Genomic DNA, 52,776 nt, shown 5'->3' with positions numbered 1-52,776 from the left:
CAGTGTGGCCGTTCACCCTCTCAGGTCGGCTACGCATCGTCGCCTTGGTGAGCCGTTACCCCACCAACTAGCTAATGCGCCGCAGGCCCATCCGTAAGTGACAGATTGCTCCGCCTTTCATTATCTCGCCATGCGACAAGATAAATTATCCGGTATTAGCTACCGTTTCCGGTAGTTATCCCGGTCTTACGGGCAGGTTGCCTACGTGTTACTCACCCGTCCGCCGCTAAGTTAATCAGGAGCAAGCTCCCGATTAACTCCGCTCGACTTGCATGTATTAGGCACGCCGCCAGCGTTCGTCCTGAGCCAGGATCAAACTCTCCAATAAGGATCGGAAGGAGGCTCATGCCTGAAGGTATGAGGTGTTCCATCCGATGTTTGACTTGCTCATTTCAAAACTGACGAGAAATTAATTCTCATTTTAATACTCACTCGTTGTTCAGTTTTCAAAGATCAACTTCATTTTCGTTACCGCCGTGTTTCAGCGGCGACTTAAATAATATATCATATTCAATCTAAGAAAGCAAGCATTTTTTTGATAGAATTTTCAGTCATCAACTTGAGCCGGCTTTCATCCAATGAACAGCTCGTTCATCGGGATATTTACTATATCATATATTCGCACCATGCTCAAGTAATTTAACGATGGTAAATGCCGGAATTTGTCTAATATGCCGAGATTTCCTCATAAAAAAGGCAAAGCTAAAGCGGAGAAACTCGCTCTCCACTTTAGCCTGATTACCGTTTTATTATCTGATCCATGGATTGCGTTGGTTGGATCTTTTTTGGCGCCCGGAGTTCTGCCGGCTTTTTTTCGCCGAATTCCCCGATACGGATACCGGTTTCTTCTTTTCTGTTTTTTCCGACGCCGTCTCTGAAATCTTTACCTCCTTCTTGGCTTTCTTTTCACTAGTCTTTATCTCTGCCTTTTCAATATTCTCTGCAGCTTGCTCCGGAATAGATCCGTTCGCTTCTACGTCCACCGTATCGCGATCGAACGGCACGGGTTCCGGAACGCCGAACCCTCCAAGCGGAGATCCGGGAACATAGGAATGAACCGGGGCGCCCCCCGCCCAGCCATATGGTTCTGCTTGAGGATAGCCATAATCGGACATCCCGTAGGGATGAAACATACCGTACTGTTGTTGATGAGGATAATAGTAAGAATGATGGTAGGAATGTTGATACAACGTATCGGGGTTGCAGCAATGGGACGGTCCATATGGGATTGGTCCGCCATATCCTTGCGGCGAAACTGCGGTCGGATACGCTTCATTAGGATGTGGAGCGTTTGCCGGATAATTTGCCCCCATCACGGCCTGCTGCATCGGAGCTTTAAACGGTTTATTTTCCTTCGGATATTCATAGTAGCCCGGACTTATATTTTCCGACATTTGAGCCATAGGAGCGTTGGAAATGCCCGGATATTCCCCGCCGCCGTAAGAGTGACCGGCAACCATTGCGTTTTCGTGCGGTATTTGCGGGAAGTCATAATAAGAAGCCACCTGTTCAGCAGGCATTTGGTATTGATAAAACAAATTTTCATTCTCCATTGGTTTTATATTTTCCATTGGCATTACATTCTCCATGCCCATAGGCGCTATATTCGACATTGGTGCCATATTCGACATTGGTGCCATATTCGACATTGGTGCCATATTGGATAGCGGCGCTACATTGGATATTGGCATTATATTCTCCATGTGATTTGCATATCCGCCGGAACAACCGCACGGAGAAGGGTAAGCTGGGGCCGGAGCGATGTACGCCGGCTCAACCTGATAATGTTGCGGCGAAGGAAGCACAGGGTACTCAGCAATCGGCGGACACTCCGATTTTTCCGCTTTAATGGCTTCCGGTTTGACATTCTCTGATTTAATCGTTTGGTAAGTAATTTGTTCAACGCCGATTTCAACCTGGATCGGGACAGGTGCGGCCTTTGGAGGCGCTACATTTACCGGTGCCGGGACTTGCGTTTGAGCCGGTGCCTGAAGATTGACATTAGGCTGCTTCGGTTTCGTTTCCTCGGCTTTCACATTTTCGGGCTTTACATTTTCGAATTTCGGAGCCGTGTTTTTCTTTCCGGCGGCACCGGACACGTTCGGGGCTTTATTCTCGTTTTCATAGCCTGCCGACGGATTGGCCGGGTCTTGGCCTTGAACCGGAATATTGACGATCTCCCCGACCTTCAGGACATTGGGATCACTAAGCCCTGGATTGGCCTCAATCAGGGTTTGTAACGGAAGCCCCCAGGCCTTGGCCAGTTTCCATAAGGAATCCCCTTGTTTGACTACATGCTTGTAGACATTGCTCCCGTCATTATCGACGGGTACCGCAGCCGCCGGGATTTTGACCTTATCGCCCAGGTTCAATTGATCAGGATTCGTGATTTGCGGATTGGCTTCAATCAGCTTCTGAAGAGGCACATTATACTTTTTTGCAAGATCGTACAGAGTGTCTCCCTTTTTTACAATGTGAATTTTCACGCGCTAAAGACCTCCTAGATATCTTCTCCGGAACGCGATTCTCCCGCCCGGGGCCCAATTAATACATCCTATGCAGGAGCCCAGCTTTTTGACATCCAAGACAAAATAAAAAATCCCGCCCCTCTCTTCCGAGAGCAAGCGGGATCCCTTGAACCCTAATTACATTTACCAAACCTTCAAGCCGTCTTTATCGACGATGCTGCGGAATTCTTCAAGCAGATTGAGCGTGATCGGGCCGGCGTGGCCTTCGCCGATGATTCGGCCGTCCACTTCCCGGACCGCGATAACTTCGGCCGCCGTTCCGGTCAGGAACACTTCGTCGGCGACATACACGTCATGAAGCGTGAATGGTTCTTCTTTGATGCTGTAGCCTTTTTTGTGGCAGATTTCTATGATCGCCTGGCGGGTAATCCCGTCGAGCGCACCCAGATAACAAGGCGGCGTGGTGATCACTCCGTTTTTGACGATAAAAATGTTATCCCCCGAACCCTCGGTGACATATCCTTGAGCGTTCAGCATGATTGCTTCGCCCGCTCCGGCCAGATTCGACTGGATCTTGACCAAAATATTGTTCAAATAGTTCAGAGATTTGATTTTCGGATTGAGCGCATCCGGAATGTTGCGTCTGGTGGAGACGCTCACCGTTTTCAAACCAGTCTTGTAAGCCTCTTCCGAATAAATGGCCAGCTGCTCCACGATGATGACGACCGATGCCTTCGGACAGCGGTTCGGATCGAGCCCCAAATTGCCGGCCCCGCGCGATACGACCAAACGGATATATCCGTCCCGAAGATCATTGCGGCGCAGCGTTTCCACAAGCGCTTCTTCCATTTCCTGATAGGTCAGCGGAATATCGAGCATGATCGATTTGGCCGAGTCGTACAGGCGATCCAGGTGGGCCTTGCATTTAAAGATATTGCCGTTATAGATGCGAATTCCTTCAAAAATCCCGTCGCCGTATAAAAAACCGTGGTCAAAAACCGATACCTTTGCATCTTCTTTTGTTACGAATTGTCCGTCTAAGTAGATCCATTGCTGTGCCACTACTTTTGCACCTCCGATTTTAGTCCTTCATAAGTGTAGCTGGGATAAGTGCCCAGAATTCGCACCTGGCAGCCCAATGCTTCGATTTCGCCGATGGCGGAAGGGAGAAGCACCGAATCCAGGGGAGCCAGCACATCCATGTAAAAATAGTAACTTCCAAGCCGTTTCTTCGTCGGCCGGGATTCGATCCGCGACAAATTCAGCTTGCGCCAGGCGAATGCCGACAGCACCTGATGAAGCGCGCCCGGAAAATCCTCGGGCAAGGTCACGAGGATGCTCGTTTTGTCTTCGGATTTCGGGGCCGGAATTTGCACCGGATCCGAGCCGATCAATACGAAGCGCGTATAGTTGTTGTCGTGATCGGTCACTTTCTCCGCGAGAATGTCCAAACCGTGCCGCTTGGCGCCCAAGGCCGTTCCGACAGCGGTCCAGCCTTTGCCCGGATTCTGCTTCACCAGTTCAACGGCTTCGGACGTACTGCCGACATGCTCTAGCTCGGCGTTCGGCATGTGTGCGCGGATAAACTGCAGGCACTGGGCCATGGCGACCGGGTGGGACAGCACCTTGGCTACTCGTGAGTAGTCGATATCGCCATCGGAGGACGGAGCGAATTCCTCCCGCCGGCCGACGAGGTTCTGAATTGAAGGATACACCCATTCGATTTGCATCGGAATATCCACCTCGTGAACAAGCCAATCCATATGCAAGCTTACCGAGCCTTCGATCGTGTTTTCTATCGGAACTACGCTGTAATAGGTTTTGCCGCTCGCGGTCGCCAGAAACACATCGGAGATTTGCTTGAAATGAATCAGTTCCACCGGTTCATCGGCAAACAAATGCAGTACCGCTTCGTGCGACACCGAACCTTCCGGCAGCAATGCAATTCGTTTCATGCTTTAACTTCCCCTTTGATCAAATCCAATAATGAAATCTCATTTACCATAGTAAGCTCGGTAACGCCATCTGTGCAAGGTTTAAGCCAAATCGTCTTGGCGGTGATTCCCTCTTGCCCGAGCGTCTTCAGCAAAAATTGCTTTAATTCCTCGCGCCGGTTGCTCCGGCGGTCCACGAGCGCCAGCAAGGTGGGACCCGCGCCGCTAAGCGCCGTGCCCAGCGCGCCGTTCGCCGTCGCTTCGTCCAGAATACGAGCCATTCCCGGGACGAGAGCGGCCCGGTAAGGCTGATGCAGCCGGTCGCGCATCGCATCCTTGATCAGATCCAGCCGGCCGGAGGCCAGAGCCGCCGTAAGCAAGGATGCTCTGCTGACATTGTAAACGGCGTCGCTCAGTTCAACCTGCCGGGGCAGGATCTCGCGCGCCTTGGATGTCGATAGCTGAAAATCTGGAATCGCGACCAGCACTTCAAGATCGGCAGGCGGTTCGATCCGCAGCGCCGCAGCATGGGAACCGTCCCAGACGGCGGTGATAATTCCGCCGAACAGCGAGGCTCCCACATTGTCGGGATGGTTCTCCAGCGTCGTGGCCATGTCGAACAGTTTATGTTCATCTAACGGCGAACCGATAAGCAAATTGGCGGCGTACAGCGCGCCGACAATCGCCGAAGCACTGCTGCCCAGTCCCCTGGTTAATGGGATGTCGGAATACATGCTGATTTCCAGTTCGGGAACAGAAACCCCCGCTTCCTTAAACACAGATTGGGCGACTTTATAAATCAGGTTGCTCTTGTCTTTCGGCAAACCGTCCAGATTGTCTCCATACAGATGAAATACCGTGGATTCGGCCGGTTTCATCTCGATCCAAGCATAGAGGGTGAGCGCCATGCCGAGCGTATCGAAACCCGGGCCCAAATTCGCCGTACTGGCCGGGATTCTCACCCGAACTCCTCTAGTTGCGATCATGGCGGATCCCCCCTCCATATGGTTTTAAGTTTATAAGCATATCAGTGCCATTCATGGGATGAAACTCCTTTATGCAGGTGGAATTCTAAATGTTATGGACGTAAAGACTAATATTAAATTAATTCTAGCCTTCCACCCGGTATACGCTCTTAATCCGGCGGATGGCATCCATGTCGCCGAAATGGTTCAGCACTTGTTCCATACTGGCTTTGCTCGCGTTATGGGTCACAATGATGATCTCCACGTCCGGCGTATCCGCATTAGGCGACTGAACCACCGATTCCAGGCTCACTTCATACTCCGCAAAAACCTGGGTAATCTGCGCCAGTACCCCGGCTTTGTCGGCCACCTGAAGCAACAAGAAATTTTTATAGGCTATTTGCTCGTCGCTCTTCAGCTTTTTCTGCTTGTAAGGTACGATTGCCTTCAATCCGTTGACGCCGAGCTTCATATTTTTGACGACTTCCACCAAATCGGCCACGACGGAGGTCGCCGTCGGCATCTCTCCGGCTCCGGCCCCATAGAACATCGTTTCGCCTACGGCTTCGCCGTAAACGTAAACCGCATTGTAAACGCCGTTCACCGCCGCGATCGGATGGGTTTTCTTCACCAAGGTGGGCTGTACGCTGATGCTGAATTCATCGTCCTGGCGGTCCGCGATGCCGAGCAGCTTCATTTCATATCCGAGCCGCTTCGCAAATTGGATATCCTCCTTAGTAACCGAGGAAATGCCACGGACCTCCACATCCTGAAGCTCCACATTCGTCCGGAAACCGAGCGTCCCCAGTATCGCCATTTTGCGCGCGGCATCCAAGCCCTCTACATCGGAGGTCGGATCCGCTTCGGCATACCCAAGCTCCTGGGCCTCCTTGAGCACGTCCTCATAAGAAGCGCCCTCCTGGCTCATTTTGGACAAAATATAGTTCGTCGTCCCGTTCACAATGCCCATAATCTTCATGATCCGGTCCGAGGAGAACCCCTCGATTAAAGTGCGGACGATCGGTATGCCGCCGGCAACGCTGGCCTCATAGAAAACATCGCACTGCTTCTCCTGCGCCTTGGCCAAAACTTCGGACCCGTAAAGCGCCATCAAATCCTTATTGGCCGTTACGATATGCTTGCCGCGCTCAAGGGCTTCCAGTATATATTCTCTCGTACCGCTAATGCCGCCCATCACTTCAACGACGACGTCGATTTCCGGGTCGCGGATGACCTCCCACGGATCCTCCGTCAGCTTGCTGCGGTCGATCTCGATATTCCTTTTTTTGTCCAGACTTTTGACCGCCACTTTCTCAATCACGATCGGCGAGCCGACTTGACTGCTAAGGTCCTCCTGATGCCCTTCCACGATCCGCACGACCCCGGTTCCGACCGTTCCTAACCCAAGCAATCCTACCTTAACGGGTTTCACCTTCTAACCCCTCCCAATGATATACTCCAATTCCAATATCGCATTCTTACCGCTTACCGTTTCGCTCGATCCGCCACTTATCCTTGCCCGACAATTTGTATCTTTCTTACGCCGGGAATCCCCTGCAGTTGTTCGAGCATGGTATTCAATTCTTCCGTCAGCCGGGAGGTCTCCACCGAGATGACCACATTGGCTCTTCCCTGCAGCGGAATACTCTGATTGATCGTCAACACATTGCCGCCCGAACTCGCGATGAAACCCAACACTTTGGACAGGATGCCCGAGCGGTGTTCCAGATCGAAGGATATCGTCACAATGCTTTCCCGTTCAATCTGGTTTAACAGATGAATCCCATCCTTGTATTTATAAAAAGCGCTGCGGCTCAAGCCTACCTGAGCCACCGCCTCATGCACCGTCTTTGCGTCTCCTGCCGCCAAAAGCTGCTTGACCTGCAGCGTCTTGATGACCGCTTCCGGCAAAATATCCTCACGGACCAAATAATAGCGTTCTTTCACGAACGTCCTCTCCTTAAAGACCCTTGTTTTTGTATAGTGGACATTATAACTGAAACCTTACATGCAGGCAATCCATATTTGTGAATTAGACGCGCGGATTTTCCCCAATATGCATAAAACGGGCCACAGCATCCTGTATGAGGACGGTACCCGTTTCATGATGTCTATCCGTTATTCCATTATTAATAGTAGCTGCTGCCTTCCACGAATTCGAATTCGAAATCACCGATTCGGACGATCGTGCCGTCTTTGGCCCCACGGTTGCGAAGCTCGTCGTCGACGCCCATGTGGCGCAGCGTACGTGCCAGCTTCAGGATCGCGTCATGCGTATTGAGCTGCATTCGCTTCATCATCCGCTCGATCCTCGGGCTTTCGACGATAAAGGTTTCATTTTCCCTGCGGATCGTAAAGCTGTTGTCTTCCGTCTTATCCAGCGTATAAATTTTACGTTCCGCAACCTCGGTCACTTCCTCGATCGCCGGCTCTTCCGGGATTTGATCCAGCATGTCGGCGGCGCGGTAGAGCAATTCCTGCACGCCTTCGCGGGTCAAGGAGGAAATCGGGAGCACCTCAAGATCCGGCCTTACCTCCTTCACCTGCTCGCGGAATATCTTCAAATTCTCCTGCGCTTCGGGCATGTCCATTTTGTTGGCGGCCACAATTTGCGGGCGATTCTCGAGATCGACGTTATACAGCTTCAGCTCGTCGTTGATTTTCAGCCAATCATCGAACGGATCCCGCCCTTCCGAGCCGGCCATGTCGACGACATGGATAATGAGCCGGGTCCGTTCCACATGGCGCAGAAATTCATGCCCCAACCCGACTCCTTCATGGGCCCCTTCGATCAGGCCGGGCAAGTCGGCCATCACAAAGCTGCGCCCTTCGCCAACATCGACTACGCCGAGATTCGGCGTAATCGTCGTAAAGTGGTATGCGCCGATCTTCGGCTTGGCCGCCGATACGACCGAGAGCAGCGTCGACTTGCCGACGCTGGGGAAGCCGACGAGGCCGACATCCGCCATTACCTTAAGCTCCAGCACAATATAGCGCTCCTCGCCTTCCTCGCCGTGCTCGGCGAGTTCGGGCGCCGGATTGTTCGGCGTGGCGAAGCGGATGTTGCCGCGGCCGCCGCGGCCGCCTCTGGCGACGACGATCTGCTGACCATGCCGCGTCATATCCGCCAGCACCTCCTGCGTATCGTCATCGATGATCACCGTTCCCGGCGGGATACGGACGATCATATCTTCCGCATTCGCGCCGTGCTGGCTTTTGTTGCGGCCCTTCTCGCCGCGCTGCGCCTTGAAATGGCGCTGGTAGCGGAAGTCCATCAGCGTCCTCAGGCCTTCGTCGACCCGGAACACGATGTCCCCGCCCTTGCCGCCGTCACCGCCGGCAGGACCTCCTTCCGGGACGTACTTCTCCCGGCGGAAAGCGACGATGCCGTCCCCGCCGTCGCCTCCTTTAACATAAATCTTCGCTTTATCTACAAACATGAATTCACCTCATTTTATATTGCGGATAGCCGCCCGGATTCTCATGGATGAGGGGCCCGAATCCGCCCGCTCCGCAAGCACGCTCCTGCCGGAATGCCATTCCTCCAGATGCCGCTTCAAGATATCCGCGTTGTCCGAAGCCCCGTCTTCCCGTTCAAATACGGCAAGCACCTCGCCGCCCTCCCGGCCGAGGGACAGTTTGAGCCGCAAGGTTTCTCCCCAGGAAGAGCGCCCGGAAAACTGATAAGCCCGGATCGCCGCGGTGATCGCTTCGGTGAATTCCTCCGCGTCCTCCGCCGCAAGCAGATCCCCCAGCTGCAAATCGTCCTCGACGCAAACTTCCAGTTGAACCGACTTGTTCAGCTCGCGGAAGGAATGCAGAAAGAAGACGAGCGACGGTATCCCTAGCCTGGAAATTTTGCTGTCTTCGGCCATTCGTTCTTTTATTCTTTCCACACAGCCTGCCAGTTTATCATATTTGCCCAACCGAATATAACCGTATAGAACTTGCAGATCGTTCATCCAGTCATGCCGGTGATGGCCTAGAGTCGCCGTAGCCGTTCTTTGCACCGACTCAAGCAGTTGCCTGCGCTCGTTCTCCGCTTGTCTTTGCACATATCTTGTATAACCGAAGAACAAAGACAGTAAGCACAGGCTAAGAATGATGTAGCCCGCCGGAGAATGAAAGAAATACATTAGGAATAGACAAGCTATGGATAGAGCCGCCACGATCGCCGGCGCCACGAACCGATGTTTCATGCGTTTCCCCGTTCCTCTAACAGATTGGGTGGACCTTCCACCCTGGCATCAATACCCAGTATATCACAAACCTTGTTCAAATAATGATTCAAAATATAGGCGTATCGATTAAAAAAAGCCCCCGGCATTCACATGCCGAGGGCTTTATAAGCCTCGCTTAAAGCAGCTTGGCTCTTAAGCTTCTACTGCAGCCGCCACTGGAGCGGTTTCTACCGGGTAGACGCTCACTTTTTTGCGGTCGCGGCCCCAACGTTCGAATTTCACAACGCCGTCCACTTTTGCAAACAGGGTGTCGTCGCTGCCGATGCCCACGTTGGTACCCGGATGAATTTTCGTGCCGCGTTGACGAACGAGAATGCTTCCGCCCGTAACGAGTTGGCCGTCAGCACGTTTCACGCCAAGGCGTTTCGCGATGCTGTCGCGTCCGTTCTTTGTGGAGCCTACGCCCTTTTTCGAAGCGAACAACTGAAGATCCAATTTCAACATTGTCCATCTACCTCCTTCTTCAAGTAGTTACGTCTTTTATTTGAATATACTTCCCGTATGTGCCTTCGATACTCTCAAGCATGACGACCATGGAAGAAAGCAGCAGTTGCACCTGCCCGGCCGCCTCGGGAGATACATCGCCGGGAAGGACCGCATTAAGAAAGCCGTTCTTCATCTTGGCAATCATCACGGTTCCCGTCAGCGCTTCGATGGCGTTCACCGTACCTACGGTAACGGCGGATACGCCGGCGCATACAATATCCTCGCCCCGATCGGCATAGCCCGCATGGCCTGACACTTTAAATCCGGTTATGTCGTTAGCCTTGTTGCGTAAAATGGAGACGATAATCATTATCGTACACCCGCTTACGCTTCGATTTTCTCGATGGTCACTTTTGTGTAAGGTTGACGATGACCTTGCTTTTTGTGGTAGTTCTTTTTAGGTTTGTATTTGTAAACGACCACTTTTTGGCCTTTGCCGTGTTTTTCGACTTTCGCCGTTACACTTGCGCCGGATACCAATGGAGTTCCCGTTACCAAACCTTCGCCTTTCAATACCGCGAGCACACGGTCGAACTTCACGCTTGCGCCGTCTTCAGCGTTCAATTTCTCGATGTAAAGAACATCGCCTTCTTGAACACGGTATTGTTTACCGCCAGTTTCGATAATTGCGTACATTTTGCTTGCACCTCCTCATGTCTCAGACTCGCCTAATCCAGGTGCCGCCGCCTAAAAGGATAGCGGTCTTCCCAACCCGATCGGAGCGGTTACAGCATGTGTACAAGACCAACTCATAACACATACTTCAATATATTATCACGGGGCGGCCCAGAAATCAATCATTACCTTGAAAAACAGGCTGCTCCCTAATTCTTTTCCGCGTCATTTCGAGCAGTCCCAGCTTGGTCCAGCCCAGAATATGATGCTGTGTCCTGTCGCCGGTCAGCCCCTCCTCCAAAACGTCCCATACGGCCGTGCGATGCTCCTCATTAATCATATCGATGAAATCGACGATAATGATGCCGCCGGTATCCCGCAGCCGCACGAGCCGGGCGATTTCCCGGGCCGCTTCCAAATTCGTGCGGTACACGGTATCCTCCAGATTTTCGCCGCCGGTGAACTTGCCCGTGTTGACATCGATCACCGTCAGGGCTTCGGTCGTGTCCCAGACAAGATATCCCCCTCCGGGCAGCCACAGCTTGCGCTGAAAATCCTTGTCCAACCGCTGGTTGATCCCATAATAATCGAACAGAGGCGTATCCCCTCCGTAAATCATGATATTCGGTTCTTTGCCGTGCAGCATGCTCGCCAGGAAAGCGGCAGCCTCTCCGGCTTGCTCCGGACAGTCCATAATCAATTCGTCCGTCTCCGGGCTGTATACATCCCGCATCAGGCGCTGCACCATGCTTAGGTCTTGATGCAGAACGGAAGGAGCCGAAGCGCTCTCCCGGCCTTTGGCCCGGATCGTCTCCCACTGTTCACGCAGCTGGGCCAGATCCTCCGCAATATCTTCTTTATGGGCATGCTCCGCAACCGTCCTCAGAATTAGTCCTTCTTCCTCGGTCCGCAGCTCTTCGCCGATTTCCTTGAGCCTTGCCCGCTCCTCCTCCCGGCCGATCTTCTTGGAGACGGCCACGTAACCGGCCGACGGCATATAGACAAGCCACCGCCCCGGGAGCGAGTAATGCGTCGTCACCCGCGCGCCCTTGTTGCCGAGCGCTTCTTTTACAACCTGGACGATCAGCTCTTGACCCGGTTTAAGCAATTCCGAAATCGCGGGCTTCCGCTTCGGCTGCTTCTCGAGATGGGGATGCAATAAATCATCAATATAGAGAAACGCATTCTTCTTCTGCCCGATGTCGACAAAAGCCGCCTGCATTCCGGGTATCACGTTCGTTACTTTGCCTTTGAAAAAACTGCCTGCCAATCCTCTTTTTTCAGAGCGCTCCGCCGCATACTCTACTAGCTTGTCCCTCTCCAGCAGCGCTATCTGGGTGGAATCAGGGCCGCAGTGAACAATCAACTGTTTCATTGATCTCACCCTCATTCATCGTTGTCTATCGAACATTCATCTACATTATATCACGGCTAAAGAGAATCAAGCTCCGGGATCGCCCCGCAAATAAGAGGATACGACCCGCTGCTCGGGAACCACGGCCACAATTTTCCCTCGAGAGTTCATAATATAGATGAAATGGTACTTTTCCCTCCTAAAGAGACGTAAAATTTGATCCAAAGGTTTCATTTTATCGGTTACGATCGGCTGAGCCAAGCTTCCGCGCAAAAGGTGGAGAGTAAATGCATTTTCCCGGTTCACCAAAAAGCGCACGAAACGGTATGGAATATTCCGATAGTCCATCAGATTGGAATACAGCAAAAACGCGCCCACCAGCAAAAGATTAAGCTGTACGTCTCCGAATCCGGACAAAAGCGGGACGACCGCATACACAACCACAAGCAAGCTGAAAATCAGACTGATCCTGAGCGACCAGACCAGGGTCGCATGGTACGGAAGAACCCAGCTACATAGTGCCTGAGCGACTTTCCCTCCGTCCAGCGGCAGGATCGGCAGCAGATTAAACATAGCTATGAGGAAATTGCTCTCCACAAAATAAGAAAAAAAAGGGCCCTCCCATATCCCGGCGGCATGCAGAACCCAGGAAATTGCGATCATGAGCAGATTTTGCGCCGGTCCGGCCAAAGCGATGGCCAGCTCCCGGCCGGCCGTCAATTGCCCGGTATCCTCCATTACCGCAACTCCGCCAAAGGGGAGCAACTGTATGGACAACACGGGGATGCCGAACAATCTCGCACATCCGACATGGCCAAGCTCGTGCACAAACACGATCGCGAACAAGGCGAGCAGCTCCAAAAAGTGACCGGTGAACACGGAGGCCAGCATAATCAAGACGAACAACGGATGAAAGGATATGCTCATGCCGCCCCATTTAATCAAACGGAATCACATCCGCGGGATCGATATACCGATCGTTCTTTTTCAGGGCGAAATACAAGGTCGGACGATCGGCATCTTGCCGCGACGAAAGGTATCCGAGGAGATCTCCCCCCTCGACCCAATCCCCTTTCTCCACCGCGGCTTGGTCTAAGTGACCGTAAACCGATTCGTACCCCTCCGCATGCTGGACAACGATCGTCATTCCGGTCAGCGCGTCGCGGGTTACGCTGAGAACCCGGCCCGTCTCTACGCTTTTAACCTGTTCGGCGACGCCCGAATCGCCGGAGGGGATAATTTCCACGCCGCCGAGTGTGAGAACAAACGACTTGGCCAAACTGCCGCTAAGCGGAACCGTGAACCCGCTGGCCGCACCGACTTTTAGCCCTTTGTCCTCGCTGTGCTTAAAGATCGGAATGAAGGACGGCGGGCCGCCGAAGTTCCGCTCGTACCACGCCTCAGCTGCGCTAAAGTCCATCTCCTCGGTAAGCGATTGGGCTACGAAAGCCCTGATGGGGAAGGACCATGCCGGCTCATAGCGGTTGATCCCCCAAATAAAAATAAATAGAAGCGCGCTGACGACCAGGCGAAAAAACAGCATCGTCCAAAACGAGGCCCGCTTCCCCTCCGGGCCGCCGCCCATGCCGGGCGAACCCGGATCCGGATCGTTCCAGCGCCCTTGCCCCCGCTTCCAAAGCAGCTCCGGGTCCGGCTCCGCTTCTCCGGGCAGGGGCCGCTTGGGTAAATAGATGCCGGCATGTCCTCCGCCGGCATTCCCCCCGGGTGAATCGCCGCTTCCGGCAGGAGGGTCACCCACCAAATCCCCCGCCGTCAATTGTCTGATGCGTTCCTCGCGCCGCTTTCGCACATTCGATTTCACGTCCATCGTTAGGCACCCTCCCGATCACATCTCGTGATTTATATGTATGAGGGGCTTGGCCGGAATATGAAAAAACCGGCACTCCCGGCGCCGGTTAATCTTCCACTTTATACTTTTCCTGATGCAGCATAATGCTGAACACGAGTCCGATGCACAGCATGTTGATAAGCAGCGAGGTTCCGCCATAACTTATGAACGGCAGCGTAATGCCGGTAATCGGCATCAAGCCGATCATCATCCCGACGTTCTCGAAGATCTGGAACAAGAACATCGCGGCGATGCCGACGATCATGTAGGCGCCCCTTTTATCGATGCAATGCATGGCAATGAGGATCATTCTATAAATAAACAAAAAATAAACCAGCAGCAGGAAAGCCGATCCCAAAAATCCGAACTCCTCGCCAATTACGACGAAAATCGAGTCCGAATACGGATAAGGTACGAATTTCTTGTTTTTCAGTTCCCCCTGCATATACCCGTCACCGAGCAGTCCGCCTGAACCGATCGCGACTTTGGCATAGCTCGACTGGTGCTTCTCATCGCTTGAGGCCTGATCCGGATTGATAAATGTGTTGATCCGCTGATACCAGTGCAGCTTGTTATGCTGGTCCAAATAATCGCGGATATCGGCATTATACGTATTAAACAAAGTGACAAACGCGATCAAGGCCGCAACGACGGCGGTAAGGCCGATCAACACATGGCTGTATTTCACATTGCCGATCCACAGCATCGCGATCAGCACGACCAGATAAATAATCGCGTTCCCTAAATCCGGCTGGATCAGGACGAGCAGGAAAGGAACCAGTGTCACCGCGCAAATCGGAATGACATCGCGCCGGAAACGCAAAAGTTGTCTTTCGCGCTGCCCCAGCAGGTATGCGGTCGTCAGAATCAAAATCACCTTTACCAGCTCGGCCGGTTGAAATTGCAGCCCGCCGGGGAGCTTAAACCAGCTGCGGGCACCGTTGATTTCGGGGGCAAACAGAAATACCAGGACGAGCAGGAAGCAGCCTGCTCCGTATATATACCAGCTATATTTCAATAATGTCCGGTAATCGACCAAGGCCATACCGAACACAACGACAAAGCCGGCGAGATAAAATCCGAGCGTCTTCAGATCGTAGGCCCTGAATTGATTCTCATACGGAGCGATGGCGCTTCGGACCATCAGCGTGCTGAACACCATAAATAGGACCAGGATGCACACCATCAGCCAGTCCAGTTTTTTTAATTTAAAAAACAACGAAAATCAGCCCATTCCAAAAAACTTCTTAAAGCGCGTAAATACTCCTTGCTTCTGATCCAGCTGCATGAGCGGGACCGTATCGCCCAGAATCCGCCGGGCGATGTTGCGGTATGCGATCGCCGCCCGCGAATCCGGGTTCATTACCGTCGGCTCGCCGTTGTTAGCAGCCTTGATCACTAGCTCGTCATCGGGAACGATGCCGATCAAATCAATATTTAATACCTGGAGAATGTCCTCGATTTCCAGCATGTCGCCGGATTTTACCATATTCGCCCGGATCCGGTTGACAATCAGCTTCGGCGATGAGATATGCGAGCTCTCAAGCAGCCCGATGATCCGGTCCGCATCGCGGACGGCGGCATGCTCGGGCGTAGTGACGACGATCGCCTGGTCCGCCCCGGCGATCGCATTTTTGAACCCCTGCTCGATGCCCGCCGGACAGTCGATGATCACGTATTCGTGTTCTTTTTTAAGCTCCAGAACGATATCCTTCACCTGTTCCGGCGTTACGGAGTTTTTGTCCTTCGTCTGCGCGGCCGGCAGCATGTACAGTTCATCAAAGCGTTTGTCCTTAACGAGCGCCTGATTCAAACGGCAGCGGCCTTCGGCCACATCGATTAAATCGTAAATAATCCGGTTCTCCAATCCCATGACGACATCCAGATTGCGCAAACCGATATCCGTGTCTACGAGACATACCTTTTTGCCGAGCAACGCAAGCGCCGTGCCGATATTGGCCGAGGTCGTCGTTTTGCCCACGCCGCCTTTACCGGATGTGATAACGATAGCTTCTCCCATTTGTTTACACCCCTTTGAACGCGTTAAAATTCGGCCTGATCCGGAACAAATTTCCGATTTTATCAATCTGCATCTTGCCGTTATGCAAAAAAGCGAATTCCATGCTGGTCTCCCGGTTTTCCCATTCATCGGGAGGGCGGCTGATCACCTCGGCGATCCTCAGCTGGGTAGGCGCCAAATAAGAGGCCGCGATCACCGCCTCTTCATTGCCTTCAAATCCGGCATGCGCCATTCCCCGAAGGGAGCCGAGAATGAAGATATCCCCCGTGCAGGCGATCGTGCCGCCGGGATTCACGTCTCCGAGAAACAGAAGATTACCTTCATGATGAAGCACTTGGCCCGAGCGGACAATCCCGCTTAGCGTCGTGATGGACTGAAGCGGATCGAAGCCTCCCGGCGGTTCGGGAGATTCCACCGAACGGATCAGCAGGTTTCCCTTTTGCCGCAATATATCAAGAATCATTTCTTTTTGATCATCCGTTACGATCCGCGTCCCCAGCTTCACATCGACATGGACAATCGGACCGGTCAAAATTGTTTGGTGACTATGCTCCAACTTGTAACGCAATTCTTCCAACAAAGTCGTAAGTTCGCACTTGTCGTCAAGCAGGAAAACCAGGCCATCTTTGATGCCCTTGATCGTAACGTAATTGGGTTTTACCGTCATATGCCTGTCCCTCCTCCCTATTCAATTCGTGCAGAAGGCGGAAAGTTCCTGCTTGTCCCGGAAGGAAAAGACGACAAATCAGTTCTTTTCCTCGGGGGAACGACGCTTAGTGATAATCTCTAGCTGCCGTCTTAGCGGCACATAGATGATCAAAGCGAACAGAAATTGAACGAATACATTGGGAATAATATGATTCATCAAGGCCCAGGTATAAGGTTCATGGACCAATCCGAACAGCGAATAGGTACCGAAAATGGTCGAATCGAGCAACAGGCTGCCGATCAGCACGAGGATCATCATTAGCGGAAGCGGAGTCTGACGGCTGCGCGGCAGTAAACCCAGCAAGTAACAGCAAAGCCCCATCGCGAACGAATAAGCCCCGATCAAGGCCCCGTAATAAACGACATCATGCAGCAATCCGAAGCAAAGTCCGAGCACGAGGCCCGTATGACGGTTTTCGTAAACGGAGAAAAATATAATGGCGATATAAACCAAATGAGGGACGATTCGGGTTTGCCAGGCCGTCGGGATCAGCCAGGGAAGGATCGTCCCTTCCACAATGAACAGAAGAAACAGCAGCAAAATCAGAATAGATTTGCGTCTTCTCACTCTTTCTCAGCCTCCGGTGTAAACACGATGAACAGCTCTTTCCAATCGGTAAAGCTGGCCGCCGGTTTGATCGTCGCCGTATAGGTCAAGCCGTACTCGCCTACCTGAATGTCGGTAACCTCCCCGATAATCATCCCGCGGGGGAAGACGCCCCCGATGCCTGAGGACACGATCGTATCATGTACGGCAAGCGCCTTCGGGTCTTCAATCCGGCTCATGAGAAAAGTGCCGCTCGCTTTGTCATAGGATTCGATGACTCCGAACACCTCGTTCGCCTTACCCTCCGCCGTTACGGCGATACCGTTGGAGTTCGGGTCAAGCGCATCCATCGCCGTTAAAAGCTTCACCGTGGAAGTGAAATTGCTGACATGACTGACGACTCCGACCAGCCCTTCCGCAGAATGAACAGCCTGGCCTTCCTTGACACCTTCCCGGGCTCCGATATTGACAACCACGGTCCGGTTGAGCGGATCGTCGTTTACGCTGATGACCTGAGCGATCTTCCAGGTATAGTTATACATTTCTTTCTGCTCTAAAGTAAAATTCAATTCATCCTTCAGCCATACGTTCTCCTGCTCAATCCAGTTGTAATGCGCTTTATCCCGTGTATAGTGAGCCAGCGCTATTTTCAATTGTTCATTTTCCTCCTGCAGCGCATGCAGATTGGAGATATCTTCAAAGAAGCCCGCTATATAGCCAGCGGGCTTGTAAAACACATTTTGCACAAAGCCGACCGTATCCTTGACGAATTTCTCCGGCCAGGACAGATTGGTTCTCGATCCGAGGGTGAAGCCCATTACCGCGATAAAAAGAATGAGTCCGATCAACAAAACAAACAATCTTTTGTTGCCAAGCAGTTTAAACAGTTTTAGCACCCTCCAACCTTACAGTTTTCTCCCAAGTAAAGAAAAACGGCCAGGCCGCCCGGACAGGGCGGCGCCGCTTAATAGTGAAGATCCGAATCCTTCAATATTACCGTTTGGAACGAAGCGCTGAACTGCTCTTGGATTTAAACAGATGGATGTTATCCAGGGCTTTGCCTGTACCGATCGCAACGCAATCCAGCGGATTCTCGGCAACGATAACCGGCATGCCCGTCTCTCCGGCGAGCAGCTTGTCAAGGTTACGCAGCAGCGCGCCGCCGCCGGTCAGTACAATGCCGCGATCCATAATGTCGGCGGCAAGCTCCGGCGGGCACTTCTCCAGCGTCACCTTAACGGCGTCGACAATGGCATTCACCGTATCGGCCAGCGCTTCGGAAATTTCGTCCGACGTGATGGTGATCGTTTTCGGCAGGCCGGTCACGAGATCGCGGCCGCGGATTTCCATCGTTTCAACCTTTTCCAAAGCGAGGGCGGAGCCGATATCCATTTTCAGTTGTTCGGCGGTTCTTTCGCCGATCATTAAATTGTATTGGCGTTTGATGTATTGAATGATCGATTCATCCATCTCATCCCCGGCAACGCGCACCGATTTGCTGGTGACGATGCCTCCGAGCGAAATGACCGCGACTTCCGTCGTTCCGCCGCCGATGTCCACAACCATGCTTCCCGTCGGCTCCCAGACCGGAAGATCGGCCCCGATCGCCGCGGCGAAAGGCTCCTCGATCGTATAAGCCTCGCGAGCACCGGCCTGCTTCGTCGCGTCTTCAACGGCGCGCTGTTCCACGGCGGTGATCCCGGAAGGAACGCAGACCATCACATTGGGATGACGCTGGAACAGCGAACGCTGTTTCTGTGCCTGGCGGATGAAATATTTGATCATCGTTGCCGTCGTATCGAAATCGGCGATAACGCCGTCTTTCATCGGACGGATCGCCCGAATATTCCCCGGCGTTCTGCCGATCATTTTTTTGGCCGATTCGCCGACCGCAACAATGTTTTTATTATCAGTATGAATAGCGACTACGGAAGGCTCTCTTACAATGATTCCTTTGCCCCGGATATAAACCAAGGTATTTGCCGTTCCCAAGTCGATTCCCAAATCTTTCGTAAAGCCACCAAACATGCTGTATCTCCCTTTCCTTCTGTATCTAATCTATTATATTACATCAAGCCTTGCTCCTTCAAACTGACGAATTTGCCGTCCCCGATCACGATATGATCCAGCACGTCGATTCCCACGATTTCCCCGGCCTGGCACAACCGGGCTGTCATACGGATATCCTCCGGGCTTGGCGCGGGATCCCCGCTGGGATGATTGTGGGCGAAGACGACGGAGGCGCTGCCGTGCTTGATCGCGGCGCGGAATACTTCACGCGGGTGAACGATCGAGGCGTTCAGGCTGCCCATCGACAGTGTTTCTTGAGCAATGATATGATTTTTCGTATTCAAAAACAGACAAACAAAATGCTCCTTTTGCAAATATCGAAGCTCTTCCATCAGCAGGTCGGCGGCATCCTGCGGCCTGCGGACGACCTGCGCTTCCGGCAGACGGGTTTTGGCCAGTCTTTGTCCCAGCTCGATGCCCGCTTTAATCTGCGCCGCTTTCGCCGGACCGATCCCCTTCATCCTCGTCAATTCGGCAAGGTTGAGATCCATGATCCCTCGAATCCCGCCGATCTCGCCCAGCACGCGCTGGGCCATATGAACCGCCGATTCCTGGCGAGTCCCCGTCCGCAGCAAAATAGCGAGCAACTCAGCTTGGCTAAGCGCGCTTGCTCCGTATTGCAGCATCCGTTCCCTCGGCCGTTCTTCATTTGGAATATCACGCAGCATATAGGTCGTCTTATTCAACTTATTCCCTCGCTTCCGAATGGTTTTGGCAAAACCTTAAGCAGGTATTGCGGGCAAAATTCATTGCGGAAGGATATGCTTTATCTCTTCCTTATTCTCTTAAAAAACGGCGATTCCAAAGGAATCCAGCATTTCGGCCAGCAATGACAGCGGTAAGCCGACCACATTAAAATAGCAGCCTTCGATTCCGGTTACGATCGTTGAACCAAGGCCTTGTATGGCGTAAGCCCCGGCCTTGTCCAGCCCTTCCCCGCTTGAAGCGTAGGCCGCGATTTCCCGTTCGCCGAGCGGTCTCATCGTAACCAAGGTCATGCGGTAATCTACGCGCCGCGTTCCGGTAAGACTGTCCACGCAGGCAACTCCGGTATATACCCGGTGGCTTCTGCCTTGCAGAGAACGGAGCATGGAAGCGGCCTCCTCGACATCTTTCGGCTTGCCCAGCACCGCGTCGTCTCTGACAACGATCGTATCGCTGCCGACGATGATGCCGTGACGATCACAATTTTCCAGACTTCGGTACACCGCATCAGCCTTGCGCATCGCAAGTTCTGTCACGATTTGCTCCGGAGTCCATCCTGCCGGCGTTGTCTCATCGGCATGGCTTGGCACGACATCGAACGGAATATGTAAGGATGCGACAAGTTCGCGGCGGCGCGGGGAAGTCGATGCAAGAATGATATGGCGTGAGGCTGAAGATTCCAAGGGTGTATACTCTCCTTTACAGGGCCCGGCTTACCGAAAAAGGAAGCCTCTCTTCCTTGAAGTTAATGCCGGACGCAAGACATAAAAGAACAGAATAAGATTCGACAGCTTTTCGCTGTCAACCTCGCCATTTTTTGACACCTCATTATTATAAGGTTTATTCAGCGGCAATACAAATACAAAAACGGCATGGGGAAGTATTACCAATCCCATGCCGTATTATTCCAAACGAAGGCGTTTTCGCCTTACCCGTTCAAATTCGCTCCGAGCATTTTTTGCTCCGCCATAATGAAGCTCATGACCTCGTCCTGAACTTCCCAGAGCAGTGTTTTGGCGCCCTTTTTGTTGTATTCGGTCATGGCCTCTATCGCGCTATTCATCGCTTTTTCCATCTCGACCGCTTCCGCTGCGAACGGTTCGGGCTGCTTTCCGCGGACCGCCGCCGCGCTTTCCGTCCACAATTGATGCTTTTGCTCCAACTCGGCGATCGCGTCGGCATCCAAAGCCTGCGGAGTGACCTCCGCCAGCCTCGAAGCCGAGAGGGAGCTAAGCAGCCCGATCAATTCGGAGCTTTGGGCAAAATACGCCTCCAGTTGTGCCGCATCCCCGTTGAAAGCTACCTCTGCCGATGCGGGCAGCGTAATTTCATGCAGAATCAGGTGGACTCCTGCGGTCTTGAGCTGGCTGCTGAGCAACTTGGCCTGCTCTCGGTCGGTGGATACGCCGGCATATACCCTTTTCTCGTCAACGGTATCTCTGGCCGCGGCAATGCCGGAATCCTGGAGCTCCTGTTGCGCAAGCTGGACTCCTTGCGCGGTGCTGAATACCCCGTATTGCAGAAAATGATAGGTTTCTTCCGGAATGGCGATGCTGACCGTTTTTCCGCCGGATGCCGGATCCGCCCATTCCTCTTCATAGACCGGGGCCAATACGGGGATATCGGCGGCGGGCTCCACGGGGGAGGTTTGGCTGGGCATTGAAATTCCGGGAATGGGGACGCTCACTTGTCCATTAAACATCGACAGGACCACAAAACCGAACAAAGCGCCCGTGACGATGGCTCCCGTCAGCGATCCCGCAACCTTCCACCACGAAGTGCGGGGACTTCGGACCTGCGTATAATGAGGCAGGATCGTTCCGCCGGTTCCGGTGTAGTCGGTAAACGGATCCCCCCAGTCTTCCGCCGCCAGTTCAACGGCGCGGTAGGTTTGAGCCGAATACGGATCGGTTTCATTTGCTTCCGTATGGGAATTTTCATAATGACCCGTATCGGTCTCCGCCAGGTCAGCCTGCTCCGTTTGCTCCATAACTGTCCGGGGATCTTTATAGCGGTCATTATATATAAACCCGGTTGTTTCATGCAGCGGTGTTTCCTCCACCTCGCTCCGGTCGGCGGCAGATGCCGGGAAAGGCTGTGTTTCCCGCGGAAGTTGGCGGCCCTGTCCATCAAAGCGGAATGTCATTTTGGCGTTGTTCACTGTCCGCACGCTCCTTGTCCATTCTTCTAGAAATACCATATGAACCGGACAGGGGTTATATGCCAGAACATGCGAAAAACCCCGCGGCTACGCGCGAGGTTTTTTACATCAAATCAATCGGGCAATTTGGTGGCAAGCTCTTTGCCGACCTTCCAAATGTCTCCGGCGCCCATGGTCAGTACTAAATCCCCCGGCTCAAGGCGGTCTTGAAGGTCGATGAGGACGTCCTGCTTCGTCGGCAAATATCTTGCTCCCGCATTGCTGTTCTCTTTAATCAGCTCAACCAGCCTGGACGAGTGAACCCCCTCAATCTGCTTTTCTCCGGCCGGCGAGTAAATATCCGTAATGATTACTTCGTCGGCTTCGCCGAACGCCCGGCTGAACGCATCCAGCAGGAAGAACGTCCGCGTATACCGCTGAGGCTGGAATACGGCGATAATCCGTTTGCCCGTCGCTTTGGCCGCCGCAATCGTCGCTTCGATTTCCGTCGGATGGTGGGCGTAATCGTCGATGACGAGGATTCCGCCCTTCTCTCCCAATACCTGAAAGCGGCGTTTGGCTCCGTGGAATCCGGTGATCGCGGCCGTGATTTCGGCAAAAGGAATCCCCGCCTCCAAACATACGATAATCGCGGCCATCGCATTGCATACGTTATGTTTCCCGGGTACGGACAGTTCTACCGTCCCCAGCTCCTCTTCCCCGCGCTTCATCGTAAATGTCACGTGACGGTCGCCGAGATTGATTTGCTCCGCCGTATAATCGCTTCCCGGCAAGAGGCCGAAAGTGATCGTTTGGCAGCTCAGCTTCGGCAGCAATTCCTTAATATTGGCGTCGTCGCCGAAGACGACGGCTTTGCCGTCCGGTTTGATCTGATTCAGATATTGGACGTAAGCTTCTTTGAGGCGGCCGAAGTCCCCTCCGTAATTCTCCAAATGATCGGCTTCGATGTTCGTTACTACGCCCAAAGAAGGATGATACTGAAGGAAGGAGCCGTCGCTTTCATCCGCTTCGGCGACGACGAAATTCCCTTGTCCCGCCTTGGCGTTCGTGCCGATATCCATGATCTCTCCGCCGATAATGTAAGTCGGGTCGGTTCCGCACTGCTCCATAATCAGCGCGATCATGGAAGAGGTCGTCGTTTTGCCGTGCGCGCCCGCGACGGCGACTCCTTGCCGCTCATTGAGGAGTCTCGCCAGCATCTGCGAGCGGTGCAAAATCGGAATCCCTTGTTCCTGGGCTTCCAGCCGTTCCACGTTGTCCTGCGGCAGCGCCGTGGAGTAGACGACCAGATCGGCCCCGTGCACATGCTCCGCGGTGTGTCCAATATAAATTTTGGCTCCTTTGGCCGCCAATTTTTCGGTCAACTCCTGGGAGGCGACATCGGATCCGGTTACGGTATAGCCCATCTCCAGCATCACCCGGGCGATGGCACTCATCCCGTATCCGCCGATCCCGATAAAATGCACATGTTGTTCAGTCGTATTTAACAATTTATAGTCACCAGCCTTTTTCAGAATCGGTTTGATGCAAAAGGGTTGCCCGCACATCGGAAATCATATACAGCGTGCCGGTGACCACCCCAAGATCCTCCCGTTCCGTCCGTGACTCCAAAAGCGACAGCGCCTTCCTCCAGTCACGTTCCACAATGATTTCTATTTCGGGCTTAGCAAAGCTGCCCTTTAGCTCCAGCACCAGGTCGTGAAGTGCTTCGGCATCCAGTTTGCGGCGAAAATCGGGCTCGGTCAGTATAAGTGTATCCACTATAGGTAATATATGCTGCAAGTAGCCGCGATGATGCTTGTTAGCTAGCATCCCCATCATCAGATTGAGTTTACGGTAACTGAACGTTTCCCGGATGCTCTTGGCCAGCATTTCCGCACCCTCCGGATTATGTGCCCCGTCAAGAACGATGCGAGGCTCGGCCGATACCTGCTCCAGGCGTCCGGCCCACCGGGTTTCCCTGAAGCCGCGTACGACGTCTTCATCCTCCAGTACAAAAGCCATATACTGACGCAGCACTTCGAGCACCATCATCGCACCGGCCGCATTTTTGCTTTGATGTTCCCCCAGCATCGATATATTCATTTCAAATTCCCGGAAAGGGCCGCGAAAAATCAAGGTCTGACCCATATCGCCGACCTGCAGTCTCTCGAATGAAAATTGTTCGCCCAGCAAATAAAGACTGCTGTTTTGACGCTTCGCCGTCTCTTTCATGACCGCGATCGCCTCAGGCTGTTCGACACAGCTCACCACGGGAACGCCGGGCTTGATGATGCCGGCTTTTTCACGGGAAATCTGTTCGACCGTATCCCCCAGCACATCCGTATGATCCATTCCGATATTCGTTATCAGCGAGACGATCGGGGTCACAATGTTGGTCACATCCATCCTTCCCCCCAGGCCCGTCTCCCATACTACGACATCGGGATAGCATTCCTCGGCAAAGTAGAGGATGGCTATGGCCGTGCTCACCTCGAACATGGTCAAGGAACCGTGCTCCGTTTCGGCCATTTCCGCGACGTAAGGCCGAATCCGGTTGGCCAGATTCAGCAAGGTTTCTTCCGGAATATCCTGTCCGTTATACTGAAAACGGTTCGTAAATTTGGTGATATAAGGGGAGGTATACGTCCCCACACTATATCCGCATTCCAACAGGGTACGGGTTAAAAAAGCGCAGGATGACCCCTTGCCGTTCGTCCCGGCCACATGAATAAATTTCAGTCTGCGGTGCGGATTGCCAAGACGGTCCATCAGCAGAGAAATCCGTTCCAGGCCCGGGCGGATGCCGAAAGCTATCAGCCCGTTTATCCATTCTACCGCCTCATCATAGCTTTGCAGCGCGCTATCATTCTCTCCTTCGTTAAGAGCCCCCATGCTTTCACCTTCGTTATAAATGTTGGAATAGCGGCTGCGGTTTTCGTATCTCTTCGAAGAAAACAGAACCGCAGCCAACTTGAACCTGATCCGGCGTGTCTAGCTTTTCAGTTCGCTGATCCGTGCCAGAACCTTATCGCGTTTATCGGCATAATCCGCCATTTTGGCGCGTTCTTCTTCAATGACTTTGGCCGGGGCTTTGGATACAAAGCCTTCGTTGGCCAGCTTCTTCTCCACCCGTTCCACTTCTTTGTTCAAGTGGTCGAGTTCTTTCTCAAGCCGCACGATCTCCTGGCTAATATCGATCAGACCGGCCAGCGGCAAATACATTTCCGCGCCGGTAACCACCGCGGTCATCGCTTTGTCCGGCACGGTGATATCCAACGACGCCTCGTAACGGGACGTGTTGCCGAACCTGCGGATATAATGGCTGTTGCGCTCCACGATCTCCAGCAATTCGGACGATGCCGGTTTGACCAATAGCTCGACCTTTTTGCTCATCGGTACACCCACTTCGGCGCGGATATTCCGCACGGAGCGGATGATGTCGACCAGCAGGTTCATTTCCTGTACCGCGTCGGGCGCTTCGAAGGCGGGATCGTATTTCGGCCATTCGGCCAAAGTGATTGTTTCGCCACGATGCGGCAAATGCTGCCATATTTCCTCGGAAATAAACGGCATGAACGGATGGATCAGCCGCAGGGTGCGATCCAGCACGTAAGCGAGTACGGACTGGGTTTTGCGCTTGGCCGCGGCGTCCTCGCCGTACAGCGACAATTTGGCAAACTCGATGTACCAGTCGCACAGATCGTCCCAGATAAAGTTATACAACTGGCGTCCGGTTTCACCGAATTCATAAGCATCGATCAAGCGGGTAACTTCCCGCGCCGTTTCGTTGAACCGGTGGAGAATCCAGCGGTCGGCCGTGGTCAGTTCTCCGCTGATATCGATGTCATCGGCGGTGACGCCCTCCAGATTCATCAGGGCGAAGCGGGACGCGTTCCAGATTTTGTTGGCAAAGTTCCGGGCGCTTTCGACACGTTCCCAATGAAAGCGCAAATCCTGCCCCGGCGTGCTGCTCGTGGAGAGCATATAACGCATGGCGTCGGCGCCGTATTTGTCGATCACGTCGAGCGGATCGACCCCGTTGCCTAGCGATTTGGACATTTTGCGCCCTTCGCTGTCGCGGACCAGGCCATGCATCAAAACATCTTTAAACGGCAGTTCGCCGGTAAATTCCATCGAAGTGAAGATCATGCGCGCAACCCAGAAATAAATAATGTCATATCCGGTAACGAGCAGATCCGTAGGGAAATATCTCTTGAAATCGGCGCTGGCTTCGTCCGGCCAACCCAAGGTCGAGAACGGCCACAACGCCGAGCTGAACCAGGTATCGAGTACATCCTCGTCCTGTTTGATGTCATCCCGTCCCAGTTTGGCGCGGGCTTCCGCCTCGTCACGCGCAACGACCATTTCCCCGGTCTCTTCGCAGTACCAGGCCGGAATGCGGTGTCCCCACCACAATTGCCGGGAAATGCACCAATCGCGGACGTTCTCGATCCAGTGCAGATAGGTTTTCTCAAACCGGTCAGGAACAAACCGAACTCCCTCGCCGGATTTTTGCGCGGCGATGGCGGCTTCCGCGAGCGGCTTCATTTTGACGAACCATTGGGTCGACAAATAAGGCTCGACAACCACGCCCGTACGTTCACTGTGTCCTACTTGATGGACATGGTCTTCGATTTTGATCAGAACGCCCTGCTCTTTCAAATCCTTAACGATCTGCTTGCGGCATTCGCTGCGGTCGAGCCCCAGATATTTTCCCGCCTCTTTGTTCATCGTGCCGCTCTCGTCCATCACGGTGATTTGCGGCAGATCGTGGCGCAGGCCGACTTCGAAGTCGTTCGGATCGTGGGCCGGAGTGATCTTCACGGCGCCGCTCCCGAATTCCTTATCGACATATTCATCGGCGATAATCGGGATTTCGCGGCCGGTAATCGGCAGAATCAGCATTTTGCCGACCATATCCCGGTAACGCTCATCCTCCGGATGAACCGCTACGGCCGTATCGCCGAGCATGGTCTCGGGCCGGGTCGTGGCCACCGTTATATGCCCGCTTCCGTCTTTAAGCGGGTACTGCAGATGGTACAAATGACCATTTACTTCTTTGTATTCAACCTCAATATCGGAAAGCGCCGTACGGGCCGCCGGATCCCAGTTAATGATATATTTGCCGCGATAGATCAAGCCTTTCTCATAAAGCTTGACGAACACTTCGCGGACGGCCTGAGAAAGCCCTTCGTCCAACGTAAACCGTTCCCGGGAATAATCGAGCGAGAAGCCCATCTTTTGCCATTGTTCATGAATGGTCTCGGCATATTTGTCTTTCCATTCCCATACCTTCTCCAGGAATTTCTCGCGCCCGAGATCATACCGCGAAAGCCCTTCTTCCCGCAGCTTTTGCTCCACCTTGGTCTGAGTGGCGATCCCGGCGTGGTCCGAACCCGGAAGCCAGAGCGCATCGTATCCCTGCATCCTTTTTGAGCGAATCATAATATCCTGGAGCGTAAAATCGAGCGCATGCCCGATATGCAGCATCCCCGTTACGTTTGGCGGCGGAATCACGATGGTATACGGCTTTGCATCGGGCTTTTGTCCCGCTTTGAAGTACCCGCCTTCCATCCAGTAGCGGTACCATTTCTGCTCGGCCGCTTTCGGGTCGTATGTCGTCGGCATTTCTGCCGACAGGGATTGCTCATGATTTTCAGTCATTTGTACCAAACCTCCGTCACAAATAAAATCACTTTGGTGCAAAGAAAACACAAAAAGCCCCTCGTCTCAAAGGACGAAAGGCTTTACTTTCGCGGTACCACCTTTGTTTCGCAGATTTGGTTCATTCGCATCCGCAAGAAACCGGCGCTCCAAACCTGACGACACTCATGCAGATAACGGCTGCGGCCGGCCCGTTCTAACCTAACGAAGGTCTACGGATCAAACGGGCGACTCCCGGGCGACTTCGGCCAGCTTCACTCCTGCGGAATCTCCCAGCGCTGCAATCCCGCTCTCTGAAGGGTTCACTGCCTACTCTTCCCATTCCAAGTCTTTGCATCAAAATTTTCTTTAAGTTTATCTTTACCATAATAGCTTGAAAATTAACATAAAGTCAACACGGATGGTCAAAAATGGACACTTGTCCACGATATGCGAACAAAGATGGGAAGAAGAAGGCTTTACGGCTTGGAATTTGTCAAAAAAGCACAAAAAAACCGCACGACCTTCGTGCGGCTTTGAATAAGAACTTACGGGATGTAAAGCACCTGTCCTTCGGATAAATGATGTTCCGAAAGCCGGTTGTATAGCTGCAGTTCCCGGGTGCTGAGCTGATACCGTTCCGCGATTTCGTCCAATGTCTCTTCCCGCTGGACAATGACAAGCTTAACCTTGCGGAAAGGGTTTTGCTCCTCGGCATTGCGGATAAAGAGATTTTTCCAGCGGACTTCATCCCCGTCCTCCTGTTGGGCCTCGGCCTGGGCGGGCTCCTCCTCCTGCGGGTCCAAGCCCGGCTCAACCTGCCGTTGCTTGGACAGCAGCTTGCTGATTCCGTATTTCTTATCCTGTTCCTTGTCTCCGCTCTTCTTGCTGCCAAGCGCGATTTTCAGTTCCTTCTTTTCTTCGGCCTCCGCTTGGTTTTCGCCTTTTACCGCATTTTCTACATCTTCCGCTGCTTCCTGATTCTCCTTGACTGCCTCCTCAATTGCTTCGACTTTCTCGGAGAACACACTTTCCGCCGTCCCGAAGTCTGCGGATGACGGAACCTCCGTTTCAAAGGAATACGGAGCTTCGGCGCCGGACACGGATGCCTGCGATTCTCTTTCATTTACGGCGGCGTCGGAACCCAGGTTGCCCAAATTGATTTCCGATACAATGACCGACTGCTGGTTTCCGCCCTCTTCGTCGCCCGGCCATTCGGGATCCCGGGCTTCTTCAACATCCGGGAATCCGGCCTCCTTGTCCGCCACAACGGATTCCGCAAACAACGGCGACGTGCTGTTATTCCAAGTCAAAATCGCCGGCTGCTCGTGCTCGTCCGCATCCGCCGGCTCCGGTTCGGACTGCTGCTCCCAAGTGCGGAAGTGCTCGGTGTAGCTGCGTTCCAGATTTTCCGGATTCAGCCGGCCTTCCCAGGCCGCATCGTCTTCCTCGTCGTCTTCTCCGCGCAATTCCGATACGGGCTCATGGGCTACGACAAATTCCCGGTCCTTCCATTCCTCCGTATCGGCAGCCAGCGACGAGGTTTCAATCCCCTGCAGGGATAATACCCCTGTAATGTTCAGGCTGCGGGCGCTTAGCAGATCGACATCGAAATTTTCGATTTCAACCGCAATGTCCTCCAGTTTGCCGACCCGGCTCAGCGGAATCGTAATCTCCACCGGAATCCAGTGCTCCAGCTCCTGCGTTTCCCCGTCGCCGCGATAGAGGCCCGACAAGAGTAAATGGCCGCGCAGGGAAGCGTACTCCTCACCGGGAATCACCTGGATTTTCGGATAAAGCTCAATTTCCTCCAGCTCATCGATGCCGATCACATTCTCCGCCAAATGCACGCGTTCATAAATATCAAACCTCAGTCCGTAGGATTGATCCGCCAAAAATATAGCCTCCTTTCAGCATATCCAAACATGATTTTCCATCCGATAAAATGCATGGTCCAAATCATCGCTCGTTTTTATCTATATGCTTGAAAAAAGAGTGCATGCCTGCTTTTTCGCGGCTTTCCTTCCTGAAGTTGCGGCCAGCCGGACTATGAACTGCCAAACTTCGTCTATGGCTCAAGCAGTTTGGCGCGGAGCGGCTTCCAATGGTCCGGCCACGGATCCTCCACCAAAACGGTCTCGCCCGTAAGCGGGTGCGGAAAAGCCAGGCTCTCGCCGTGAAGCGCTTGATGCGAAAGCAGCCGGGTGCTACCTCCGTACAGGGCGTCACCGATCAGCGGATGTCCGGCATGGCTCATATGTACGCGGATCTGATGCGTTCTGCCGGTCTCCAGGGTGACGCGGACGAGGCTTGCCCGGGGGAATGTCTCCACGAGCTCCACCCGAGTTACCGCATTTTTGCCTCTGGGCGATACGCGCCGCCGCGAAGCGTGATGACGGTCGCGTCCGATCGGCTCGTCGATGACGCGAAGCGAAGGATCGACGACTCCTTCTACCAGCGCAACGTAGACTCTGCCGATCTCCTTCCGCGCCATAGCCGCATCCAGCTTCAGCCGGGCAAAGGCGTTTTTTCCGTACAGCACCGGACCGGAGGTGAATTCGTCCAGGCGGTGGATATGCTCGGGAGCAACCGGCTCACCCCGCTGCGAATAGATCGCGGATACCAGATTCGCCAGCGTCGGCTCCCGGCTTTCTCCGTCGGGATGAACCTTGACCCCGGCGGGTTTATGAACGACGAGGCAGAAATCGTCCTCGTAAAGTATCTCTACGGGCGGGCAAGATGAATCCGGCCTGCCCGAAGACACTGATTCCGAGAGCGTAAAGGCGGGCGGATACTGCGAATTTTCCGGCGGAAACAGACGGAGGCGTAGGCGGTCTCCGGCCAACTTGATCCCGCCCTCGGCATCGAGCGTACGCAGCAGTTTGGCGGGGAAGACAAGCTCGCGCTCAAGCCAAACGAGGGCCGCTTCATAGCGGCCCCCATGTTCCGGCGGATTCAGCTTGCCGGGCATCAGCTCCAGCCATTCTCCGCGCCTCTGTCCGGCAATTCCCTTGCTCATATTCTTTGCAGCGCACGGCGGTGCGCTTCGATCGTGGCGTCGATATCTTCTTCGGTATGCACGCCAGACACGAACATGCCTTCGAATTGGGAAGGCGCAATGTTGATGCCTTCCTCGATCATCGCCGTAAAATAGCGGCGGAACAGATCCAGATCACTGCTCTTAGCCGTGTCGAAATTGATAACGGCCTGATCCGTGAAGAACGGGCAAACCATCGAGCCCACGCGGTTAATCGTGCACGGGATGCCGCGTTCTTTGGCATTGGCTGCAAATCCGGCCGCAAGCCGCGCCGACAGCGCTTCGAGCCGGTCGTACACCTCCGGCGTCAGCAGCGACAGCGTCGAGAAGCCGGCCGTCATCGCCAGCGGGTTGCCGCTGAGCGTCCCGGCTTGGTAAATCGGCCCGCTCGGGGCGATCTGCTCCATAATCTCGCGCTTGCCGCCGTAGGCACCAACCGGCAAGCCGCCGCCGATGACTTTGCCGAGGCAGGTCAAATCCGGCGTCACGCCGAAACGGCCTTGGGCGCAGTTGAGATGAACGCGGAAACCGGTCATCACTTCATCAAAAATAAGCACGCTGCCGTACTCCGTCGTCAAGCGGCGAAGGCCTTCCAGAAAGCCGGGCAATGGCGGCACAACCCCCATATTGCCGGCTACGGGCTCGACGATCACGCCGGCGATTTCCGCTCCAAAGCGCTCAAACGCCAGCTCCGCCGAAGCCAAATCGTTGTACGGCACGGTGATCGTATTGGCCGCAACACCTTTCGGCACGCCCGGACTGTCGGGCAGCCCCAGCGTCGCGACGCCGGAGCCGGCTTTGATCAGCAGGCTGTCGGCGTGGCCGTGATACGAGCCTTCGAATTTGATGATCTTGTCCCGTCCCGTGTATCCGCGGGCCAGCCGGATCGCACTCATCGTCGCTTCCGTGCCGGAGTTGACCATCCGGACGATATCGACCGACGGTACGCGTTCCGCAACAAGCTTGGCCATCTCCGTCTCCAATAGCGTCGGGGCGCCGAAGCTGGTCCCCTTGGCCGCCGTCTCCTGCAACGCCGCAACCACTGTGGGATGGGCATGGCCCATAATGAGCGGCCCCCAGGAGCCGACATAGTCGATATACTCGTTGCCGTCGATATCGTACACCCTGGAGCCCGCGCCGCGCTCGATATAAATCGGGGTCAATCCGACGGATTTATAGGCGCGCACCGGGCTGTTCACCCCGCCGGGCAACACCTTCTTCGCTTCTTCAAAAGCGCTTCGCGACCGCTCTTCGCTGCGGCGTCCGATCGTTCCACTCATACAATCCTCTCCTCTATGATTACTTGCCCTCGCGCAGCCAGCGTGCGGCATCCTTGGCAAAATACGTAATGATGATATCCGCGCCGGCCCGCTTCATCCCGAGCAGCATTTCCGTTACGATCGCCCGCTCGTTGATCCAGCCCATTTGCGCCGCCGCTTTGACCATCGAATACTCCCCGCTGACATTGTAGGCGACAAGCGGCAGGTCAAATTGATCGCGCAGCATGCGCAGCACGTCCATAAAGGCGAGCGCCGGCTTCACCATCAGCATGTCCGCGCCTTCCTGTACGTCGGACTCCGCTTCTCTGAGCGCTTCCCTCACGTTTGCCGGGTCCATCTGGTACGTCTTGCGGTCGCCGAACTGCGGAGCCGAATCCGCGGCCTCGCGGAACGGGCCGTAAAAAGCCGACGCGTACTTCACCGAATATGACATGATCGGGATATTGCTGAACCCGGCTTCGTCGAGCCCCGCGCGAATCGCCTGCACGAACCCGTCCATCATGTTGGACGGCGCGATGATGTCGGCGCCGGCCTTCGCTTGGGAAACCGCGGTCTTCACGAGCAGGTCCAGCGACTCGTCATTCAGCACATCGCCGCATACATGCCCGTCCCGCTCATAGGTGTGCACCATGCCGCAGTGCCCGTGATCGGTAAATTCGCATAGGCAGGTATCCGCGACGACCAGCAGATCGGGATATAACGATTTGATCTTGCGCGTCGCCTGCTGCACGATGCCCTCCTCGGCGAAAGCCGACGAGCCGATGCTGTCCTTGCTCTCCGGAATGCCGAAGAGCAGCACGGCCGGAATGCCGAGCTCCACGATTTCTTTCACTTCTTCTTCCAGCGTATCCAAGGAAAAATGATATACGCCGGGCATCGAAGAAATTTCATTTTTGACTCCGGTACCGGATGCGACGAAGATCGGTTGAATGAAATCGTCAACCGTCAATACCGTTTCTCGCACCAAACCGCGGATACCGACCGATTGCCGCAGCCGGCGGTGTCTTACTGCTGGAAAACCCATGTCTAGTTACCTCCCGGATATTTGTAGTTAGTAATAGTTATTATAGCCTTCCGGCTTATTCTTCACTTTAAAGGGCTTGGTTTACTTCGACCGCTTCCTTGTTTCCAATCGCACAGCGCAGCCACAAGGCTGTCGATCGTCGCTTCTTCCGCCAGCGTGCCGACGGTAAGTCCGGCGTCCTCGGCCGTCTTCGCCGTAACCGGCCCGATGCAGGCGATTTCGACGCCGTCCAAAATCCCGACCGGATCGTCAAACCCCATCGCCTTCAAAGCGGCGAGGAAATTCGTGACCGTCGAGGAGCTGGTAAAGGTGACGGCATGAATGCGTCCCTTGTTCAGCATATTTACGAGCGGTAAGTCCTCTTCTGCGGCAGACACCGTCGCATACATGACGGCGTCGGTCACCTCCAGCCCCTGCCGGAGTAGCGCTTCCGGCAGCCAGGAACGGGCCAGATCGCCGCGCGGCAGCAATACTTGCTGGCCGGGCTTGAGCTCTTCGCCAAACGCTTCAAGCAGCCCTTCGGCCTGGAATTTGTCGGGAAGCTCTTCCGCGGCGATGCCGTATTCGCGAAGCGCCTCCTTTGTCGCCGGGCCGACGGCGGCAATGCGCGCTTTATGCAGCGACCGGATATCCTTCCCCAGCCGCTCCAAATGCTTGAAGAAGAACTCCACCCCGTTGGCGCTCGTAAAGAACGCCCAGTCGTACTCCTCAAGCCGGCCCAAGGCCTGATCTGTATGATTCAGCGTGTCGCCCGCCGGCATTTCGAAATCGATAACGGGGAACTCGTACGGCTCGCCGCCGAGGTCCTCAATTTGCCGCACCAGTTCGCTCGCCTGGGATCGGGAGCGGGTGACGAGAATCCGCTTGCCGAACAGCGGCAAATTTTCCGCCCATTTAAGCGCTTCGCGCTGATTCACGGCCTCGCCGACCACGATAACGGCCGGCGGCTTGAAGTTCGCTTCCTGCACCTTTTGCTCGATGTCGGCCAAGGTGCCGGTTAAAGTGTCCTGTTCGGCACGGGTCCCCCAGCGCACCAGCGCGACCGGCGTTTCCGGAGGCCGGCCGTGAGCGATCAGCTGGCTCGCGATATAGCCGATTTTGGCGACGCCCATCATGAATACCAGCGTGCCCGTGGCATTGGTCACCTTTTCCCAATTGATCGATAGATCCAGCTTGTCCGGGCTTTCATGCCCCGTAATAATCGACAGGGAGGATGCCATATCGCGGTGGGTCACCGGAATCCCGGCATACGCCGGAACCGAAATCGCCGAGGTAATACCCGGGACGATTTCGTAAGAGATCCCGTGTTTGCGGAGCAGATCCGCCTCCTCGCCGACACGCCCGAAGATCGTCGGGTCTCCGCCCTTCAGGCGTACAACCGTCTTCCCCGTCAAAGCCAGGTCGACGAGCAATTGATTGATCTCCTCCTGCTTCATCGTATGCCGGTCCGTCGTTTTGCCGACATAAATTTTCTCCGCGCCCCGTTTCGCTTTCTTGAGCAGACTCGGATTCGCGAGACGGTCGTATACGACCACATCCCCTTTAGCCAGGCAGTCCAGCCCTTTCACCGTAATCAGCCGGGCATCGCCAGGGCCGGCCCCGACCAGGTATACTTTCCCCTTCGCTTCCGCCATCCCCGTCACTCCTCCGCCGCCGCTGCCAGAATTTTGTCCGCACCTCTTGCGATCAGCTTATTCGCTACCGCTTCACCCAGTAGGACCGGATCATTGCCGGACATCGTTTCCTTCAAAATAACCCGCCCGTCCGGTGTGCCGACCATTCCGGTCAGGTTAATCTCACCGGCCGAATCGGTTTGCGTAACATCCTTGACGGGATCGTTCAGAACGGCATGCCCTCCGATCGGAACCTGGCAGCTTCCCCCGAGAACGCCGAGGAATTTCCGTTCCGCCGCCACCGTGAGCGCCGTCCGCGGATCGTTATATAAGGACAGCAAATGGCGGACCTCTTCATCGCTCTCCCGGCATTCGATGCCGAGCGCCCCTTGCCCTACCGCGGGCAAACTGATTTCCACCGGAAGATAGGACGTTATCCGGTCTTCCCAGCCCATCCGAAACAATCCGGCCGCCGCCAAAATAATCGCGTCAAAGCCTTCCGTATCGAGCTTTCGCAATCGGGAATCGATATTGCCGCGAAGCGGCTCCAGCACAAGGTCCGGACGGTATGCGGCAAGTTGACTGGATCGTCTTAGGCTGCTCGTGCCTACTTTGGCTCCCTGGGGAAGCTGATCCAGCGTAAGGCCCCGGGAGATCAGCGCATCCCGAGGGTCCTCCCGCTTCGGCACGGCCCCGTTCACCAGACCTTCCGGAAGCTCGGACGGCATATCCTTCATGCTATGTACCGCCAAATCGATTTCCCCGTCCAGCATCGCCTGCTCGATTTCCTTCACAAACAAGCCTTTACCGCCGACTTTGGACAAGGTTACGTCCAGAATCCGGTCGCCTTTGGTCACGATCTTTTTGATTTCAAAATCATAGGGCAAACCGTTTGCCTCGCAAATTGCTTTCAAGGCGTCTATGACATGACCCGTCTGTGTCAAAGCCAGCTGGCTCTGTCTGGTTCCGATCACAATGGTTCGCTTATTCAAGGTTCATTCCTCCCGCTGTCTTCATCCACGCTATCAGTTCATCCTCGCTCCATGGCCGGAAGCGGCCTTCCCGAATCGAGGCCAATATATCCAGTTCGGATAATGCCCGGAAAAGCCGGGCCCGAAGCTGTTTGTCCTGAACCCGCGCTTTAATTCCGGATCTGGCAAAACTCAAAAAATCGATATAGGTTTCGTAATCGTCGCCGAAGCTCTCCTCAATTTCGCGGCATAATTCCCGCGTCGCCCCCGGGCCTGCTCCGGAAGCGGACACGGCCACAATCAGGCTCCCCCGACGCATCACGCTGGGGGTTATAAAAGATCCCCGGCTTCCTTCACCGGCATGATTCGCCGGTATGCCGTGATCGGCCGCCTCTTTAATGACCGCATCATTGACCTCGGGCCGGTCCGTCGCGGCATAAACCAGAAAGGCGCCGCGAAGATCGCCGTTCTCGTAAGGGCGCCGCTCCCAGACGATTCGCTTCTCAGCGTGAAGACGCTGCAGCCCGGTTGTCACGGCAGGGCAGATCATCACCACTTCCGCTCCCGCCTCGATCAAGGATACAGCTTTGCGCTCGGCGACGGCGCCGCCGCCGACAATCACGCACCGGCGCCCATTCAGGTTCAACATCACGGGAACATAGTACGGCAATTTCATCCCCCCACGCCCGCCGGGTTCAATCGGCTGCGGCCTTCGTTCAACAAGTCATGTTTACCACGTATTGTGTATAGCATACTGTACGTTTTCGTTTTTTTCCAGCGGACGCTTGCGCCGCGGCTGCAAATAAGCCCCGTGCCAATGGCCCGGGGCGTGTGCTTAGACGGGTATCTCTACAAGCGGGAGCGCGGGTTGTTCCCGGGTCTCCGGCCCTTGTTCCGGCAATCCCTGTTCCGGCAATTCCAATGTCTCGCGAGAAGCGCCGCATTCTTTGCCTGAGTCGGTAAGCTTCTCCATTTGTTCCTCCAGCGCGAAGATTTGAGTGAACCAGTCTAGCGCCTCGGCGCCTTTATCTTCACCGGCCAGCTCCTTGATCCGGTTGATCGGATCATGCATCATTTGGTTGACGATGCTTTTCGTCAAACGCCGGATCACCTTGCGCTGATGGTCGTCAAGCTCAGGCAGCTTGTTAAACATACTTTCCAGCGTGTTTTCGTAAATGGCCGAGGATTTCTCCTGCAGCGCCCGGATCACGGGCTTTACGCCCAAAGTTTGGACCCAGGTTCCGAATGCCGCAATTTCCTCTTCAATCATTGCTTCGATTTTCACGGCTTCTCCGCGCCGCATTTCCAAATTGCTTTCGACGATCCCTTCAAGATCGTCGATATCATACAGGAAAACATCGTCCAGTTCGCCGATGGCCGGGTCGATGTCCCGGGGAACCGCGATGTCGATCATAAAGAGCGGCCGGTTCTCGCGCCCCTTCATGCTCTGGGCGACTTGGGAAGAGGTAACCACGTATCCTTCCGCCCCGGTGGAGCTGATCAGAATATCCACATCCTTCAGCCGCTGCATCGCCTCCTGCATGGAGCAAGGAGTGCCGTTAAATTTGGACGCCAGCTCCTGGGCGCGGGCAAAGGTGCGGTTGGCGACATAGACTTCTTCGGCTCCCGCATCGCTTAAGTGCTTGGCCGTCAGCTCGCTCATTTTGCCGGCGCCCAGAATCAGCACTTTCTTGCCGCTGAAACTGCCGAAAATCCGCTTGCCCAGCTCAACGGCCGCGTAGCTGATGGATACGGCGCTTTCCCCGATCGCCGTTTCCGTATGGGCCCGCTTGCCCAGCGTGATCGCCTGCTTAAACAGCATATTAAACCATTTACCGGTTCCCTTCTCGCTTTGCGAGAGCAGGAACGCGCTGCGAACCTGACCGAGAATTTGCGTCTCTCCGAGGACCATTGAATCCAGTCCGCATGCCACCCGGAAAAGATGGCGTATCGCCTGATCATCCTCGTACATATATAAATGTTTGGTAAATTCCTCGCGCGGAATCCCAAACCATTTCTCCATAAAATTCCGGATGAAGTATCCGCACATATGCAGCCGGTCCACGACGACATAAATCTCCGTACGGTTGCATGTTGCAATAATAACGCCTTCCAGAACGCTTTTGGTGCGTTTAAGCTCTTCCAGCGCCTGCGGCATATCCTTCTCCGCAAACGAAAACCGTTCTCTCACTTCCACGGGGGCCGTCCGGTAGTTCAACCCCACAACGGCAATGTGCATTGCAAGTTCACCTGCCTCCAAAAGATGTCCATTTCATCAATCGCAAACAAACTATGTTAATTATATCACAGAGGTAGTCCGTTCCCTTGCAAATTCTATGAGTTTTTTATGAAACATTTATGAAGTGCGCGTTTTTGGCCCACAAAATAAATAACCATGAATTTCTCCATGGTTATCATAAGTTTACCCTATTTTTCTAAAAATTAAAAATCGGCGTTACACGAGCTCCGCTTGATTCACTACAGGCGTTTCCACTTCGAGCTCGCCCATGCCGCGAATCAGTTTCTTCGCATACCATTTTTCCGGTTTCAACACAGTCACCAGGTAATCAATCGCCAGCTGCGGATCCACCATTTCTCCGCAGGTGTAACAATCAATCGCAGCAAAACCTCTCTCAGGATACGTATGAATCGAGAGATGGCTCTCCGACAGCAAAACAAGCACCGTAGCGCCTTGTGGTTCGAATTGTCTCGATTGCATGGACAGCACCGTGGCTCCGCAAGATTCGGCGGCTTCCACCAAATGAGCTTGCAGCAGCTCCGCGTTGTTCAGAACCTCAAAGTCGACGCCCCAAGTATCAACAGCAACGTGTCTTCCGAAAGTTGAATATTCCATCTTTCGGTTCCCCCTTCCTAGGAATAAAATGTTTGAAAAAATTTCATCCGCTAGGACCTACGTCATTCACTTCCCGAGGGAAAAATCTCTCGCAACATCTCCATGTCCTGAGTGAATCCTGGTTCCTATATTCTTTTCAACGAGATTAAAAATAACATCTATCCATCACAAATGCAATACTTTTTTGATCCCAGCTAAATATTATTCTTCCAATCCGCCAATGGTGCGTGAACCGATCCTTTTCCTGAACAAAAATTGATGTTTTTGCGCAGAAAAAACCCACCCTTAAAAGATGCCTTAAAGGTGGGCTTAGCCGCTTTAAATTTGGTTGTTATGCTTCCAATACGAACAATCGGCGAGTACATTCGCGGAGTTCATCGTCGATCAGGGTTACGGCTTCGGGGTCTTCGGCGATAATGCGCTTGTCGAGCAGGGTATTGATACTGCCGTGAATGCGTTCAATCTCCCGTTCCACATCATTATTCCGGTAAATCCGGTGAAGTTCCCCTAACGTATCTTTGAGTTCGAACACCAATTTGTACGAATCCCGGGAGTATTCGACGATTTTGCGGACCCGGCCGTCTTGATAATAATACATCATCATGAATCCGTTAAAAATTCTCGTGACCATTCCGCTGCCCTTGAATGCGGCGAACAAAAGCCTCATGACGTTCGTTAAATGGGGTTTTTCCAAGCGGAAAGACAATTCACAGACGTAATAACCGTCTCTGCGGTCAAAAGGCAGATGGACTTCTTCACCGCCGTCATCCTCCAGCACTACCTCTTGACTTCCGTTATCCAGCACTTTGACCATCTGGCGGACATGAGGATCATACACCTTGTGAACAAACTGCGACATCTGAACTTCCGACAACCGCAAACTAGCATTAACATACTCTGTGGCTAACCGCTGAGCCATAAAAATCTCCTCAATTCTTTTAACAATCCTTTTAAATAATTATACACTACTCCTTAAATTGTTTGCTCAGCGGCCAAAACGTGAAATCCTGCCATTTTTCAGAAAAAACCGGAATAAATCGTTTTTAGCTGTAAAATTCCCCTTGCATGCTCACTTTCCTGCTAACCGTTCTTCAAATCCCTTCTCGATCCGTCGATTCGGGCATATTCTCGGGCTGGTCCGTCGTCCCCTCGGGATAGGCAAGCCGTAAAATCTGCCCCCACAACTCATCCCTTCCGATGCCCGCTTCGGACGAGAACATGACGATCGGGTCGCCGGCGCGCATCACGAGCGCCTCCTTGATGATCTTCAAATGCTTCTGCCAGCGGGATTTCGGGATTTTGTCGGCCTTCGTGGCGACAACGCACACCGGCAGCTCGTAATGCTTGAGCCAGTCGTACATCAATTCGTCGTCTTTGGACGGCGGGTGCCGTAAGTCGATAATGAGCAGCACAAGCCGAAGCGTTTCGCGCTCCAACAAATACTTCTCGATCATTTTGCCCCATACTTCGCGTTGGGATTTTGATACCTTGGCATAGCCGTATCCCGGAAAATCGACAAAGTAGATCTCATCATTAATGCGGTAATAGTTTAAGTGCTGGGTTTTCCCCGGAGTCGAGCTCGTCCGGGCCAAATTTTTGCGATTGATCATGCGGTTGATCAGCGAAGACTTCCCCACGTTGGAACGCCCTGCCAGGGCAATCTCCGGCAAGGCGTCCTCAGGATATTGATTGGGTCCAACGGCACTGATCACAAATTCTGCGTTGGTTATTTTCATCGTTCCAATCCTCTCTAATGCAGCCCGGACTGTTCCACAAGCGCATGCTCCAGTACCTGGTCCATATGGGACACCGGCACAAACACCACGTCTTCCTTCACACTGTCCGGAATGTCGCGCAAATCGCGCTCATTGTCTTTCGGCAGCAGTATTTTTTTGTAGCCGGCCCGATGGGCGGCGAGCGATTTCTCCTTCAATCCGCCGATCGGCAGGACCCGGCCGCGCAGCGTGATTTCGCCGGTCATGGCCACGTCCTTGGACACGTGACGGCCGGTGAGCGCCGAGATCAGCGCGGTCGCGATCGTAATTCCGGCAGAAGGACCGTCCTTCGGAATGGCGCCTTCCGGGATATGGATATGAATATCGTTCTTCTCGTAAAAATCTTCCGCGATTCCGAGCTCGGCCGCTTTGGAACGCGTATAGCTGAAGGCCGCCTGAGCGGATTCCTTCATTACGTCGCCAAGCTTGCCGGTCAGGATCAGCTTACCGCTGCCCGGCACGACGGTGACCTCGATCACCAGCGTCTCTCCGCCGACCTCGGTCCAAGCCAGCCCGGTCACCGTTCCGACCTGGTCTTCCAGTTCGGCGACGCCGTAACGGTATTTCGGAACGCCGAGATAATCCTTGATGTCCTCGGGCCCGATTTCAATGCGTTCCATGCTGTCGGAGACGATCATTTTCGCCGCCTTCCGGCAGAGGGCCGCAATTTGCTGCTCCAAATTCCGGACGCCGGATTCCCGGGTGTATTCCCGGATCGTCTTCAATACGGCATCCTCGCCAAGCTCAAGCTGCTCCGGCTCCAGGCCATGCTCCCGCTTTTGTTTCGGCAGCAAATAGCGGGTCGCGATTTGCAGCTTCTCCAATTCCGTATATCCCGGAATATAAAGCATCTCCATCCGGTCCAGCAGAGGGCGCGGAATGTTGTGAACCGCATTGGCGGTCGTAATGAACATGACGTTCGACAGGTCGAACGGCACTTCGATAAAATGATCGCTGAACGTATTGTTCTGCTCCGGATCAAGCACCTCCAGCAGCGCCGAAGACGGATCGCCGCGGAAATCGGAGGCCATCTTGTCGATTTCGTCCAGCAGGAACACCGGATTAAGCGTTCCGGCCGTCTTCATCCCTTGAATGATACGGCCCGGCATGGCACCGACATAGGTGCGCCGGTGCCCGCGGATCTCCGCTTCGTCCCGTACGCCGCCAAGGGAAATCCGGACGAATTCCCGGCCGAGCGAACGGGCGATGGAGCGGGCCAGCGAGGTCTTCCCGACCCCCGGCGGTCCGACCAGACAAAGGATAGGGCCTTTTAATTTTTTCACCAGTTTCTGAACGGCCAGGTATTCCAGCACGCGCTCTTTCGGCTTATCGAGGCCGTAATGATCTTCATTCAGGACCTGCTCCGCCTTGGCAAGATCGAGGTCGTCCTCGGTCTTGTTGCTCCACGGCAAACCAAGCAGCCAATCCACGTAATTGCGGATCACTCCGCCTTCGGCGGAAGTGGTGGGCATTTTCTCGAGCCGGTCGATTTCTTTCTCCGTCTTTTCGCGGACATGATCCGGCAATTCCTTCTCTTCGAGCTGAGCCCGAAGCTCCTCCACCTCGCCGGCGCGGCCTTCCTTCTCGCCAAGCTCCTTCTGTATCGCCTTCATCTGCTCGCGCAGATAATATTCCTTCTGCGTCTTCTCCATCTGCTTCTTGACGCGCTGGCTGATTTTCCGTTCCAGCTCCAGCACTTCACGCTCGTTGTTCAAAATATCCAACAGCTTCTCCAGGCGCGCCCGGACATCGATCGTCTCGAGAATCTCCTGTTTGTCCTTGATTTTCAAGGATAAATGGCTGGTAATGACATCCGCCAGCCGGCCCGCCTCCTCGATATCGGACACAGCGGCGAGCGTCTCCGGCGTAACCTTCTTGGATAAATTGATATAATGCTCGAATTGCGTAAGCACCGTACGCATCAGGGCATCGATCTCAGGATCGGCGGTATCTTCTTCCGGCCGTTCCTTGGCGATGACCTCGTAATATTCCTCGTTATCCAAATATTCCATGATTTCGGCGCGTTCCATGCCTTCCACCAGCACGCGGATCGTGCCGTTGGGGAGCTTCAGCATCTGGCGCACTTTCGCTACCGTACCGATACGAAAAATGTCTTCCTGGGTCGGCTCTTCAATGTTCACTTCCGATTGAGAACAGAGGAGAATCAAATTGTCGTCGACCATCGCCTTTTCCAGCGCCTTCACCGATTTTTCCCGGCCTACGTCCAAATGCAGCACCATACTCGGGTAGACGAGAAGACCGCGCAAAGGCAGCAAAGGAAAACGACGGCCTTTGGATTTATGGGGTCCCATCGCTTTCGCACCTCCAAACGTTCTCGTTAGATATCATTCCCATTTTAGCAAATCTTACATGAAAACACCAATGAAGAGCGGCTGCACAAGTGCAGCCGCTAGGGAGAAGCGGTCTTTACATGATCCCGCCGGGAGGCGGCGATTCCGCATGAAGGAAAGGAGCCGGCGCGGGAGCAAAGAGTTCTCCGCCAGCGACAAATCCGAAATCCTTCTCGGCTTCCGGACCGAATACATGCCGGAACACTTCGCCTACCGACTCCACCGGGATCACACGCAGTCCTTCCAAGCCTTCAAACAGGGTCTGCCAGTTGTCCTTCGGAATCAGTACGGTGGTGGCGCCCGCCTGGAAAGCGGCCTCGACTTTCGCAACGACTCCGCCCACGGGCTTCACCCTGCCGTAAATTCCGATCTCGCCGGTCATCGCAACGCGGTGGTCGACCGGTATCCGTTTGATGGCCGAGGCGATCGCGGTCGCGATGGCAAGACCGGCCGACGGGCCGTCGATCGGCGTTCCGCCCGGAAAGTTAATGTGGAGGTCAAACCCGGAAGGGTCCAAACCGATCCGTTTGAGTACGGTCAGGACATTCTCCACAGAGCCCTTGGCCATACTCTTGCGCCGCAGCGTCCGGCTGCCTCCGCCGATCTCTTCCTCATCCACCACGCCGGTAATATTATATGTTCCGGTTCCCTTTGCCACCGGAACGGCCGTCGCTTCAATTTCCAGCAGGGTTCCCATATTGGCCCCGTAAACGGCCAGCCCGTTGACGACGCCGATTTCCGGCTGGGCCGGAATTTTCCGTTCAGGGCGCGGGGCAAGCTGACTGCTGGTGGCCACCCACTCCAGATCGGAGGCAAGCAGATGGTCGCGCTTCTCCGTCAGGGCGAGGCCTGCCGCAAGCTGTACCATATTGACCGCCTCGCGGCCGTTCGTTGCGTATTTCTTGATCACATCCACCGCCTCGGGACAAGGCTCGAAGCCGATACGGCTGACGGCATCCTCGGCAATTTTGGCGATCTCCTCGGGAAGCAGCGGCCGGAAGTAGATTTCCATGCAGCGCGACCGGAGCGCGGGCGGCAATTCCTGCGGCGATCGCGTCGTCGCGCCGACAAGCCTGAAATCGGCCGGCAATCCGTTCTGGAAAATATCGTGAATATACGCCGGCGTCCCGGTATCTTCCGAGTTATAATAAGCGCTCTCCAAGTATACCTTTCGGTCCTCCAGCACTTTCAGCAGCTTATTCATCTGAATCGAGTGAAGTTCGCCGATCTCGTCGATGAACAATATCCCGCCATGGGCTTTCGTGACCGCCCCCGGCTTTGGCTGCGGGATTCCGGCGACGCCCATCGCCCCGGCTCCCTGGTAAATCGGATCGTGCACCGACCCGATTAACGGGTCGGCGATGCCGCGCTCATCAAATCTGGCGATCGTCGCATCGATCTCCATAAATTTCGCGTCGGTTTTAAACGGGGAGACCGGATTCTTCTTGGCCTCCTCCATAACAACACGTGCGGCCGCCGTCTTGCCCACGCCGGGCGGACCGTAGATGATCACATGCTGCGGGTTGGCGCTGCAAAGAGCCGCCTTCAACGCGCGGAGACCATCCTTCTGGCCGACAATATCGTCGAGGGAAGCCGGACGCGTCCGCTCCGCCAGCGGCTTGGTGAGCGATACGGCCCGCAGTTTGCGCAGTTTCTCCATTTCTTTGCGGGATTCGCGATCCACCGCCGTCCGGTTTCCTTTCTGGCTTCGCAACTGGTTCCAGAAATACAGACCGATCACAACGGCAAAAAACATTTGAACGGCCATCAAAATGACACTTAGTTCCATAACACAAAGCCTCCCCACTTTGACTGATACTTGGTAGTATAGCCTTTTCGCTCCATCATAAAACGGGGAGTTTAAAAAGTGATGGGAATCGCCGTTTGGGTATCGGAGATTTTCTGTCCTTAGAACGGATTAGCAGCAAAAAACCGCAAGCTGCATCTTCGCAGCTTGCGGTCGAAAAAAAGGCGTTTAATTTGACATCGCCCGGTGCTCCTTGCGCCCGGGAATTTCCCCGGTCGCTTCGTAGACCTCGACGATATGGTCGATTTCTTTTTTCAATTCGGAAACCAATTCGGCTTCCGGAACCTTGCGGATCATTTCTCCATAACGGAACAGCAGCCCTTCGCCTCTCGCTCCCGCAATCCCGATATCGGCTTCCCGCGCTTCGCCCGGCCCGTTTACGGCGCAGCCGAGAACCGATACTTTAATCGGCACTTTCAAATTCGCGATGTAATCCTCCACCTCATTTGCGATGGAAAACAGATCGATATCCAACCGTCCGCAGGTCGGGCAAGATATGAGCGTTGGCGCGTTGCTGATCAGCCCGAAAGTCTTCAACAGCTCGCGGGCCACCTTCACTTCCTCCACCGGGTCGGCGCTAAGCGAAATGCGCAGCGTCGAGCCGATGCCCATCGACAGCAGCGCCCCGATGCCGGCCGCGCTCTTGACGGTGCCCGAGAACAGGGTGCCGGCTTCCGTAATTCCTAGGTGCAGCGGATACGGAATGACTTCCGCCGCTTTGGTGTAAGCGGCGATCGCCATCGGCACATCCGAAGCCTTTAACGAAACGATAATATCATGGAAGTCCAGTTCCTCAAGGATGCCGATATGATACAAAGCGCTTTCCACCATCGCTTCCGGCGTCGGATAACCGTATTTCTCCAGCAGATGGCTTTCCAGTGAACCGGCGTTGACTCCGATCCGGATCGGAATGCCGCGCTCCTTGCAGGCCTTGACCACGGCCTCGACTTTTTCCCTGCGGCCGATGTTTCCCGGGTTGATCCGTATTTTGTCGATCCCGTTCTCAATGGCGAGAAGCGCCAATTTGTAGTTGAAATGAATGTCTGCTACGAGCGGAATATGAATCTGCTTCTTGATTTCCTTGATCGCCGCAGCCGCTTCCTCATTATTTACCGTCACGCGCACGACCTGGCAGCCCGCTTCCTCAAGCCGGAGGATTTCGGCTACCGTTGCGGCGACATCCGCCGTCTTGGTCGTACACATGCTCTGAATAATCACTTCGTTGCTGCCGCCGATCGTCAGATTGCCGACCTTGACCGGCCGCGTATCTTGTCTCAAGAACATCTCAGTTCTCCCCCCATCATGCCAAAGCCTCCTAATCTAATAAACATTCCCTAACATGGGAAAAGAAAGGTCCCATCAAAGAGACCTTTCCGCTGCAAAGGTGGTAATTTGGCATCTATATTGTCACGGATTGGCCCAAGGGCCTTACGCGCTCTCTTCTTGCTTCTTGTTCTTCTTGCCTTCCAGTTCGGGCGACGTTTTCTCCAGCACAACCTTCTCGGTGATGACGCAATCCGTAATATCGTCGCGGGAAGGAACTTCATACATCACGTCCAGCATAATGCCTTCAATGATGGCGCGAAGTCCGCGGGCGCCGGTATTTCGTTTAATCGCCTCACGGGCGATAGCGTCCAACGCTTTCGGCTCAAACGTCAAATTAACGTTATCCAGCTCGAGCAGCTTTTGGTACTGCTTCACCAGAGCGTTCTTCGGCTCGGCCAAAATACGAACCAACGTCTTCTCATCCAAAGGCTCCAATGTCGAGATGACCGGCAGACGGCCGACGAATTCCGGGATAAGCCCGAATTTCAGCAGATCCTCCGGCAACACCATCGACAAATACTCGCCGGGCTTCAAATCCTTTTGTCCATCGCTGGCCGCATTGAAACCGATGACCTTTTTGCCGATCCGGCGTTTGATCATTTGCTCTAGGCCGTCAAAGGCGCCGCCGCAAATGAACAGGATGTTCGTCGTATCGATTTGGATAAACTCCTGATGCGGATGCTTGCGTCCTCCTTGCGGCGGTACGGAAGCGACCGTACCTTCGAGAATTTTCAGCAAAGCCTGCTGTACGCCCTCACCCGAAACGTCGCGGGTAATGGACGGGTTCTCCGATTTGCGCGCCACTTTATCAATTTCGTCGATGTAAATAATGCCGCGTTCGGCTTTCTCCACATCGTAATCGGCGGCCTGGATCAGCTTCAGCAGAATGTTCTCCACGTCTTCACCGACATATCCGGCTTCCGTCAAGGAAGTCGCATCGGCGATCGCAAACGGTACGTTCAAAATTTTAGCCATCGTTTGCGCCAAAAGAGTTTTCCCCGAACCGGTAGGACCCAGCAGGAGAATATTGCTCTTTTGCAGCTCGACGTCTTCAATTTTGCTTTGCGTGTTGACGCGTTTGTAATGGTTGTAAACGGCAACGGAGAGCGACTTCTTCGCTTGCTCCTGGCCGATTACGTATTGATCGAGAATATCGCGGATTTCCTTCGGCTTCGGAATCTCCTTCAGATCGAGCTCTTCTTCATGCCCGAGCTCCTCTTCCACGATCTCCGTGCACAGTTCGATACATTCATCGCATATATAAACGCCCGGTCCGGCAACGAGTTTGCGGACTTGCTCCTGCGATTTGCCGCAGAACGAGCATTTCAATTGCCCTTTTTCATCGTTGAATTTAAACATGTAAACACCCCTTTAGGATTTAATCGGCTTCTCAATGACCTGGTCGATGATCCCGTAGGCCTTGGCCTCTTCCGCGCTCATAAAGAAGTCGCGGTCCGTATCGCGCTGGATTTTATCAAGGGGTTGCCCTGTGCGGTCCACATAGATTTGATTCAGCTTTTCCCGCGTCTTGATAATCCAGTCGGCATGGATTTTGATATCCGCCGCTTGCCCTTGTACCCCTCCGAGCGGTTGGTGAATCATCACTTCACTGTTCGGAAGCGCGAAACGTTTACCCGGGGCGCCTGCCGTCAGCAAAAGCGAGCCCATGCTGGCAGCCATTCCCACACAAATCGTTGATACATCAGGCTTAATATATTGCATTGTATCATATATACCCATGCCGGCGGTAACAGAACCACCCGGCGAATTGATGTAAAGATGAATATCCTTTTCCGGATCCTCCGCTGCCAGGAACAGCAGTTGGGCGATCACGAGATTGGCTACCTCATCATCAATCGCGTTGCTCAGGAAAATAATGCGATCCTTAAGCAGTCTCGAGTAAATATCGTAAGACCGTTCTCCCCGGTTAGTTTGTTCTACGACCATAGGAACCAGACTCATGTGACCAACCTCTTTTCTTTTTCAATTTCTCTGTTCCTAGAATATTTTATCACGTTCAAAGCGTCATGTCATTTTTCACACAATACAGTTTATGTCTAAGGGAATACATTATGTAACCGGCGGATTTTGCCAAAACCCATTGGAAATAAATGTATGTCCACAGTGACAAATTAAGGCACGCATTTAATTATACGTGCCTTAACATTTTGCCTTGTGTTATATGCCCGAAACTGCTTAACCGGAGGTAAACCGATTATTCTTCGCCTTGTTTGTCTTCAACCGCAGCTTCTTCGGCATCCGCCTTAGGTTCCGCTTTGGCCGCCTTCTTGGTAGACTTCTTAGCCGGTTTGGCTTCCTCGGATTTGCCGGCCTTTTCGGCAGGAACTTCCTTGGCATTATCAACCAGGAATTGAACCGTCTTGCGGATCATCACGTCGTCGTTCAAGCTGCCCAGCGAACCGTTCGAAGCGAGAATGTTGCGGATCTCTTCAGGAGAACGGCCGTAAGCTTTCGCCATATCCTCAAGCTCTTGCTCTACTTCTTCCTGGGACACTTCGATCTTCTCGACTTTGGCGATTTGCTCCAGAACCAGGTTGTTGCGGACGCGTTTTTCGGCGTCACCCTTCATTTGTTCTTGCAAATCTTCAACCGTTTGTCCGGAGAAACCAAGGAACATGTCCAGGTTCATCCCTTGAGCGCGAAGGCGGACATCGAAATCGCGGACCATGTTGTTGACTTCGCCTTGCACCATGGCTTCCGGAATTTCAACTTCGGCGTTTTCGCCGGCTTGATCAACGACAACTCTTTCGCGTTCCGCTTTGTTATCGGTTTCCTTGCGGGATTGAAGCTGTTTCTTCAGGTCTTCCTTGTACTCGTCAAGCGTATCGAATTCACTAACGTCCTTCGCAAACTCATCGTCCAATTCAGGAAGCTGCTTGCGCTTGATTTCATGAACTTTTACTTTGAATACGGCTTCTTTGCTGGCCAATTCTTCGGCATGATAAGTTTCAGGGAACGTAACGGTTACGTCCTTGAAGTCGCCGGTTGCAAGTCCCACCACTTGCTCTTCGAAACCAGGGATGAACGTGTTGCTGCCAAGCTCCAGCGAGTAACGCTCCGCTTTGCCGCCTTCGAACGGAACGCCGTCCACGGATCCGTCAAAGTCGATAACGACGGTATCGCCGTTTTGTGCCGCTTCTTCATCAATCACAACGAGTTCGGCATGACGCTCTTGCATACGGTTCAGCTCTTCGTTCAGTTCTTCTTCAGATACTTCGGTGTCGGCTGCAGGAACTTCGATTCCTTTGTAATCGCCGAGCTTCACTTCAGGTTTTACCGTTACTTTTGCTTTAAATTTGAAAGGTTGTCCCTTAGCGAATTGTTCCACGTCCACTTCCGGGCGGTCTACCGGGAAGATATCCGTTTGATCAACCGCTTCGGTATAAACTTCAGGAAGCAAAATATCGATGGCGTCTTGGTACAGGCTTTCCACGCCGAAACGGGATTCAAAAATCACCCGAGGCACTTTACCTTTGCGGAAACCAGGTACGTTTACTTTCTTTACTACCTTTTGAAAAGCTTTATCCAGTGCAGCGGCTACACGTTCCGCTTCCACTTCGACCTCAAGAACGCCGAGGTTCTTCTCTATTTTTTCCCAAGTTGCTTTCATTTTATGCTTTCCCCTCCAAATATCACATATACTTAATATACTGAAACCAAATCGCGCGATAAAGCAGCTATCTTGGTTCCAGTATAGCTGTCCTTAGTCCACGATCAGAATAACCACTATATTATAAACAACAATACGCCTTTTTACAAGAGTCGTTAAAGAACCATACTTGGACATGCTTCCCAACACGCCAAAAAATCTACATGCCCAACCCGGCCGTAACAAACTGGCGCATCGATCGGTAAGCCTGTTCGTAACGCAGACGCATGCTGTCGGTTATGCCGTAAAGGCCGCGGATTTCCTCCTCACTGATTCCCGTAGGCAGCGTATCTGCCACTGTCTGATGCAGGACTGCCGCCCATATATCGATAATGGCATCTTCTTCGCTTAACAAGGAATTGTAATCCATCGTGCCGTAAATGGCCATCACAAACTGATTCCAGAGCTCTTGGGCAAAATAAAATAGGGTCGGTTCGTGCACCTGGGTCTGATCTCCGACGCGTTCCAAGACGGCCTGAACAGGCGGCGGGAAATCCTCCGGCTTGATGGGGACCGCTTCAATCTCGATCTCCACAGGCTCGCTAAATCGGGTAAAAGATACCGTGCCCTGGGTTCCCCGGCGGCGCAAGATTTGCAGCACCCGATATTGTAAAAGAGGATGCAGATCTTTGTGCTGAAGCCAATCGATCAACGCTTCATCGACTTCGGGCCTGTCCAAATAGGCGAGCTGTTCCAGCGCCAAGAAGGTCTGCTCATTCAGCGGTTGTTCCGTTACTTTGCGCAGCAGCTTATCAGCATAGTCCGCATCTTCCGCCAGCTTCGCTTCCACATGCCGTCTTGCCATGGCCTCCTCGCCCTCTTCATCATCCTCGGAAGGCCCCGCGCCATCGCTCTGCAACATGGGAAAAGCGTCCGTCAACCAATCCAGCAGCGCCTGCCATTCCTGATAAAGCCGCGGGTCCTGACCTTGGCATTGCAGCAAAAACTTCAACAAATTCGCCGCTTCGCCGTATCGCTCCGTCTCCAGCATTCTTGTCAGCTCTATTTGATAAAAATCCAATGTTTTTGGAAATAAAACGATGTTGTCCTTGTCGCTTGGATGATTACCTTTGCTAATAAGGGCACCTCCTTGTCATCCGGTCGAATTCATCTGAGATTATAGCATAGAGTAGAAAGAAGGCAAAAATCGGGCTTATAAGGAAGAACTGAGCGCGGAAATGAAGAGGAGCCCGGACGCGGACAGAACCGGGGGAACAAGGCCCGAATGTGAAAAACAAATTTAGTAAATTATCATGCAAAGGCTGTGGCGATCGCTGCAACCGAACCAATTACTTATGTACCTTAAATTAACCTATTGCACATCCTGGCTAGCTGTGATAAAATATTTTTTGCTTCTGTTTTTTATATTTTTTATGTCCCAGTAGCTCAGCTGGATAGAGCAACGGCCTTCTAAGCCGTCGGTCGGGGGTTCGAATCCCTCCTGGGACGTATGTATTTGAGCCGGTTCAATGAACCGGCTCTTGTTACGTCTAAGGGAAGAGAACCCCGATGGGGTTCGGCGGAGTGAGATGGACAGCGCAAAGCCGTCCTGGGACGTATATTCAAAGCTCTCCTGTAAGGAGAGCTTTTTTTGTGTCTCAGAGAGTGAGAGCCCCCGTGGGGGGCGGCGAAGCGAGACGGAATGCGCTAAGGAAGGTCGCATAAAGTGCAATATTTTTATATGCTAATTGGCCGGAAACCGAGAATCTTGCATAATGTGCAACAAAATGGACGAATTCGCTTAGATAATTTTGAATATGTGCAGAAATATTATAAAAGGTACAGCATTTCCTTCAACTTTGTTCAATTTATCAGAAAATGTTGCATTTTTTACAATTTGGGCTGTCCTTCTTGAGCGGAAATTTGTAAGGGACATGAATGACCATTAGAAGTGATTTTTCGCAGTTTTGGATCATTAACGGACGTGTGTGACCGTTAGAAAGAAAATCCCCCTTTTGAAACCACGCTTTTTGTATCTAATGGACATTAGTGACCGTTAAAAGTTGCAGGGATTAATTTTGACCCTTTAACGGTCATTAATGACCGTTAAAGGCCTCGATATTTAGTAGCAAAGAGTGACCGTTCGTTAGCTTCTCAGTCTTCTCAGGCGTATAGCGTCGTCTGAATATATCTCTGTGCAGAAGGAATAGCCGATTACCCGAGACCGGGCAGGCTCTCGATCGCGCGGCGCAATATCACACAGGAGTGATCGAACTTCCGTTGCTCCTCCGGCGTAAGGTTAAGTTCGAGCACTTCGAGGATGCCGCCTTCCCCGATGATGGCGGGCACGCCGACACAAACGCCGGTTTGTCCGTATTCCCCTTCCAGAATGACGGAGATCGCGATGATTTTGTGATCATCGTTCAAGATCGAACGCACGATATAGGCCAGGGCGTTGCCGATCCCGAACTGTGTGTTGCCCTTCCGCGTAAAAATCTCCCACCCCGCATCCTTTGTTTTTCGCGCGATTTCGTCCAAATCGACATCCTTGAACCGCTCCTTATGCTGTTCCAATATTTGCAGCATCGGTTTGCCCCCGATGGTTACATGGGACCAGGCGACGAACTGGGATTCGCCGTGTTCACCGAGCGCATATCCGTTTACGCTCCGCGGATCGATGGAGAAAACGTCGGACAACAGGGTTTTCAGGCGGGCCGAGTCCAGTGAGGTTCCGGTGCCGATGACTTTATGGCGCGGGAAGCCGGACACTTCCCGGACGATATAAGTCACGATATCGACCGGATTGGCCGCGACGACGAATACGCCGTCAAACCCGCTGTTCATGATCCGGGTGACGATGTCTCTGGTAATTTTCTCGGCTTCCTCCAGCACATCGAGCCGTGTCTGCCCTTGCTTCGGGTTCGCCCCGGCGGTGAGGACGACGACATCCACATCGCGGCAATCCTCCAGATAGCCGGCATGGACTTTCGTGCGAGTGGACGTAAAGTCCATGCAATGCGACAAGTCAAGCGCCTGGGCGACCGCTCGATCAAAGGTGCGGTCGACCATAATGATTTCGTCGCAAACCGACTGATTAATCATGGAATATGCACAAGCCGCGCCGACGAGGCCGGAACCGACGATCGTGACCTTTCTGGTTTTTCTAGCCATTTTCCGCCTCCAATTATCAAATTCTCCCCAAATTATAACCGCATTCGGGATGTACATACCAATGATTTGCTTTCAAGTTTTCAAGCTTTCAAGCTTTCATACTTTTGCGCTTTCACGCCTTCAAGCTTTTACACAATACGTCATACGCAACACGGTTTGCACAACACAGTTTATGCAATACCTTTTACACATCCAACATAACTAATATG

The 52,776-nt window shown here is 53.6% G+C and carries 45 protein-coding genes, 1 tRNA gene, 1 rRNA gene and 1 other annotated feature; of the genes, 1 reads left to right on the top strand and 46 read right to left on the bottom strand.

What is annotated here, in order from left to right; all coding sequences use genetic code 11:
* From V3851_RS19590 to V3851_RS19370, 45 genes are all read right to left on the bottom strand, one after another.
* Positions 1-328, bottom strand: a 16S ribosomal RNA gene (locus tag V3851_RS19590); the annotation flags it as partial.
* 421 nt (positions 329-749) lie between these two features.
* Positions 750-2,486 (bottom strand): LysM peptidoglycan-binding domain-containing protein, encoded by a 1,737-nt coding sequence (locus V3851_RS19585; protein ID WP_331848244.1) that lies wholly within the window; start codon positions 2,484-2,486, stop codon positions 750-752.
* Positions 2,487-2,651: 165 nt separating this feature from the next.
* A complete protein-coding gene (gene ilvE, locus V3851_RS19580) occupies positions 2,652-3,530 on the bottom strand; it encodes a branched-chain-amino-acid transaminase (RefSeq protein ID WP_331848243.1) in 879 nt (292 codons plus the stop codon).
* Positions 3,530-4,423: a prephenate dehydratase gene (gene pheA / locus V3851_RS19575; protein ID WP_331848242.1), complete on the bottom strand. Its 894-nt coding sequence runs from the start codon at positions 4,421-4,423 to the stop codon at positions 3,530-3,532. The genes ilvE and pheA overlap by 1 nt, the downstream gene beginning before the upstream one ends.
* Positions 4,420-5,388 (bottom strand): homoserine kinase, encoded by a 969-nt coding sequence (thrB, locus tag V3851_RS19570; protein ID WP_331848241.1) that lies wholly within the window; start codon positions 5,386-5,388, stop codon positions 4,420-4,422. The genes pheA and thrB overlap by 4 nt, the downstream gene beginning before the upstream one ends.
* A gap of 124 nt (positions 5,389-5,512) precedes the next feature.
* Positions 5,513-6,799: a homoserine dehydrogenase gene (locus V3851_RS19565; protein WP_331848240.1), complete on the bottom strand. Its 1,287-nt coding sequence runs from the start codon at positions 6,797-6,799 to the stop codon at positions 5,513-5,515.
* A gap of 77 nt (positions 6,800-6,876) precedes the next feature.
* On the bottom strand, positions 6,877-7,314 hold the full coding sequence (locus V3851_RS19560; protein WP_331848239.1) for an ACT domain-containing protein: 438 nt from the start codon (positions 7,312-7,314) through the stop codon (positions 6,877-6,879).
* A 182-nt stretch (positions 7,315-7,496) separates the two neighbouring features.
* Positions 7,497-8,807: a GTPase ObgE gene (gene obgE, locus V3851_RS19555; protein ID WP_331848238.1), complete on the bottom strand. Its 1,311-nt coding sequence runs from the start codon at positions 8,805-8,807 to the stop codon at positions 7,497-7,499.
* A gap of 9 nt (positions 8,808-8,816) precedes the next feature.
* A complete protein-coding gene (locus V3851_RS19550; protein WP_331848237.1) occupies positions 8,817-9,566 on the bottom strand; it encodes a Spo0B domain-containing protein in 750 nt (249 codons plus the stop codon).
* 174 nt (positions 9,567-9,740) lie between these two features.
* Positions 9,741-10,052, bottom strand: a complete 312-nt coding sequence (rpmA, locus tag V3851_RS19545) for a 50S ribosomal protein L27 (protein WP_331848236.1) — start codon at positions 10,050-10,052, stop codon at positions 9,741-9,743.
* A 19-nt stretch (positions 10,053-10,071) separates the two neighbouring features.
* Positions 10,072-10,404, bottom strand: a complete 333-nt coding sequence (locus V3851_RS19540; protein ID WP_331848235.1) for a ribosomal-processing cysteine protease Prp — start codon at positions 10,402-10,404, stop codon at positions 10,072-10,074.
* Positions 10,405-10,418: 14 nt separating this feature from the next.
* Positions 10,419-10,730, bottom strand: a complete 312-nt coding sequence (rplU, locus tag V3851_RS19535; RefSeq protein ID WP_331848234.1) for a 50S ribosomal protein L21 — start codon at positions 10,728-10,730, stop codon at positions 10,419-10,421.
* A 14-nt stretch (positions 10,731-10,744) separates the two neighbouring features.
* Positions 10,745-10,831, bottom strand: a sequence feature (ribosomal protein L21 leader region).
* A 56-nt stretch (positions 10,832-10,887) separates the two neighbouring features.
* Complete coding sequence (locus V3851_RS19530; protein WP_331848233.1) at positions 10,888-12,084, bottom strand: Rne/Rng family ribonuclease; 1,197 nt, start codon at positions 12,082-12,084, stop codon at positions 10,888-10,890.
* Between the two features lie 66 nt (positions 12,085-12,150).
* On the bottom strand, positions 12,151-13,008 hold the full coding sequence (locus tag V3851_RS19525) for a M50 family metallopeptidase (RefSeq protein ID WP_331848232.1): 858 nt from the start codon (positions 13,006-13,008) through the stop codon (positions 12,151-12,153).
* Complete coding sequence (locus tag V3851_RS19520; RefSeq protein WP_331848231.1) at positions 13,001-13,891, bottom strand: M23 family metallopeptidase; 891 nt, start codon at positions 13,889-13,891, stop codon at positions 13,001-13,003. Before V3851_RS19520 ends, V3851_RS19525 begins: the two co-directional genes overlap by 8 nt.
* An 88-nt stretch (positions 13,892-13,979) precedes the next feature.
* Positions 13,980-15,131 (bottom strand): FtsW/RodA/SpoVE family cell cycle protein, encoded by a 1,152-nt coding sequence (locus tag V3851_RS19515; protein WP_331848230.1) that lies wholly within the window; start codon positions 15,129-15,131, stop codon positions 13,980-13,982.
* 6 nt (positions 15,132-15,137) lie between these two features.
* Positions 15,138-15,932 (bottom strand): septum site-determining protein MinD, encoded by a 795-nt coding sequence (gene minD / locus V3851_RS19510; RefSeq protein ID WP_331848229.1) that lies wholly within the window; start codon positions 15,930-15,932, stop codon positions 15,138-15,140.
* Between the two features lie 4 nt (positions 15,933-15,936).
* Positions 15,937-16,599, bottom strand: a complete 663-nt coding sequence (gene minC, locus V3851_RS19505) for a septum site-determining protein MinC (protein WP_331848228.1) — start codon at positions 16,597-16,599, stop codon at positions 15,937-15,939.
* 78 nt (positions 16,600-16,677) lie between these two features.
* A complete protein-coding gene (gene mreD / locus V3851_RS19500; protein ID WP_331848227.1) occupies positions 16,678-17,208 on the bottom strand; it encodes a rod shape-determining protein MreD in 531 nt (176 codons plus the stop codon).
* A complete protein-coding gene (mreC, locus tag V3851_RS19495) occupies positions 17,205-18,083 on the bottom strand; it encodes a rod shape-determining protein MreC (RefSeq protein WP_331848226.1) in 879 nt (292 codons plus the stop codon). Before mreC ends, mreD begins: the two co-directional genes overlap by 4 nt.
* A 97-nt stretch (positions 18,084-18,180) precedes the next feature.
* Positions 18,181-19,215, bottom strand: coding sequence for a rod shape-determining protein (locus V3851_RS19490; RefSeq protein ID WP_331848225.1), 1,035 nt, complete (start codon positions 19,213-19,215; stop codon positions 18,181-18,183).
* A 38-nt stretch (positions 19,216-19,253) separates the two neighbouring features.
* On the bottom strand, positions 19,254-19,925 hold the full coding sequence (gene radC / locus V3851_RS19485; RefSeq protein ID WP_331848252.1) for a RadC family protein: 672 nt from the start codon (positions 19,923-19,925) through the stop codon (positions 19,254-19,256).
* A gap of 117 nt (positions 19,926-20,042) precedes the next feature.
* Positions 20,043-20,645 carry a Maf family protein gene (locus tag V3851_RS19480; RefSeq protein WP_331848224.1) on the bottom strand — a complete coding sequence of 201 codons (603 nt, stop codon included), beginning with the start codon at positions 20,643-20,645 and terminating at the stop codon, positions 20,043-20,045.
* A 245-nt stretch (positions 20,646-20,890) separates the two neighbouring features.
* On the bottom strand, positions 20,891-22,123 hold the full coding sequence (locus tag V3851_RS19475) for an SPOR domain-containing protein (RefSeq protein WP_331848223.1): 1,233 nt from the start codon (positions 22,121-22,123) through the stop codon (positions 20,891-20,893).
* 113 nt (positions 22,124-22,236) lie between these two features.
* Positions 22,237-23,670, bottom strand: a complete 1,434-nt coding sequence (gene murC, locus V3851_RS19470; protein ID WP_331848222.1) for a UDP-N-acetylmuramate--L-alanine ligase — start codon at positions 23,668-23,670, stop codon at positions 22,237-22,239.
* Complete coding sequence (locus V3851_RS19465) at positions 23,621-24,997, bottom strand: bifunctional folylpolyglutamate synthase/dihydrofolate synthase (RefSeq protein ID WP_331848221.1); 1,377 nt, start codon at positions 24,995-24,997, stop codon at positions 23,621-23,623. The genes murC and V3851_RS19465 overlap by 50 nt, the downstream gene beginning before the upstream one ends.
* A 99-nt stretch (positions 24,998-25,096) precedes the next feature.
* Entirely contained in the window at positions 25,097-27,769 is a 2,673-nt protein-coding gene (locus V3851_RS19460; protein ID WP_331848220.1) for a valine--tRNA ligase, read from the bottom strand.
* 527 nt (positions 27,770-28,296) lie between these two features.
* The gene (locus V3851_RS19455) at positions 28,297-29,643 is read right to left on the bottom strand and encodes a LysM peptidoglycan-binding domain-containing protein (protein WP_331848219.1); all 1,347 of its coding nucleotides are present in this window, start codon (positions 29,641-29,643) and stop codon (positions 28,297-28,299) included.
* A 173-nt stretch (positions 29,644-29,816) separates the two neighbouring features.
* On the bottom strand, positions 29,817-30,767 hold the full coding sequence (locus V3851_RS19450) for an RluA family pseudouridine synthase (RefSeq protein WP_331848218.1): 951 nt from the start codon (positions 30,765-30,767) through the stop codon (positions 29,817-29,819).
* Positions 30,764-32,065, bottom strand: a complete 1,302-nt coding sequence (gene hemL / locus V3851_RS19445) for a glutamate-1-semialdehyde 2,1-aminomutase (RefSeq protein WP_331848217.1) — start codon at positions 32,063-32,065, stop codon at positions 30,764-30,766. Before hemL ends, V3851_RS19450 begins: the two co-directional genes overlap by 4 nt.
* Before the next feature lie 19 nt (positions 32,066-32,084).
* A complete protein-coding gene (gene hemB, locus V3851_RS19440) occupies positions 32,085-33,089 on the bottom strand; it encodes a porphobilinogen synthase (RefSeq protein ID WP_331848216.1) in 1,005 nt (334 codons plus the stop codon).
* Positions 33,090-33,151: 62 nt separating this feature from the next.
* Entirely contained in the window at positions 33,152-34,723 is a 1,572-nt protein-coding gene (cobA, locus tag V3851_RS19435) for a uroporphyrinogen-III C-methyltransferase (RefSeq protein ID WP_331848215.1), read from the bottom strand.
* Positions 34,724-34,728: 5 nt separating this feature from the next.
* Positions 34,729-35,694 (bottom strand): hydroxymethylbilane synthase, encoded by a 966-nt coding sequence (hemC, locus tag V3851_RS19430; protein ID WP_331848214.1) that lies wholly within the window; start codon positions 35,692-35,694, stop codon positions 34,729-34,731.
* A complete protein-coding gene (locus V3851_RS19425; RefSeq protein WP_331848213.1) occupies positions 35,687-36,349 on the bottom strand; it encodes a precorrin-2 dehydrogenase/sirohydrochlorin ferrochelatase family protein in 663 nt (220 codons plus the stop codon). Before V3851_RS19425 ends, hemC begins: the two co-directional genes overlap by 8 nt.
* Before the next feature lie 159 nt (positions 36,350-36,508).
* Positions 36,509-37,912 (bottom strand): glutamyl-tRNA reductase, encoded by a 1,404-nt coding sequence (gene hemA, locus V3851_RS19420; RefSeq protein ID WP_331848212.1) that lies wholly within the window; start codon positions 37,910-37,912, stop codon positions 36,509-36,511.
* Positions 37,913-38,128: 216 nt separating this feature from the next.
* Positions 38,129-38,527, bottom strand: coding sequence for an adenosylmethionine decarboxylase (gene speD / locus V3851_RS19415; protein ID WP_331848211.1), 399 nt, complete (start codon positions 38,525-38,527; stop codon positions 38,129-38,131).
* A gap of 331 nt (positions 38,528-38,858) precedes the next feature.
* Positions 38,859-39,446 carry a non-ribosomal peptide synthetase module gene (locus tag V3851_RS19410; RefSeq protein ID WP_331848210.1) on the bottom strand — a complete coding sequence of 196 codons (588 nt, stop codon included), beginning with the start codon at positions 39,444-39,446 and terminating at the stop codon, positions 38,859-38,861.
* A gap of 172 nt (positions 39,447-39,618) precedes the next feature.
* The gene (yihA, locus tag V3851_RS19405; protein WP_331848209.1) at positions 39,619-40,263 is read right to left on the bottom strand and encodes a ribosome biogenesis GTP-binding protein YihA/YsxC; all 645 of its coding nucleotides are present in this window, start codon (positions 40,261-40,263) and stop codon (positions 39,619-39,621) included.
* A 14-nt stretch (positions 40,264-40,277) separates the two neighbouring features.
* A complete protein-coding gene (gene lon / locus V3851_RS19400) occupies positions 40,278-42,614 on the bottom strand; it encodes an endopeptidase La (RefSeq protein WP_331848208.1) in 2,337 nt (778 codons plus the stop codon).
* A 115-nt stretch (positions 42,615-42,729) separates the two neighbouring features.
* Complete coding sequence (gene lonB, locus V3851_RS19395) at positions 42,730-44,442, bottom strand: ATP-dependent protease LonB (protein WP_331848207.1); 1,713 nt, start codon at positions 44,440-44,442, stop codon at positions 42,730-42,732.
* Between the two features lie 186 nt (positions 44,443-44,628).
* Positions 44,629-45,744 carry a flavodoxin-dependent (E)-4-hydroxy-3-methylbut-2-enyl-diphosphate synthase gene (ispG, locus tag V3851_RS19390; protein WP_331848206.1) on the bottom strand — a complete coding sequence of 372 codons (1,116 nt, stop codon included), beginning with the start codon at positions 45,742-45,744 and terminating at the stop codon, positions 44,629-44,631.
* Between the two features lie 144 nt (positions 45,745-45,888).
* Positions 45,889-47,145 carry an ATP-dependent protease ATP-binding subunit ClpX gene (clpX, locus tag V3851_RS19385; protein ID WP_331848205.1) on the bottom strand — a complete coding sequence of 419 codons (1,257 nt, stop codon included), beginning with the start codon at positions 47,143-47,145 and terminating at the stop codon, positions 45,889-45,891.
* A gap of 12 nt (positions 47,146-47,157) precedes the next feature.
* Positions 47,158-47,748 (bottom strand): ATP-dependent Clp endopeptidase proteolytic subunit ClpP, encoded by a 591-nt coding sequence (gene clpP / locus V3851_RS19380; RefSeq protein ID WP_331848204.1) that lies wholly within the window; start codon positions 47,746-47,748, stop codon positions 47,158-47,160.
* A gap of 253 nt (positions 47,749-48,001) precedes the next feature.
* Positions 48,002-49,417, bottom strand: coding sequence for a trigger factor (gene tig, locus V3851_RS19375; RefSeq protein ID WP_331848203.1), 1,416 nt, complete (start codon positions 49,415-49,417; stop codon positions 48,002-48,004).
* Positions 49,418-49,616: 199 nt separating this feature from the next.
* Positions 49,617-50,447: a hypothetical protein gene (locus V3851_RS19370; protein WP_331848202.1), complete on the bottom strand. Its 831-nt coding sequence runs from the start codon at positions 50,445-50,447 to the stop codon at positions 49,617-49,619.
* 384 nt (positions 50,448-50,831) lie between these two features.
* Between V3851_RS19370 and V3851_RS19365 the strand changes: the two genes are divergently transcribed.
* A tRNA-Arg gene (locus V3851_RS19365) sits at positions 50,832-50,905 on the top strand.
* Positions 50,906-51,610: 705 nt separating this feature from the next.
* On the opposite strand, the gene V3851_RS19360 is transcribed toward V3851_RS19365, so the two are convergent.
* Positions 51,611-52,567: an L-lactate dehydrogenase gene (locus V3851_RS19360; protein WP_331848201.1), complete on the bottom strand. Its 957-nt coding sequence runs from the start codon at positions 52,565-52,567 to the stop codon at positions 51,611-51,613.
* Positions 52,568-52,776 lie beyond the last annotated feature (209 nt).

The organism is Paenibacillus haidiansis (assembly GCF_036553665.1).
GTDB classification, from domain to species: Bacteria; Bacillota; Bacilli; order Paenibacillales; family Paenibacillaceae; genus Fontibacillus; species Fontibacillus haidiansis.
The sequence above is the reverse complement of the archived record's forward strand: the minus strand, read 5'-3'. Positions and strand labels throughout refer to the sequence as shown.

Excerpts from the sequence above, each read along its gene's own strand:
- pheA (WP_331848242.1), bottom strand. The coding sequence starts at position 4,423 with ATGAAACGAATTGCATTGCTGCCGGAAGGTTCGGTGTCGCACGAAGCG.
- thrB (WP_331848241.1), bottom strand. The coding sequence starts at position 5,388 with ATGATCGCAACTAGAGGAGTTCGGGTGAGAATCCCGGCCAGTACGGCG.
- obgE (WP_331848238.1), bottom strand. The coding sequence starts at position 8,807 with ATGTTTGTAGATAAAGCGAAGATTTATGTTAAAGGAGGCGACGGCGGG.
- V3851_RS19550 (WP_331848237.1), bottom strand. The coding sequence starts at position 9,566 with ATGAAACATCGGTTCGTGGCGCCGGCGATCGTGGCGGCTCTATCCATA.
- rpmA (WP_331848236.1), bottom strand. The coding sequence starts at position 10,052 with ATGTTGAAATTGGATCTTCAGTTGTTCGCTTCGAAAAAGGGCGTAGGC.
- V3851_RS19540 (WP_331848235.1), bottom strand. The coding sequence starts at position 10,404 with ATGATTATCGTCTCCATTTTACGCAACAAGGCTAACGACATAACCGGA.
- rplU (WP_331848234.1), bottom strand. The coding sequence starts at position 10,730 with ATGTACGCAATTATCGAAACTGGCGGTAAACAATACCGTGTTCAAGAA.
- V3851_RS19530 (WP_331848233.1), bottom strand. The coding sequence starts at position 12,084 with ATGAAACAGTTGATTGTTCACTGCGGCCCTGATTCCACCCAGATAGCG.
- V3851_RS19520 (WP_331848231.1), bottom strand. The coding sequence starts at position 13,891 with ATGGACGTGAAATCGAATGTGCGAAAGCGGCGCGAGGAACGCATCAGA.
- minD (WP_331848229.1), bottom strand. The coding sequence starts at position 15,932 with ATGGGAGAAGCTATCGTTATCACATCCGGTAAAGGCGGCGTGGGCAAA.
- minC (WP_331848228.1), bottom strand. The coding sequence starts at position 16,599 with ATGACGGTAAAACCCAATTACGTTACGATCAAGGGCATCAAAGATGGC.
- V3851_RS19490 (WP_331848225.1), bottom strand. The coding sequence starts at position 19,215 with ATGTTTGGTGGCTTTACGAAAGATTTGGGAATCGACTTGGGAACGGCA.
- radC (WP_331848252.1), bottom strand. The coding sequence starts at position 19,925 with ATGCTGCGTGATATTCCAAATGAAGAACGGCCGAGGGAACGGATGCTG.
- murC (WP_331848222.1), bottom strand. The coding sequence starts at position 23,670 with ATGTGCGGGCAACCCTTTTGCATCAAACCGATTCTGAAAAAGGCTGGT.
- V3851_RS19465 (WP_331848221.1), bottom strand. The coding sequence starts at position 24,997 with ATGGGGGCTCTTAACGAAGGAGAGAATGATAGCGCGCTGCAAAGCTAT.
- V3851_RS19460 (WP_331848220.1), bottom strand. The coding sequence starts at position 27,769 with ATGACTGAAAATCATGAGCAATCCCTGTCGGCAGAAATGCCGACGACA.
- V3851_RS19450 (WP_331848218.1), bottom strand. The coding sequence starts at position 30,767 with ATGAGCAAGGGAATTGCCGGACAGAGGCGCGGAGAATGGCTGGAGCTG.
- hemL (WP_331848217.1), bottom strand. The coding sequence starts at position 32,065 with ATGAGTGGAACGATCGGACGCCGCAGCGAAGAGCGGTCGCGAAGCGCT.
- hemB (WP_331848216.1), bottom strand. The coding sequence starts at position 33,089 with ATGGGTTTTCCAGCAGTAAGACACCGCCGGCTGCGGCAATCGGTCGGT.
- cobA (WP_331848215.1), bottom strand. The coding sequence starts at position 34,723 with ATGGCGGAAGCGAAGGGGAAAGTATACCTGGTCGGGGCCGGCCCTGGC.
- V3851_RS19425 (WP_331848213.1), bottom strand. The coding sequence starts at position 36,349 with ATGAAATTGCCGTACTATGTTCCCGTGATGTTGAACCTGAATGGGCGC.
- hemA (WP_331848212.1), bottom strand. The coding sequence starts at position 37,912 with ATGCACATTGCCGTTGTGGGGTTGAACTACCGGACGGCCCCCGTGGAA.
- speD (WP_331848211.1), bottom strand. The coding sequence starts at position 38,527 with ATGGAATATTCAACTTTCGGAAGACACGTTGCTGTTGATACTTGGGGC.
- V3851_RS19410 (WP_331848210.1), bottom strand. The coding sequence starts at position 39,446 with ATGGCTCAGCGGTTAGCCACAGAGTATGTTAATGCTAGTTTGCGGTTG.
- yihA (WP_331848209.1), bottom strand. The coding sequence starts at position 40,263 with ATGAAAATAACCAACGCAGAATTTGTGATCAGTGCCGTTGGACCCAAT.
- lon (WP_331848208.1), bottom strand. The coding sequence starts at position 42,614 with ATGGGACCCCATAAATCCAAAGGCCGTCGTTTTCCTTTGCTGCCTTTG.
- lonB (WP_331848207.1), bottom strand. The coding sequence starts at position 44,442 with ATGGAACTAAGTGTCATTTTGATGGCCGTTCAAATGTTTTTTGCCGTT.
- ispG (WP_331848206.1), bottom strand. The coding sequence starts at position 45,744 with ATGTTCTTGAGACAAGATACGCGGCCGGTCAAGGTCGGCAATCTGACG.
- clpX (WP_331848205.1), bottom strand. The coding sequence starts at position 47,145 with ATGTTTAAATTCAACGATGAAAAAGGGCAATTGAAATGCTCGTTCTGC.
- clpP (WP_331848204.1), bottom strand. The coding sequence starts at position 47,748 with ATGAGTCTGGTTCCTATGGTCGTAGAACAAACTAACCGGGGAGAACGG.
- tig (WP_331848203.1), bottom strand. The coding sequence starts at position 49,417 with ATGAAAGCAACTTGGGAAAAAATAGAGAAGAACCTCGGCGTTCTTGAG.
- V3851_RS19370 (WP_331848202.1), bottom strand. The coding sequence starts at position 50,447 with ATGCTGGAGACGGAGCGATACGGCGAAGCGGCGAATTTGTTGAAGTTT.
- V3851_RS19360 (WP_331848201.1), bottom strand. The coding sequence starts at position 52,567 with ATGGCTAGAAAAACCAGAAAGGTCACGATCGTCGGTTCCGGCCTCGTC.